Here is a 56,599-nt window from a genome sequence, read left to right on the forward strand (position 1 = left end):
AGACGCTGCGCTCTCACAGGGTGGTGGTGCCACGCCTGAAGTTGTCGCCGAGACCGTGGAAACGAAACTCTCCCAGAGCGAGGACTTCGCCGAGAAAATCGCTAGTAACGACGCCCTCGCTGAGGCACTGGCAGGCAAGGAGGCGTTTGTGGATAGGGTGGCCGATCTGGTCGCCGGCAAGACTGGTGCCGGTGAAGAGAGCATCGAAGATGTTCACGGAGGGGACTAATTATGGAAGCTACCATCTTCGATGAAACTATTCACAAGGGTCAACAGCGTATCGGCGTTCGTGTAGTTGACAATAATAGCACTGAACACGAACTCTCGATCGACAAGTACGGCGAGATCTATATTCATGAACAAGACGGCTACCCAGACGTGCCAAGTGAACGGTCTCCTGACGGCGTACGCAACGTAACACAGGCCCAGCAGTACGCCAAGTACTACGTCTACAAGGACTGTGGCTACCCGACGATTTCGCTGCAGGAAGACCCCGACCGCATTACGCTCGTCGCACTGATCGTCGCGGCGATGGACACTGAGACGTTCGAAGAGTACTTCGGTGACTTCTACCAGCAGTTCCGCCACCATCACGAAGACGAGGATCCAGCCATCGAAATCCCGGATGACCTCTACACCGAGGATGTCTTCTACTACTACACGACGGGGATTTTCCTCGGCCTGGACGAGACTGCCGAGGCGGACCTGATCGAGCAACTTCAGGACGAGACCGTCCAGGAGTATCTCGAGGAAGCCGAATCGATCACGGGAAGCGGCGACGTTGCAGCCATCGCCGACGAACTCTCGGCGCTGGCTACCGAGCACGGCTTTGGTGGCGGTGACCTCCAGACGCTCGCACCCGAGCAGTGGATCGAGACGACCTCAGGGCTGCACGTCAAGTGGGAGATCGGCGACGAAATTTACGGCGAATTCAACGGCGAGCCCGACCTCGACCGTGGGCCGGACGCCGAACTGGAGTTAGTGCCCCACGAGCCCGAGTCGATGGAGGCTCTCCAGGAGTACGCAGTGCACAACCTGAAGTGCCAGATTCGGGACTGTTACGTCTACATGGGCGTTACGCCGCCGGAATCCGTCCGAGTCACCGGACCGGGCAAGAACCTCTTTACTGGGCTCTACCAGCGATACGACGGCTGGCAACCGTACTACGACTCAGACGCCGACATCGACTGGGAGAACGTCTAACGAACCGGTACGTTCTTTTTCGCTGGGTCCGGATTATGCACCAATTCCTGATTGATGGCGACCGTCTCTCACGAACCCGCACGCGTCACACGGCAAACCGGCGGCGCGGCTATCAGCACGATGCCTCAGGAAGGGACTGACCTCGAGATTGATCCTGATCCGCAGTTGGAGCGGGAAGCTGACGAGGCGGCGCAGCAAGCATTGTCTGGTGAAGAGCCACTGGTAGTCAATCGACTGGGGACGGACGTGCACATTCAGCGGACACCTGCTGAAGTCAGCGTTGAGAACAATTACAAGGGGATCAGCGACCTCGTCGACGAGGTCGCCAACCTTCGAGACCAGGTTTCCGAGAACACCCAGACGATTGAGCAGACCCGATCCTCGCTCGGCTCTCTCGAGGACGAGGTCCACTCCGGTCTGGGAGAGAAAACCGCTGGCCTCGCCGCCGGTGGCATCGGAGCCGGAGCCATCGCGCTCGGCCGAGCGGGTATGGAACCTGCCCTTCAGGAGGGCCTTTCCGAGACCGCGATGAATCCGGAACTGGGTGCCCCTACGATGGCTGCGGCCCTGATGGCTATCGGTGTCGGTGCCGCCAGTACTGGTGCGAAAAGTCTCTGGGAACGGGCCAAAGAACGGTTCTCCCGGGACAAGGCTGATAAAGAGGAGAAGTTTAACTCACAAGAAGAATCCGACGAGAACAGTCTACTCGGGAAGGTAGGATTGTGACAATGAACGCTGAAATAAAAGACGAAATAGAAGAAGGTGTGGGAGTAGTTGTTACTGATAACCGCGACAAAGAACATAGAATGGTCGTGGGACAGAGAGGGAAAATTAAGGCACACAAAACAGACGAATACCCAGATCCATCTGATCGTACCTTCGAAGAAGACGAAAGCTTCTCGCAGGCCCGCCGCTTCGCCCGTTGGCACGTCTACCGCGAGACGGGCTACGACACGGTCCCGAATCCCGACAACCCCGACCGCATCGCGGCTGCCCTGATGGCTGTCCTCGACCTCGAGGACGAGCAGTTCGACGAGTACTTCGGGACGCTGTACGAGCAGATGGCCAGCCACGAGCGGGCCGATCTCACTCCGGTCCTCGACATCCCGAACGAGGTCTACAACGAGGAGTTCATCGTCTACAAGCAAAATATCTACCTGTCGGCGGATCTCGACGCCATTCAGGAGCAACTGCAGCGCCCGGCGGTTGATGTCCTCGGCGAAGACACCATTCAGGAACTCGTCGACGCCCAAGGCCAGGGACTCGTCGCCAAAGCTCGGTCGCTCATTGGCGGTGGAACTGACCAGACTGACGACGAGTTCGACCCCGATATTTCCTTTACGGACCTAACTATCGAGGACTGTTCTGGGATTGAGACGATGTACAGCGAGCCGGACGGCTACAAAACCATCGAGGGAGAAGATCCGATCAATCGTGAGCCAGACGCCCGGATCGAGACGCTCCCGATGGGCTTCACCCGACCACAGTTCCGTCGGCACGTCGGACATACTCTCGTCTGCCAAATTCGCGATTGCTTCGTCAGCATGGGGTTGGAGCCGCCGGCTCAGTACCGCGTACTCGGGCACGGCAAGTTCAAGTACTCAGCAAAGTACCGGGATTTCGACTTCTACCCGGACTACTGGGACCACGACGCCCGCATCTCGGGCTACGTTTCGCCCGTGTAGGGCGGAGTGGCACTGTATCGAATCGTCGAATTACATTACTGGAATGCGAAACGTGTGATCGATGTCACCCGTAGCAAGGGCCAACCACTCACGCAGCCGATTCAGCGTGCACTCGAGGAGCGCATGGATGCGGACTTCTCAAACGTGCGCATTCACACGGGTACGAAAGTCGCCGGAGCGGCCGACGCGATCGATGCGAAGGCGTTCGCCTGTGGGAACGACATCGTGTTTCCGCTACCGGATAGGAATCGAGGACGGCTTCGACCTGCTGGCGCTCTTCGAGGGTGTTTGTTGCTTTCCCGACGCCAATGTAGAGTTTCAGAGCGGTCATCGACGGGATCACCAACGAAACACTCTCTGCTTCAAGTTCCCGTTCCTTCTGGATGGTTGGGTCGACGTCGTCGATGATGTCCAGAACGAAGCTCGTGTCGACGATCATTCGAACCGCTCTGCAACCTCACGGACTTCGTCACGGTCTGCCTGATCAGCGGTCTCGATTGCTTCTCGCATCTCGTCCATCTGGTCGTCATCGGAGACATCACGGAAATCGCGGAGACCGCGGAGCGACCGTCCGCCGATGAGCCTGTTCACGATGTCACTGAACGACTCGTCATCACGCTTGGTCGCTTTGATGCGTTCGTAGACATCGTTCTCGAGACGGCTCTGGTGTGACATCCCCGACAACGTTGACGCTCTATGAGAATTACGGTTGGAGTGCGTAGCTATCGAAACGGCTGGTGTGATCGTCCTGGTTGCTGTGTTGATCCCTGCCGTTCGTCAGGCTCCAGACGCGTCACACTCCCAGCATCGCCCTCCCACTCTTCCCGTGGGAACACGGGCTCACTCACCTCGATTTTGGAAATTACGATTTTGGAAATCGTAATTTCTGTTTCCACCCCAAGAACTGTCTCACACGATGTGACTGAGTATGGTGTTCCGAGAACCGATGTGCTTACATCAGTTATATAGTAACACTGATGACAAGAGTACAGTTATGACTCAAAATATCTTAGTGACAAGTATGCCTATCGATATCGAGACATTCAACGAACACTCTGACACTGAACTCAAGGGAGAGACGAACGCAGAGCGGGTTATCACGTATCTGGCCCGAAACGATGACAAGGCGTTCACACCCTCCGAAATAGCTGCTGGAGCAGGAGTGAAGAAGGGTTCAGTCAGTACTGTCCTGAGTCGTCTGGAGGATGCAAACCTGGTTCGGCATAAGGGGGAATACTGGGCGATTGGGGATATGGACCGCGTCCGTGATGCGTATAACTTCCACAAGACCGTTCAGCGACTAAATGAGCAGTATGGGTCCGAAGATCCCGAAGAATGGAAGGAGCACGCAGTTGACTGATTTACCCATGTAGGGTTGCGAACTGGACGGGAGCCTTCTCCAACGACCGTCTGTCCCCACTCTACGGGATCGTCAATTCTGGTTCCAGTGATCTCGTTTCCAGAGGCATCATGGGGGAAGGTGTCGATCATACACATTCCGTCGGTGACCGACTGCCTCGACGATGAGAATATCGTCGTCGCGATCCCAGGTGATGATCGCTCGGTAGTCACCGGCACGAAGTTTGTAATACGGGTAGCCGGAAAGACGCTCGAGTCGGTGTTCGGTCCAGTCAGTCGCCTCATCAGCTTTGTTCATTACACGATCGGCGACTTGTGGGTCTCAGTTCTCGAGATGACCGATCGCTTGTTCAGTGTACTCGACGTCAGTCATTCAAGCCGAGGCGATCACGAACATCATCAGCAGATTGCGTTTCAGCCTGCTTTCGCTGCTCGCGGCTCTTTACAAGTTCCTCGAGCGTTTCGTCGGAGAGCCTTGCCGGTGGATCAATCCAGTCGCGGAGTGCATCGCGGACCGCCTCCGACCGCGAGGTGTACCCCCGACGCTCGTACTCCTCGTCGATCTTCTCGAGGAGCCTGTTTGGAACCCGGATGTCGATTTTGGTAGTCCCGTTGCCGTCACCGGCATCACTGGTGTCAGTACTCATTACTGTGTGAGACGCTCGTCCCACAAATAACTGTTTCCCCTCTATTCTGGAGCTGTGTTCGCTACACTGTGTCTCGAGGTATCCATATCGTGCTCAGCAGAGAGCACGCCGGTACCGATACAGATCGTTATCCGTAGAGCACGTCGTCGATGTCGCTCTCGTCCGTTTCGACGTCCGACCGGAACCGACCACGACGCATTGTTTCTTTCTCGTCTTCCGAAAGGGGTACGGACGACTCTCGGAACGAATTGATCACGTCACTGCGTGATTCGTACGCGTCGTTGATGAGGTGGGCCACCAGTTCCTGTCGCGTGACGTTCCGTCCCGTCTGGAGCCGGATCTCCGCCTGGAGTTCCTCGAGCCGCGATTTCGCGTCCTCGTGGATCTTTACTTCCGTGGTCATACGCTATCGTTTCATCTGTAACTGGATACCCGTTTCTACGCACTCCTCGTTAGTGGCTATTGTTTCATACGCTCTGTACAAGCGGTCTCGAGTGCTGTTCTTGTTATTTATCGGGAATCAGCATCACTCACAACGCGGCGTTTCAACCCTGCCAACCGTGGGGGCGGGGAATCCGCCTCGCTACCTAGTTTGAAACCACGTTGCAACCTCCTGCTGAAACCGGTCGAACCACTCGAGATCCTCCTGCAACACATCGTACACGAGGTCGTGGTCGATATCCCCGTACCGATGGGCGAGGTGATTTCGAAAACCGACAGCTTCCGCGAGCTTCGACCCAGTTTCGGCCGCAATAATATCGGCCTCAACGAGCGCTTCGATTTCCTCACGTGAGGTTTCGGCGGTCCCGAGGTTCTCGGAAGCCCGGATATGACTCGCCAGATCGATACAGGATTGGATCGCGTTCATCAATGACCGTTCGACAGCACGCTGAAGAACGACATCTTCGAGATACTCCGTTCTGGAACCATCGCTCATCTCCTTGCATTCGTTCGTGTACTGATTGATCAACGCAAGCCGGTCTCCAACTACTTCTTCGTCGACCATTAGACATCTCCCGTAGCGAGTCGGTCGATGAACTCGCGTCGCTGTCGCGTGCGCTGTTCGTGGGCGTCCTCGACGCGCTGTGTAAGGCGTCGTTCGTCTGCCGCTTTCGTTTCCTCGTCGCCGTACACCAGCCACCCATCTCGAAGCGCGTTCAGCGCGACGGTATCGGGTACCGCCTGTCTATCACTGACATCGACGAACATCTCGGCGTACGACTGGAGCTCGCTATCGATTTGATTGCGCCGCCGAAATCGTTCGTGCCGAGTACAGTCGTCTGGAAACCGAACGCAAACGTCGAGGTCCGACGCCGGTGACGCTGTTCCGCTCACGTGCGATCCGAACAGCACAGCATACTGTACGTCGGCATCAGCGAACACCGATCGAAAGCCCTCGAGATCGACGCCAGTGAGGCTACCATCTGACTCCGGAGCGTCGCCTCGCATACGTTGGGGTACGTGTTGGACCGCCTTATACTGTCTGCCACGAGAGTACTGTGCCGTCCGTTCGTGATGCATTGGTCAGCACACACCCACACTCGCGGAACCTGTCGCCCGATCTGTACGTTTCGCCCGGTCGCACTCGAGTGCACTCCATCAGACTCGCTGTACTCAGAGACTCGCGTAGGACTGAGCCGTGATCAATTGTGGGTGTGCTTTGTCTGTCGTCAGCCTTCACTTTCCAGGAAACAAGTATTAATATACCAAGAATTCAAGAGTTCGTGTATGATCAACTCGCTTCGAATCGACGGTGTCCAGAGGGACACGCCATGAAGAAACGTCGTACCCGAACCGACTCGGACTCAGAGAGCGAGGACGGACACGAGCAGCGGCAATCGTCGCAGTCGCAGGCTGGCGGCCAGCCTATCGCCCGAATGCCGTCGGCACAACCTGACCCTGCTTTCTCTGGGGACCCTGTCCATCAGGCTCCGGACCCATATGCACATGCACATGCGTCACCCGAAGCAACACCTCCAGGCGAACCCGTTGTTCCGGGCTACGGTTCCACTGCAACAGAGACCGAAACGCGCGACCACCACATCCAGCGCGCACTCGAGGGAACCGACACCACGCAGGACGAGGTTCCTGATACTGTCCTTGACGTGCTAGGCGAGGGTGGGAAACCACTGGAGCAGCCGATTCAGCGGGCACTCGAAGAGCGCATGGGCGCGGACTTCTCGAACGTTCGGATTCATACTGGTGGGAGGGCTGCGCAGGCAGCTGACGCGATCGACGCGAAAGCGTTCACCTGTGGGAACGACATTGTGTTCAACGCCGGCAAGTATGATCCCGAGTCGGGCGAGGGTCAGTTCCTGCTGGCTCACGAGTTAGCACACGTTCGCCAACAGACTGGCGCGGCAATCAGCATGATGCCCCAGGAAGGTGCTGCTCTCGAAATCGATCCCGATCCGCAGTTGGAGCGGGACGCTGACGAAGCAGCACAACAGGCGCTCTCGGGTGACGAACCACTGATCGTGAATCGGATGGGGACAAATATTCACATCCAACGAACTGGGGCCGGCGCACCTGTCCCTGGTGCTGGTGGCCCTCTGGTCGAGCAGATACGTGAACTCGAGGACGATACCGAAGACGATGAGGGGATTACCCTTCGGAAACTCTTGAAAGGCGCAGCGAAAGCGGGTATTTCGACAGGAATAATCACGGCTCTAGTCCAGACGAGTGCTCTCGAGACGGGGCTCACTGACCCAGAGACAGCAATGATTACTGGAGCAGCGAGTGTTACAGCCGCGACAGGGCTCACCGCGAAACGATTAGCCTATCGCAAACTTGATCCACAGATTTGGCGACGTATCTTCGCTGCTGCTGGCCACGAGGACCTGCTCGCAAACATTCTTCGGAACCTCGGTCATGAACCCGACTGGGCAGAAGATCTCGGGACGGGTGACTCGCAAGCAGACGAATTGGGTAGGTGACCGTAATGGATGCAATCATCACTGGCGAAAACGACGAACGGGTTGGACTCTATGTAACCGATAATGCTGGAGTCGAACACTGGATAGAAGTCGAGTTCGACGGAGAGATCCAGTATCATGAGCAGGAGGTATATCCAAACAAAGGATCTAAACGATCAGATGAAGAGAACGTTCATGTTGCTCAATCTCGACGATTTGCTCGCTATCATGTCTACCGTGAACGTGGACATCCGACGCTCGAGCCATGGCAGACGCCAGAGGGCCCTGCAATTGTCGCTGCTAGTATCGCTGACCTGCCAACGGAGACATTCGAGCACCATTTCGGGACGTATTACCAGCAGTTCCGAAGCACCATTGACGCAGATAGTAACCCAGTGATCGATCCGCCGGAGGCCGACGGACTAACGGCATACCTGCAGTACGTTTATTTAGATATTGATCTGGAGTCACTCCTTGGTCAGCAGGTAGTTCGGTCTCTCGCGGCAGTGTTGGAGGCGAGCCATGATCGGGCAAAGGTAACTCAAGCCATTAGGGAAGCGCTCGAACAGTCTGGAGTCAATGCTGAGAGCTTCACAATTGCCGATGTTTCTGACCTCGGTGTGCTCTACCAGACACGTACCGGAGACGAGAAACGTGATCCCAGACGATCCGATATGGGTGCGCCTGACGCCCGGTTAGAACTGTTTCCCATCGACGCGCCTTGGGAAGCGTATCTCCCTGTCGAAGGGTTTCAGATGCTTGTCGTCCATCACCTCCTGTGCCAGACACGGGACTGTTATCTTCAGATGGGACTTGAACCACCCGCGTCTGTCAAGATTCTTGGTACTGGAACATTCCGTCAAACCGTTCGAAACGAGCACCTTGAACAGTACGAACCTGTTCATTACACCGATTCATCAGTCGATTCCTATCGTCTCCCCGATCTTAGTGCGCTGGAACGGTGACTACTGCCGGACCAGTCTTGGCCCAAATCCGTACTCAACCTACCGTCCAAAATATGGTTCTCGGTTTCCTCGTGCCTCATATTGACGTGTTTTTGCGAGAGTCGGCACAAATCAAGGAAGTCGAGATAGATCCCGATCAGCAACGTGAACGGGAGGCCGACAAGGCGGCAACGCAGGCAGTCTCTGGAGAAGACCCGTTGCTTGTCAACCGACTGGGTACCGACATTCATATTCAACGAGTCGCAAAACTGGAGGCATTGGAGACGTTGGCGATGTTAGAACTCGAGAACGAGGAGTCGGCGGATCTAAACGAATTCCGTGAGGAGCAAAACACCCATCGCATCGAATATTTGCGAGAGGCACTCACTGAGCACCAAGCTGAATTCACCGACGTGGTTGCCGAGGATGACGAACGCAGTGGTGTCAGCGAGCGCCTCGATTTGAAAACACTCGACAACAAACTGGCAGACAAACTCCAGGATGTGGGGTTGACGGACGATCAGCGACAAAAACTCGAGCGAGGGATCGACACCGGTGACTGGGTCGATTTCGGCACACCCGCTGCCTCCTCTCTAGTTGGGCAACTGCTCACACCGCTGGCAGGGTTGGCCACGGGAATCGGCCTTGTTGGCCTAAAAAAGTGGTTCGGTAGCCTAGACGGTGAGATCGAAGCGCGTATGGAGAAACTCACTATCGAACTCGAAGAACGAGGTTACTTGACTGGTGATGGTGCCCGGCCTGATAGCGTTCCTACGAGTGGAGAGGTAAACCCATGAAAGCAGTCATAGGCGGTGAAGATGAGGATGGGGTTGGTCTCCGAGTGATCGACAATGATGATGTCAGCCATGGTATCCATGTCGCGTTCAACGGAGAAATTAAGTATCACGAACAGGACGGATACTCGGACTACCCATCAGAGCGCACACAGGCTGAAAACGAGCACGTCCGGCAGGCCCGCCGCTTCGCCAAGTGGCACGTCTACCGAGAGCAAGGCTACGAGACGATGCCGCGGCACGAAAACCCCGATTGTCTTGTCGCCGCCATGATCGCGTTGTCCGCACTTTCTGAAGACGCCATTGCTGACCGATTTGGCGACTTACGGTCTCAACTCGAAAGCCACTACAACGGCTCGTCCGTTCAGTTGCCTTTTGAGGACGCCGATCCCGACGACGTGCTCATCTACCGAAAAGACCTCACCCTCTCACCGGACCCGCTTGCAGTTGAGCCACCACTGGCCGACCAGTACGCTGCTCTCGTCACAGCGATCCAAGACGAAGCGGAGGCCGTCCTTACGGACTCCGATGATATCGAACAGCAACTTCTCGAGTTGTTCAACTACGAAGACCGCCTTGAAGCCGAACTCCCGTCCTTCGACCTGGAAACGGTTTCAGAGATGCATTATCTGCACACCGACGGCAAAAGCGAGCAGACGAAGGGAGCCAAGTCGTCCCTCGACCGCGAAGCCGACGCTCGGATTGAACTGCCACCGATAGACCTCGATTCGTTCTCACTCTATCGGCTGCTGTTAGTGGCGAACCTGAGTAGTCAGATCCGCGACCGGTATCTGATGATGGGCGAAGAGCCGCCAGAAGCGTTCCAGCACCAGGGCTTTGGTACGTACCGCGGTACAGTCAAACAGGAGATACATGAGATCTATGATCGATACTATCTGTTCACTGAGTCAGTGAATACGTGGTCATCGACGCCTTTCTGATCATCACGTCCTTCGATCGCCTGTGACAACAGTCGCGGACCGCCCCCGACTGCGAGGTGTCCCCCCGACGCTCGTACTCCTCGTCGATCTTCTCGAGGAGCCTGTCTGGAACCCGGACATCGATCTTGGTGGTCGCGTCGCCGGTATCATTGGCTGTACTCATTACTGTGAAGGGTGCCTACGCCACGAATAACCGCTCTCCTCCCTCCTGTGAGCGGGTCTGCACGCGGACGGATGCATCACCGCTGGCTGGGTGACCGTACTCGAGTACCCCGTAGACCTGGGCGACGCCACCGGGTTGCTCTCGTCGGTGGCGTGGTGGTTGTACTCGAGTTCGGCTGCGACCTTGTCTGCCGAGTCGGTGACGTGATTATCGTGCCCTCGGCGATTGACTGCACCTCGTTTTCAGCGAGCTGGTGGTCGCCGGTGAATTCGTTGTAGTCGTCCTGTAGCTGGTCACCGATGGAGGGGGACAGTTCTCGTCGTAGGTGGCTCCGTAGTGAACGCTGAGGTCGACGGGAGCGGCGAGTAAGACGAAAGTGATACCGAGTCAAAGGACAAGGCCAATTCTCCTTCTCACGTTCTAATAACAGCGCTAGCGTCGCTCAGATGACCAGAGTAATCTATATTATAGGAAAAGGTTCCGGGGTATGTTCTCCTGAATAAATTCTATTTTGCGGTCTGACGATAGGACGCAAGGCACTGTCTCGATGAGAATTTGAGGAATGAGCAGGTGGTGGCGAGAAGTGCTCATGCAACTCGCCAATGTGCCCAGAGGGACCTCAAATGTGGACTGGAACGAGGTTTGGGTGACCGAGTGCACCTGATACCCATCAGGGTGTTCGGGGTGCGACTCCATTCGATGGGATTGTCGGCCCGGTTCGAGATCTCATCTTAACAGAATCAAATATTTAATTCACGAAGGTGAACCAAACAGTTGAAATCGATCCTTCGAGAAGTACACTTACTCGTAGCGATGGTAGTTGAACTCCTCTCCCTGATCGTCTTCTGGGGCGCACTGTATTTACTCATACATAGCTATGCCGTTTATGCACTCTCTATGTGGATTGGCGGCCGTATACGGGATCGGGCACTCACCTCTTCTACCTCTGAGTTACCATCTGTCGCCCTGATTATCGCTGCGTACAATGAGGAGGAAATCATTGGGGAAAAGATTGAAAATAGTCTCCGCTTAGCGTATCCAGATGAGAAACTCAGAATAATCGTCTTTTCTGACGAATCATCTGATCGCACTGACGATATCGTGGAGGGGTACGCTGACCGCGGCGTTGAACTCATCCGAATTGAGGGTCGCGTCGGAAAGACATCTTGTCAAAACAAAGTGGTTGAAATGGTCGACGAGGACATCCTTGTTTTCTCCGACGCAAACAGCATGTATGAATCGGACGCGATCCAGCGATTAGTGCAAAAATTCGACCCCAATGTCGGGTGTGTAGTCGGAGAACTTCGGTATCGTCAGTCCAGTGACGTAGAGGGTGAATCTGTCTATTGGCGATACGAATCCTTGATTAAGCGCCTCGAATCACGCGTCAATTCCCTCGTGACTGGTAACGGATCTATTTACGCGGTCCGTGCTGAGTCGTACGTCCCACTTCCTCGAGAAGCCATCAGCGACTTCGCCGAACCATTAGAAATCGTTCGCCAAGGTGAACTCGTCACATACGCTCCAGGGGCAGTCGCGTGGGAGGATACCGAAGGTTCATCGACGTCGGAGTTCCGCCGGCGCGTTCGTATCGTTACGCGGTGCTGGCATGCGATTGCGAACTATCCTGACCTATTAAACCCACTTCGACATCCGTTGTTCTCGTACCAGCTCTGGTCACACAAAGTGCTTCGCTGGTTGTCCCCTGTCTTGTTGATCCTAGTATTAATCACAAATGTGGGACTCGTTGTAACGACCGGCTCAGTGCTCTATCAACTTCTATTAGCTGGGCAATTTGGCTTCTACTTCCTTGCGGGGGTTGGAGCATTAGCAGAGCGACTCGAAGTTGATGACCCATTGTTTACGCACGTTCCTTACTACTTCCTTAGCGCCAATTACGGAATGCTTCTCGGACTGTGGAACTTCCTTCACGGATCAAATATCGTGGTCTGGGAAACTTCGAATCGAACAGCGGAAGAAAACAAGTAATAGACGCTATTTCGAAATAACCCGTGGTAGTAGTCTAATGAGACCTACAACCCGTCCGATCAGCAGTGCACCGACTGCGAGTGTGGCGACGAGATGGACTCCGATAGACTGTTCGACATCTCGATCGGGTGGTGTCTCAGTTTTCTTCTCTGGCTCGTTGTTCACTTCAGTGAACATGAATCGCAGTGCCTTCAGTGGGAACCGGGCGAGGCCAGCGAGGATTGTCCACACGGTTGTCTGATCATCCAGATACCATATTTCGGCACTTCCGTTCCCGACACGATACATCTTCTTTAAAAGTGGTTGGAACTGTCGAGAGGGGTGGTTTACAATCGCGTCTGGCGAGTAAGCGATCTTCATTCCAGCGTTCGTTGCTGCTCGTGTCCAGTACACGTCTCCACCTGAGCGCAGGTTTTGGGGAAACGTACCGATTTCGTTGACGACTGTTTTCCGTACGAAGAGGTTTGCTGTCTTCCCAACACCTTCGGGTACCGTCTTATCGTTGCGCATGTTCCCCATCGCGTCAAACCGTTCTGCAGGCGTTCGGTCAGGTGTGAACTCAAACCGCACCCGACCAGCGACGAGATCTGCGTCTTCTTGGGACATCGTTTCAACACCAGCTGCAACCCACTCCGGTTCAGGGGTACAGTCTGCATCGACGAACGCCAGAACATCCCCATCTGACGCTTCTATCCCTTTATTTCGTGCGGCGTACGATCCCTGAACCTCGTCTTCTACGAGGAGTTGTACAGAAAAGTCCCGAATAACATCTCGCGTCCCGTCTGTGGATCCGTTGTCGACAACTAGTACTTCGAATTGAGTCTCTGGATATGCCTGTGACTGCAACGCAGTAAGACAACTTCGAATCCCCTCTGGATCGTTGTAGACCGGAATGATGATGGAGACGAACGGATTCTCAGTATCAATTGTCATCGTCTATATCTGTCTCAATAGAAAGTTCGATATCGGGAAGTCGAGTCGCTTCGTACAGTCTAGCGGTCAGGGTGGCGGGATCAGGATTATTGCGTGACATTTCCATCGTTTCTGGATCAAGCGTTCGCCGGAACTGCTCTTCTAACCACCATTTTTGGAGGTCCCTGGCGTCATCAGCGAAAACGTCTAGAACATACGCCATCTCGATTCCCGTGCAATTATACGGGTAGCCGTAGGGATTCTTGTCGAGTTGGTCTTTGAATCGTTCACTTCGGGCATACGCGAGCGCCCGTTCGAATTTTTCGTGTCCCCAGAACGGATGATTCGGGAAGTATTCGTGGAGTACCGCGAAGGCGTACATATTGAACGAATGGTAGCCGACTGACGTTTCTTTCATCGGGTCGCCTTCTTCACCGCCGACAATTGCCTGTGCCACGTTCGAAACCATTTTGTGCGCAACACCAGAACGGACGCCCTCGGCAAATATTTTCGCGTACTTTTTGATGTCGAACTCCGGTTTGAACGGGTGGAATATCAACCCAGACGGATAGAGATTCAGGTTGTCCGGGAGTTCCTCGAGGAATCGTCGGACTTGTTCTTCGACGATTGGACTCGCCTCGGTGTGATCAGCAAGGAGTGCACCGGCCATTGCAAACCATAACTGGTGGTTGAATGTCTTGTCGAGGGATTGGAATTCGCCATCGATATCAACGTATTTCCACGCCGCGAGTTCCTCGTCGAATGGATGGAGGAGAAACACTTCCTCTGCAAGCGCAACCAACTCCGGCCGGTCGAAGTATTCTGCTGCTTCGACCAGCGCCTCGATGGTCCACGCTTGTCCGATCAATCCGTTGCAGCGGGATTTCTCGTGCTCGCGTAGGTGGTAGAAGGTTTCTTCATAGGGACGGACTTCATTTGATTTCAAATACGAAATTATTGACTCTGCTACCTCCCGATGAGCTTGGACCTCATTTCTTTTCAAACAGTATATTGCGGTTATTAGGGCATGAGATGAATTTCTAACCGATGTCTGTGGATTCTTCCAAGGCCCATTTAGCCCTGCTGGGAACTTCCCGTCTGTTTCTAAATCGTCAATATGATTTTCTATAGAGCCAACCAGTACCTCATCTAGTATTGTTTCTGTATTCCCTACCATTCTTTTGCTAGTAATATACCTCACGGCGATAGTCATGAAAGTTATTATCCGCGCACACTTCGTTCACTGGAATATAAGCAGACCATCATTTGATTGCATTGTATTTACAAACTAATCTGCTTTCAAACCGCCCGTGAAGCCTCTGTGTGCTTAATATTGGAGGTGGGCTAAATTCGGAATGCACTATATGTCAACAACTGTTTAGCGATTTCGTGAATGGTTTATATTAGAATCCACTTGTTGTAGCCATGGTTTCGCATATTGCTATTTATAATGGCCAATTATCTGCTGGCGGAGCTAATAGAATGTTATTCCATATTTCTGATCACTTAACAAAAAAAGGCTACAATGTTGACTTTTTAGTTTCTAATGCGTCTGGAGATTTTGCAGACAAAGTTCCTGAAGGAGTATCGCTCATCAATTTAAAGTCAGATCGGGAGTTAGCATCGTTACCGAAGATAAGTAGATACCTAAGAAAGACCGAGCCGGATATTCTTCTCTCAACAACCCACTCGTCAATTGTTATTGCTCACCTTTCACTCATAATTTCCAACTGCGAGACTGAAATGATTTCCCGTCAAGGAACGGTTCTCACCAAACACTTTGAAAACCAAGACGGAATTAAAAACAAAATTGTATATGAGTTAATGAAGCACCTGATACCAAGAGCAGACAAAGTAATAGCAATTTCAGAGGGGGTTAAGACCGATCTCGTTCAATGTACTGGATTATCTGAATCCGACATCTCCGTCATCTATAACCCTGCAATTACCTCTGTAGCGGACATCGAACAGAAAGCACAAGAAGAAACCGAACATCCATGGCTATCACAAAAAGACAATCCAGTTATATTAGGTGCGGGAAGGTTAGTCCAACAAAAGGGATTTTCAACTCTATTACGGGCTTTCAAATCTATTACTGACACAAGGGACTGTCGACTTATTATTTTAGGCGAAGGCGAAGACCGAGGAAAGTTGGAAAATTATGCCAAAGAGTTGGGAATATATGATTTAGTGTCTCTCCCTGGTTACATTGATAACCCATATTCATATATGGGATCTGCCGATGTTTTTGCATTGTCCTCTGAATGGGAAGGCTTTGGTATCGTTCTCGTTGAAGCGATGGCCTGTGGAACGCCTGTAGTGTCTACTGACTGTGAAAGTGGCCCTGAGGAAATATTAGAAAACGGTCGATTTGGACCGCTGGTCAATGTCGGTAATTATGAGCAACTAGCTGATTCTATACAGGATATGCTTGACGATCCTATCCCTGGATCAATGCTGAAACAAAGAGCTGAAGATTTCGATTTAGATAATGTACAACAGTATGAAGAGATCATATACGAATGAATGAGAAAGTCCAATTGTGTCCCGCGAACCACATCGTCTATGAGTAATCCACACTATTCACAAGGCATGACTAACATCAAGAATTTATCCCTAATATCTGGTCTTTTTTATATTTTGATTGTTGCGGGAACCTTTGTTTTGTTAGTGTATTTGGGAGAGATGGAATTTTATAACATAGAGTTCAATGGGGCGAAACATCTATACCCGGTAGTTCCTCTCGCAGTTTTGTCTGCTATCCCACTAATTACTATGCCTGAAGAAATAAAATCTCCTTCTGACTTAATTATATGGTCTGTATATATGCTAATGTATGTGCCCTCAATAGTCACATCGCCATATGTTATATCTTCTAATGGTCATACTCTGTTGATAATATCGATACTGACCTTCTGTATGATTTTTCTTGGTGGGAATTTATTCCCCCAATTGGTTGTCAGACCAAGACCAAGTGTATCTGGAAATGTTTTTTGGATATTCATTTTATTGATAGGGTTCTTTATAGCATTTACTACAGTATTATCCCTGGATTATAGTCCAGGAATACCAACAAGTACACAAGAGATCTACCAGCTCCGGACTGCGTATTCAGCGACGATATCCGAACTTAGTCCAATCCAATATAATATTGTTCATCGAGGTGTATTTTCACTTAACTATGTTGTACTCCCTACTATTCTAATATATTCTTTAATTACTAAAAAGAAGGCATATCTCTTATTATCGCTTCTTGGATGGTTATGTATATTTATATTCCTTGGTTTACAGGCAGCACTATTGATACCATTAATGATTATTTGCTTGTTCCTCATACTATCCTATTTTAGTTATGTAGTTCCATTTGTTGTGATTGGTGTGCTTCTTGGCGCTATTTTTTCGCTCATTCTATATATGATGGGGAACAGTTGGTTTCTGCACTCCTATAGGAGAATAATATTTGTCCCGCCAATAGCAGCGAATTACTATTTTGAATTCTTCTACATGAATGATAAGATTTATTTGCTGGGTAACACTCTTGGTTATTATCCTTATGAACAGAATCATTTATACTTAGTTAGTGAACAATTTGATCCAGGCGCTTCTGCTACAGGGAACCCATGGGGTGTCGGATATGCAAGGTTTGGTATCATTGGAATAATCCTTTTCACTATTTTATTGAAGATATTACTAACAATTATAGATTCGCTATCTCAGGATATTGACTCAAACCAATCAATATTACTTATTGCAGCCTTCACATTCCCTATCACTAATAGTGGTCTTCTAACGGTACTAACGTTCCACGGAATGGCACTAATTATAGTAGTACTATATCTATTACCATGGAGAACGTATGAATATAAATTAAGTGATTGATAAATATACTGTGCGAACTACTAGATTGAGTCCCCTTGGTTGAGTGACTCGGCCGGCGGTTGATCAACAAGTGTTTGATGACTTCGGTGGCGGTTGTGGTAGCGGTGTAGGCAGCCAGCCCGCGCTCGGCGCTGACTTGACTACCGTTTCAGGTTTTATGGAATCGTTGAATTCGCATTGTATAGGTCTGAAGAGCATTTCTACGAGGTTGCGGTCAGTGTAGTTGAGATTGCCGTCGAGATCGTGCTTGTAGGCGGTTAGATAGCCTATCCCATCAACGAGAAACTCCACGTTGGAGACGCAGTATTTCTTCTTTGAGTTTGCTGAGGACGCGTTCAGCCGGGACTCAACCCTTGTGTCTCGAAAAGCGTGTATGCAGTACGACTTTTGAATCAACATCGATTGCCGCGTAGAGCCACGTTTTCTGTTCATTTTCGAGTTGAATCTGTTTTCATCGATAGCGACACGCTCTGGCTTAGCGGTGAAATTGTTTTCGTAGGAGTCGCCGTAGTCTAATACCAGCGCTGGATCGTAGCTCGGCGTCTGTTGACGCCGAACCATTCACGGTAGTCTCGAAATTCCGCTAATGAAGCGGCTCTAGCATGAGTAGCGTACGTCAGCCTGATCAGCTAGGCTGGCTGTGTGCGTCCGATAACTATCCAAAAACGTCACATCATAGGAGCTCGTTACGTCAATCTGGTGTTCTTTGAACAGCATGTTCCTATTTCCCTCGAAGAACTCCGTTCCATTCAATCCCAATCTAGCAGTGCCTCACCGGATGACATCCCGTGCCTGTTCAACAGTCTTCATTCTTAGAGGCGAATACAGCAAAACAAATGCACTATATAAAGTTGCACCTACGAATACATACCCTGCCAAGTGAATGACCGTAGTTATTTCAATCCAGTTATTTGCTATGTGGAGTGAAAAATACATTGCGAGTGACGATAGTAGACACCAGCCGAGTTCATAATAGGGCACTCGGATAGAAATTATCTTTGATAAGTAATAAGTTCGATGTATTGTACCGATGGTCATAGAGAGCGTCGTTCCTAAAGCGGCTCCCAAGATCCCAAAATGCCATATGAGAATGATATTTAGTACAAGATTAGCAATGATATCCACGAGAGCAGCATGTGTAACCAAATCAGGCCGATTCAAGCCAAGGAGCGATTTGCCCACGATTTGTCTAATAGCTCGGGGGAGTTTTCCCGCTAAAAGGATGATAAGTGCTAACCAAGCGGCTGTGAACTCTTGACCGAAAATCAAACCAAGTATTTCTTCCGATAATAGAATCCCTCCAAAGAACGCAGGGAATACAAATACGAGTGATGGTGTAATAATTTTTGGTAGTAGTCTTTCAAGTGACTCTTTCGAATCTTCTGACTCCCAGGAGCTAATCTGGGGAAAAATAGTGGTTCCAATTGCACTCGTAAGTAGCAAAACAGGTCCAGCCACACGCCATGCAATTTCATATGCCCCGACAGCTGCTTGAGTGACGAAGAATCCGATGATCAAAATATCCATCCAATTATGGACTTGCCCATCAATTTCAGGGATAATGCTATACTTGGCATAATCAACCAGAGAACGGGCCTGAGTGATCGTTGGTTGACCAATACCAACTGATGTCTTACAGATCGCCCAAGCGAGTTGAACCCCTTTCCCAACGATCACACCATACACGAGTCCGAAAACACCAAAATCAAACTGAACAAGAAGAACTCCGAGACCGACCCATGTGAAAGAATATGCAAATTGAAGAGTAGCTGTTTCTCCAACGCGGAGTTCCCCTTTCAGTACATTCATCATCAGCTCTGCTGATTCCTGTAGAATAATTGTAATAATAAGCAGTCCGGCGACATTTGCACCAATATACTGATTGAGATATGATTGAAAAACAAGGATACTACCCGTGACCAGCAAGAGTAGTGTTGCCTTCAAAACAATAGCAGTTCCTATAATTTGATCTGCAGGACCACCCTCGCTGATTCGTTTTTCAACAGCAATCCGGGTACCTAAGTTAGCCGGAAGTTCAGAGACAGCGAGTACTGCTTGGAACAAAAAAAAGATGCCAAGTAGTCTTGCCCCCAACTCTTGTGCAAAAAATGCTGTACCAACAAAAGTCAGCAGGAGACTGCCGACTCTTGCTGCGGCAATTTTAAGACTAGACCGAGCAACGTTCATGGTATAGGTAACTCAATCATTAAAAATTTAGTGGTTTATTTAAGGTCCAATGAGGATTTCAATACTGTTATTAGTGTATAAAGTTGATTCGTGTAATTTTCACCGTTAACATGATCCTGATAGCATTGCTGAACTCCATCAAAATCTAAATATGGTGAAGAGCGAATACGATCCTCATTTTGTGATATTATTTCTTTGACAAATGGATCCGATCGAATTAGTGTAGCATGGTTAATCCACGGTCCACCGTCATCAATAACATCTCCATCGCTGAAAGAAGACACTCTTTCTTTTATCTTGCTCTGGAGTGCAGACTTTTTTCTACGATAGTGTTTTGCATAACTGGGATAATGAAGAGGAAGATCGTAATCGGGATGAGGAATAGAGGCTAGGTCTGGATTGAGTTCTGGCAGTGCAGTTTCAACTATATTTTGTCTATATCGGTATGAACTTGGTATTTGGAGTACCAAATCAATAATGCGGTTATCTAAGAAGGGATACCTTGTAGGAAGCATTTGATTAAGTGTTTCATAAAATGTAAACGTTTTAACATTTGTTAATGGATATATTATGCCATACTCAACTAACGCCCTCCATGAGGAATACTCAACACCATGGTTTTGAATTGTGTTCTCACCGTGGGATAAACGCTTTCTGAAGGAATTTTGTGGACTTAATTCACTTTTCAAATATGGTAACGGAGAGTTATAGTCCCCTACCTCCCCTCTGTTCATTGCCTCAACATATGCTGGCGGGGAATCTATTGGACGAGGCTGTGATAATGGGTACAGATGTCTCAAAACTGGATACGATGCAAATTTTCTTGGAACATATGTCCCACCTAAAATTGTATCACTGTATTGCCCACAGATTATTTGGTCAACTTGGCCAGTTATTTCATCAATAAAGCCAGTAGCATGAGCATGCTGGGGATGCCCATTGAAGTTTGTAATCTCAGTTGTCTTTTCAAATACAGTCGGGTAATATCTCTCATCCCGCAGTAGGAATTGGAAATCTTGGGAAATATTTTCTGCTACTTGTTTCGCTGTCTGGGCTTCAGTATTCCCATCCAATTGTTCGTTCATGTGGAACGCTGTGACATCCCTTTCTAACGTGTCCAAGAGTAATCTCGAGTCTGCACCGCCGCTGAGTAACAGCCCCTGTTTTTGGTCTTGACTCTCACGTTCGCGTACTGCATTTTGGAAAATACTTTTAAATTTATCAACACACTCAGAAAACGAATAGTTTTGCTCAGATGGTACTGGCCACCAGTACTTACGACTATTAACACGCTCTCCACTCATATCAAATGTAATGATAGATGCTGGCGATATCTTTTTTACTCCTTTTGCGGGTGTATGTATGCCGAAGGCACGGCTATACATGAGAAATTCTCCGAGGAACTCTGGATCTGCTTTCAAACTAATATCTGGATGAACAGCAAGCGATTGTAGAAGGGAGGAAAACACAAGAGTTCCGTTTGAGGTACGTGTGTAGTAGATTGGTCTAGATCCCAATCGATCCGTGAATAGCGATACTGTCTTGGATTTGTGATCATAGATAACTCCTGAAAATTCGCTATTCAGACCTGTGATGAAGTTCAGGCCGTATTCCTCATATAAATCGGCACAGAATTCTGCCTCGTTAGTGCTATCTGGACGTGGAGTATACTGACCTTTACATTCGCAGCCAATTATATCCCCCCAACACCATATTGAGATGTCATCCGTGGTTACTGGCTGTTCTTTAAAATTAATATCATGATCTGAATTCCCAATAGCCACGTAATCATCTCTATATGTAGACTGAATTTGGGACTCAGTCCAGCAAATAGCATCTGTGAGAGTATCTATTTTAGAGTCTTGCGAGCCAATGACACCACAGATACCAACCATCACTTTTGGGAAATTCGTTTAGGGATATAAATTGACCGAAAGACTTCAGGTGGATATGTACTTCCCCGTCAATTCACAGACTGCGTTTCACTCGATATCATTTAACTCGAGCTCACCCGCTAAATACGCTTTCCCCTCCGTAGTGAGATGATAGTAGCCTGCCTCGTCAACCTTCTCTAGCAGCCCGTGCTTCTCGAGTTCTTTCAATCGTTGTCGAACAGTCGAATAGCCGATTTCGTGCCCGTGGCGGTTGAGATTTCGATAGAGTGGCTTTGCTGGGAGTTCGAGGTCGTGCTCGTCGAGGAACTCGAGTATAAGCCCATCTTTCAGCGACATCCACTCTGGACGAGGACGCATTCGACGGAGTTCTCCCACGGGCGGGCATTAACGTGATTTGGTTTCTCGAAATGATAGCGTGAGTACGATACTTCTGTAGCATAAATACGCTAGAATAAAGTACGTAGAGTTGTTAGCAAGTTGTACGGAAGCACCGGTTCAGACGCGTCGCTCAGAATCTGGAAGTAGCGGACCGGTGGGGCAAACACCAGTCCGCGAACAGCCTCCGTAACCCGACTACGGAAGCCATGTCAAACGACGAGACACGGGGTAATCAAAGCCCCGACAGACAGGACGCACTGATCGACCCGAACCAGTCCCTCCAGACGCACCTCGAGTATATCGACTCAATCACGCGCGCACTGCTCGCCAGGACGACCCCGCCGAACGCGAGCGCGGTCGACCACCTGGAACCCGACCAGCGCCGTGAACTCCGCCGGCACCTCCGACAGATCAGAGCGGAGGCGAGCCGCGTCGGCCTGCTCGCGATCGGCCCCGAGGCGTCGATGCCCTACCGACCCGACACAGCGAACGTTCTCACGTACTCCGGGCCGGATGCATTGCCTGACACCACTGACGACCACTCGGAATCTGATCAGAGCACTGTAAAGGATCAGCCGAGCCACGACACTGCCGACGACCAGCCTAGCAACGCATCCAACGACACCCAACCCAGCAACACACCTGCGGACAATCAGCCCAGCCAAAACACACCTGACGACACCCAACCCAGCAACACACCTGCGGACAATCAGCCCAGCCAAAACACACCTGACGACACCCAACCCAGCAACACGTCCGACGACCACGACACCCGAGGTGAGCCCGATGAGTGACGACCCGACACTCGAGTCCCTCCACGAACGAATCGCAGCGTTGGAGTCCGAACTCGAGTGCAAGGCAGAACGGATCGCCGAACTGGAGCGTGATTGTGATCGGCTCGAAGCGCGCCTCGAATCGGAGGGTGGGGTAGAGTCAGGCAGTGAGTCCGATACTAGAACTGAGCCTGACACCGAACCCGAGTCCAAGTCCAAGTCAGCGTGCAACTGCACGTGCCAGTGCGACCCCCACACCGCAAAACTCGAGGCGGCCCTGAAGAAGGCCGCCACCAACAAGGCCCGCATCGAAGAACTCCAGGCGCGCGAACTCGAGAAGGGTGCCCATCTCGCCGCCGACCATATCGACCCACACGAGCTCGACGTTCCCGGCAACCAGATCGAACAGATCACCAAGGACGACGGCCGGACGTACGTCCGCCTGCCCGAGAGCGCGGACCCGTTAGACGACGGTCACACGACACTCGCCTTCGGCGACCTGCTCCCGATCCAGCAACTCGCCCGGATGGATGCGGACAGACGCCGGGCAACGGCAAACGCTCTCCCCACCCGACTCGCTGCACGACTCTGGCAGGCTCGCACCGACCCGCAGTTCGGCGACGATCCCTGGCGGGCCGGCTGTAAGGATGTCCGCGAGTACGTCACGGCGAGTGACCTGAAACACTGGATCCGCAGACAGGAACCCGGCACAAGCGAGAGCTACGCGAAGAAACTCGTCTCCAGAACGATCGACGCCCTCCTCGATCTGTCGAAGCACCGGCTCGCGGTCCACCGGACCACCCAGCGCAAGAATGGACTCGAGTACACCGAGCGTCGGCTGGTCCTCCCTGTGGATGCGGACCTCCCCGGCGAGACGAGCAGCAGCGAGCCACCGGAGACAGCTGGCGTCCACGGCTAGGGCTGTCCACTCGACGAAAGCCACTCCCAGAACACATAGCGTACACCCAACGCACCAGACACGCGCCTAGCGTACCAGACACTACCCACACGCCCCGAAGCCCCCAACACGCCACGCACACGCCCCTAAACCACTACCACGCCACACACCCCCGACGCACCACCACCACCGCTCCACCGACTTGAGTCCAACCACGAACCAACTCGAGTCCAGCCAGCCACCAGGGACGAGGAGCTGTGGGTCTCGTTACTCGAGTAGCTCGGTAGTTGAGCCAGGAGACACCCACCACAGCCACCACCGGTGACGACAGGTGTCCACGGAACGCCGAGTGCTGTGCCTAGCGAATCGGGCGGCTAGCTGTCATTCTCTTCTAACCACTGCAGCGTACCTGTACCCAACGTCTAAGTCGTGTCAACGCATACGTTGACGTATCGATGTCGACCGCTGATGAACAGATTCGAGTTAGCGACCGGGTGAAACGGCACCTCGATCGCCGGAGACGCGAAGGGGAGAGCTATAACGATGTTCTCGAGCGACTCTTCGAAGAGGAGGGTGAGCACGATCTCCTCGCTGGGTTCGGACGGTGGTCGGACGACCACGCTGATCGCGTTCGTGAGGCGCGCAAGAAGGAGAAAGAGAAGTCGGAAGCGAGGAACCGCCGTCTGTCGGAGGAGAGATGAAAGTACTCGATGCGAATTTTCTCATCGATTATCTGAACGGTGTTGACGCGACTGCCGAGTACTTACTCGCCAACGAGAACGAACAATTTGTCTTTCCGGCACCAGCCTATGCTGAGGTGTTGGTCGGGGAAGGAAACGCTCCGAATGGTGACGTGACTGCGGCAGCGGTCGATCTCTCGTGGGGAGAGGTATACGAGATCACCGAACAGACCACTGTTCTCGCCGGCGACATCGCAGACGAGGTCGGCCCACAGGGGCCGTTCCTGACCGGAATGGACGCGCTCATTGCAGCAGTTGGCCGAGAGGTAGACGCGCCAGTCGTTTCAGCGGACGGTGACCTTACGCACGAAGCGGTCAAGGCGGTCATTGCTGTTGAGGAATACCGGAACTGATCGACCGACAACAGGTATAGAATGATCAAGCGGACTCTCCGGCGGTCGCTTTCCGATCGGAGGACTACGGCCTATTACCTGGCAAAATTATATGGGTAGTCGGAGTGCGACAACTGCTATTGTTCTCCTGACCAATGGTCGTATACCAAAGGGCACGAACTGCACGTCGCACCGGATCCCGACCCAGACATACTCACGCTTCCCGGGATGGTCGAACTCTGGGAACGATTCTGGAGCGAGATCCCGAAATCCGAGTTCGAAATCAAGTGAAGCCATCACACGACGGTGATACCATGAACGATACCACGCCACCACTGCACCCAATGGAGCGCGAACAGCTTCGGGCCGAATCAACCCTCGTCGTGACTGTAACGTCATCGAGTGAGTTCCACGATGCTGTCACCGACGGTATCGAGGCGCTCGAACGGGGCGACGCGGTGGATTCCCCACCGACGCTCTCGTTTACCAGCTACGACGACCTCATGGAGACGCTGACGCCGCGCGTCCTCGATCTCATCGAAGCCATTCGCCGGGAAGAGCCATCCAGCATCAACGAGACCGCACGGGTTGTTGACCGGGACGTGAAGAACGTCCACGAGGAACTCAGTCGGCTCGCCCAGCTGGGAATCATCTTCTTCGAGGAAGACGGCCAGAGTAAGCGCCCGGTCGTCTGGTTCGATGAACTCGTCATCAACCTCCCGTTTGATCCAGAAGCTGGCGACACGGCAACCGCAGCGCCGTGAGTTGCCTACGGAACTAAAACCATCTCTTGGGCTGCCCCCGTCTGGTCACCGCCGATCTTCGAGATCATCAATCGCGCGGTGAAACTGCTCACTGTTTGGTGGATGTGCCGCCCTCGCCTGCTCTTCTAGCACACCGATGTACGTCTCGAACTCGTCTTGCTCAAGCGTAGCCGCGAGCACGCACTCGACGTATCCGTCGAGCGCAGACTGCAAGGCGCTGGCGTAATGGTCGTATGCAGCGTCGATTCGATGCTCGTTGTCGTCGATCTCCTCGAACAACGCGCGATAGACGGTCGCGGCTTCCAGGTAGCGCTCACGCTCGCGATAGTGTGTAGCCACCTCGAAGAACTGCGAGAAGTCGATGGCGTCGGTGACGACCGGATACTCCTGTGTGTGCCGGTCGAACAGTTGCTCGATTTCGGCGCGGTAGTCGTCGACAGATTTTCCGGCACTGCCGAAACGCGAGACGAACTGCTCACGGAGGTCTGGCTGTTCTGCGAGTACGTCACGGACGAACGCCCGGAGGTCGTCGGCCGAGACGGTTTGGAGCAGTGGCTCCACCTGTTCGCTCTCGTCCCGGGGCGGATCGGCGGCGATGTCCAGCACCACCGCAACAACGTGTTTGCACTCCTCAGGGCCGTCGCATGGACACGTACATCGGGCGTCGATGGTGTTCGCTCCCAATTCGACGACTACATCGTAGTGAGACGAGCCGCGTACGACGGCGGTGACGATGTCGTTGAACCGTTCGATTCGCTGGATACGTCCCTCGTTGTGATACCGTTGTCCCCGTTCGAACACGGCATCAGTGCACAGCCTTCGGATGGTCGACTCGTCGATGTTCATCCCATTGATCAGCACTCCCGCCACACTGTTGTTTTGTTCCATCGCCGTGTGGATGACCTGCATCACAGCCACTCGTGCCCACCCCACGAGAGACGCACTCGAGTGCAGACGATTGAGAGGCAGGAGTCTCCTTCTCGAGCAACAACCCGGCGTACCGCGGCTACCCGTGAGTAGTCCATCAAGGTCGACCGTTTTCTACACCGTCGTACAACACAACTCATCAGAGCACAGAACTAACGGACGTTACATTTCTTTCAGGAGTAACACCCATAACGATCGACCCGCTACTAACAGCTACGATGTCGATCGATAGGGACACGTTCGAGCACTCGAGCGAGGAGGAACTCGAGGGACTATCGGCGACCGATCAGGTAATCGGTTTTCTTGCTGCGAACGATGAGTCGGCGTTCAAAGCGAAAGAGGTTGCTCGACGGACCGAACTGGACGAGGGTGCAGTGAGTACGGCGCTGTCCCGATTGAAGAATCGGTGCCTCGTCGAGCACAAGGGGTCTTACTGGGCGATTACGACGGACGTCGAGCGACTTGACGCGCACGGCGGCTATGCCCGGGCGACGGCGCTGTTCAACGACCAACTCGGGACAGAGGCGCGTGAGGAGTGGCGAGCACACGCGCCCGATGAACCGCATCCGAGTCAGCAAGACAATACTGACGATAGATGACGGCGACGGAGCCGATTTACGAGCCCGGCGACGTCGTCTATGGTGACGACCCGTACAAAGGCGACGAAGCGGCTCGTCCGTGGCTTATCCTCTCCAACCACGACGGGCGACCGTTCCACGGCGAGCAGTATATTGCAGTCACCCTGACGACCAGAACGTGGATGGACGGACTCATCGAAATCGAGTCTGACGACTGGCTCCGTGGCGGGACGCCTGCCGACAGCCGAATCGCTCCGTGGGGAGTCCAATCGATTACGAGCGAGGACATCGATTACTGGCAGGGACGAATCGCCGAGGGCTGCTGTACTGACGCGATTGAGTCCCTCGTCGAGTACCTCCGATCGTAACCCTCACCCATGAAGACCTGTTGACGAACATACAATACCGTCTCCACACAGCAGGCTGTCGATTGTTCGCTTCGATGATGCAGTGCAACTGAACGGACGAGTCGATACCGATCTGTGTCGTGATTCAGGGGGAGGCCCTCCACACTTCACCGTTTGACGCAGTTCTCAGAATGGGGGCTCAAACAGCTGTACGCAACAGTCGTGGGTCACAGCCACCGTATAGCCGTAATACCGAAAGGTTACACGGACGGGTGACTCGTGACGATTTGCGTGGTCGACAAGCGAATCCAGTGCCGCCGGATCTATTCGGTCGTGCAGCGGCGGGAGGTCGGCCACTGGAGTATTGGTTCTGGCGGCAACCGCCCGCGTAATCGCTGCTGTGAGTGAATCGGACCCCTGAACGTTGACACGGAGAAGGAGGTCCTCACTCTCCGGATTGGAGTCGCTGTTGGGGTTGGTCACATTAGAGAGTGTGACTATCGTCCAAAGAGACTGGTTCCAATACAGTTGGGTATCATAACCCCTCTAAAACCACACAGTTTACACGATGGTCGGCCAGTAGATTAATACACGCCCCATACCACTGCACAGATAGCGAAGCAGGCGGCGTTGCCGATACAACCACCGTACGAGTCGGCAACACCGTCCTCTTCGCGTCGCTACCGTCGTCAGACGGTAGCCCACTGCCGCTGTCCGATCCACCATCCCTGTGAATCGGACACAGGTCCGACTGCAGGGTGCACACGTGTCCCACTACTCGTGTTGTGACCCGCAGTCGGCCTACTCATGTCTCAGTCCTCCTGCCAACTAGTCTCAACGGCGAGAGCAATCCACTTTTCTTCATACACGTGTTCGTTCGGATATGGACATTCTCGTCACGGGCGGTGCCGGCTTCATCGGCGGTCACCTCGCCGAGTCGTTCGCCGCGGCCGGCCACGACGTTACGGTGCTGGATAACTATGAACCGTACTACGACCTCGGGATCAAGGACCACAACGTCGAGGCGGTCGAAGCGGCCGCCACCGACTCCGACGGCTCCTGCGAGATCGTCGACGGCTCAGTCACCGACGCCGACCTCCTCACCTCACTTACCAAACAAACCGACATCATCTACCACCAGGCCGCCCAGGCCGGCGTCCGCAAGAGCGTCGAGGAACCCGACAAGGTCAACGAATTCAACGTCACAGGTACCGTCAACGTCCTCGAGGCGGCCCGCACCAACGACGTCGACCGTGTCGTCTACGCCTCCTCCTCGAGTGTCTACGGCAAACCGGAGTACCTCCCCTACGACGAGGCCCACCCGAACGAACCCGTCTCTCCCTACGGCGTCTCCAAGCTCTCGGCCGAACACTACATGCGCGTCTACAACGAGGTCTACGGCCTCCCGACGGTCTCCCTGCGCTATTTCACCGTCTACGGGCCACGAATGCGCCCGAACATGGCCATCTCGAACTTCGTCTCGCGCTGTATGCGCGGCGACCCCCCAGTCATCTACGGCGACGGCGAACAGACACGGGACTTCACCTACATCGCGGACGTCATCGACGCGAACCACCGCCTGCTTACCGACGACAGCGCCGACGGCGAACTGATGAACATCGGGTCGACGGACAACATCGACATCGAGACGCTCGCTGAGGTCGTCCGCGACGAAATCGATCCTGACCTCCCAGTCGAGTACACCGACGCACGAGACGGCGATGCTGAGCACACGCACGCGGACATCTCGAAGGCGAACGAACTGATCGGCTACGAGCCGAGTCGGGATATCCGCGAGGGTGTCAGGGAGTTCATCGACTGGTACGAGACGAACCGCGAGTGGTACGAGCCGCTCGTCGTGAACTCGTAACTATCATCGCTGCGTCTCCGGCCCGTCTCGTCGGCGATCGGCGACAAGCCACCTGAACGGTTGTTCACTGTCGCGAACACTTATCCGGGCGTAGCACAGGTGTACGAGCATGCACGCGCTCCACATTCTGCATGTGGACACCGATTCTGCGTTTTCTACCTACGTTTCTCGTGCGGGGGGACAGCGATCGGACACAGCCACGGACACAAACACAGCTACAGCTACCGCCACAGTCACCACCGTCGACACAGCAGCGGCCGCACTCGAGTACCTCGCCGATGACGACCACAGTATTGACTGTCTGGTAACCGAGTACGACCTTCCCGAGTCGGACGGACTCGAGTTACTCGAGCGTGTTCGGGAGACACATCCGGATATTCCGTTTATCCTGTTCACTGGGGAGGGGACTGAACAGGTTGTAAGCGAGGCGATCTCTGCTGGTGCGACCGACTATCTGGAGAAAACAGGCGGCACGGAACAGTATGAGTTGCTTCTCAGTCGAATCGAGAAGTTCGTCGATCGACATCGGTCCAGCCAAGAACGGGACAGGGTCTATCAGGCACTCGCGAGTGCGACTGAAGGGATCGGACTGCTTGGATCGGACGGTCGGTACATCTACGTCAACGATGCGTACGCAGCAGTGTACGGCTACGAACCCGAGGACCTCATCGGAACACACTGGAAACAGTTGTACCCTGCCGATGAAGTCGAGCGTTTCACCGACGACATCCTCCCATCACTGCACCGCACTGGCGAATGGAGCGGACGGAGTCGGGGAAAGCGGGTCACTGGTGAAACCTTCCCCGAGAAACTCTCGCTCACGAGTCTCGAAAACGGTGGACACGTCTGTGTCGTCCGCGATGTCTCCGATCAACTGGCGCGAGAACAGCAGTTCGACACGCTGGCGGACAATCTCCAGGGCGTTGTCTATCGCTGTGGGTACGATCCCGACTGGCCGATGCAACACGTTCTCGGGAACGTCGAGGAGTTTCTCGGCTACACGGCCCACTCACTCGAGACACAGCGACTCCTGTGGAGAGATGTGATCCACCCGGAGGACCGTGAGATGGTGTGGGAGACCGTTCAAGAGGCGGTCTCAAATGACGAGCCGTACAACATCACCTACCGGGTGACCACACGATGTGGCGAGACGAAGTGGGTTATCGAGCGCGGCCGTGGTGTGCCTCGTGTTGACGGCTCAGTCACTACTCTGGAAGGGCTCATTACTGATATCACGGCACGCAAGGAACGCAAACAGGAACTCGAGTGGAAGACCAAGGCGATGGACGAAGCTTCGATGGGGATCGTCATCGCTGACCCCACCGAAGCCGACACGCCGATCACCTATGTCAACAAGGAGTTCTGTGAACTGACGGGCTACGACAGGGAGGACGTACTCGGTCGCAACTGCCGATTTCTGCAGGGGCCACTCACCGCGGAATCGACGGTCGAGACGGTACGAGAGGGGATTGCAAACGCGGAGCCAGTCGACGTCGACATCCTCAATTACAGACGCGACGGTACCCCCTTCTGGAACAACTTGCAGATCACACCGGTGTTCGACGATGATGGCTCGGTGTCGTACTTCGTTGGGTTCCAGACCGATGTCACGGCACGGATCGAGTACGAGCGACGCATTGCGGTGCTCCACCGGATACTACGCCACAACATCCGAAACCATCTCAACGTCCAGCTCGCCCAACTCGAGGAGTTGCTCGACTCGGAGTCGAATGAGGAGGCCGCCATAGAAAACGTTCGAGCGCCGGCGCTCAGCCTACTCGAATCGAGCGAGAAAGCCCGTCGGATCGAATCGGTCCTCTCCTCGGCCTCGTTCGATCCGGACACGGTCCCAATCTCGTCGCTCCTCGATCGAGCGTACTCGAGTGCCAGCCTTCCGGAGGGCGAGGAGAGTGTCCACGTTTCGCGGGAAGATGGAGCGGATCCGACCGTGTTGGCTCCGCCGGAAGTTGCCGTTGCGTTCCGCGAACTGATCGAAAACGCGGTCCACCATGCGACAGACGCCTCGCCCACCGTGTCGATTACCGTCGAAACGAAGACGACGACGGTTGCATCGGACGGGCGGACGACTGCGGTTGTCGTCGTGCGGATCGAGGATACGAATCCGCATATCGCCGAGATGGATCGGACGAGGCTGCTTGGGAACGACGAATCACCGGTCCACCATGGGTCGGGACTCGGTCTCTGGCTGGTCAACTGGCTCGTCACGATGTCCGGCGGGATGATCGAACACGAGGCGATGGATGGTGGCGGAAACCGTATTTCGGTCGCGCTCTTGCGTCCGGAACCACAGCGCTCCTGAGCGAATCGGACTGGAAGTGCACAACCCAGACCTGGACTGACCGACGGAGAGTGACGACAGCGTACCCATTGTCCTGGACTGTACCCGAATCCACGACAGCAGTTAGCCAGTGGCTGGTTCACAGTGGCGACCTGCTCTGGGATGGAAATAGCCAACACAAAACAAGATTCGCTATACAGTCAACAGACAGAGTATTCGGTCATGAATACAAACTGGTTTGCCTGAAGCTTTATACCGCATGAATCGCTAGTAGAGTCGAATGACTGGGGACGACCTATCTGATTATGAGTATATCTCTGATGAGCTCTCCGATATCGACGATCGCTTCTTTCGAATTCTTGTACTGAACACGTCGGAGGGACTGCTCACAATCGACAAGCAGAGCCAAATTCTATTTGCAAACCCCGCTATCGAGGACATTCTCGGCTACACGCCGTCGGAACTGGTCGGGAGTTCGAAACTCGAGATCATCCCTGAGCGATTGCGGCCGGTTCACGAGCGCCAACTCGCGAAGTACATCGACACCGGTGAGCAAAATATCAACTGGGACGGAATGGAGTTGCCTGCACTCCACAAGGATGGACACGAGGTTCCGGTATCGATTAGCCTCCGGGAGCACGAGTACGAGGGAACCAGGTTGTTCACCGGCGTGTTCCAAGATATCTCTGACCGCAAGGAAAAAGAAAACCGCCTGCAGGAACAGAACGAGCGCCTCACAGAGTTCGCGAGCCTCCTTTCACACGACCTTCAGAATCCCGTCAACATCGCACAGGGATACACAACAGATCTGATGACTGACCTCGACCGGACCGAATTAGACGAGGTCATGGACGCTCTCACGCGGATTCAGGAGCTTCATGACGACATGCTCACGCTCATCAAACAGGAGAATCAGGCCCACTGTCGCGAGCGTGTCTCACTTGCGGACGTTGCGACTGAATCCTGGCGCTGGGTCAATACGGAGAACGCGACGCTGACCATCACGGACGACGTCCGACCAGTTCTGGCCGACGAAACGCAGTTCAAGTCGTTACTCGAGAACTTGTTCAACAACGCCGTCGAGCACGGCGGCCCGAACACGACTGTCGAGGTCGGTTGGCTCGCATCCGACACCGGATTCTACGTCGAAGACGATGGGGTAGGGATCCCCGAGGACGAACGCGATTCGATCTTCGATCACGGATACACGACACACCGTGACGGAACTGGTCTTGGACTTTCGATTGTCGAGCGAGTTGCCTCCGCTCACGACTGGGAGATCGAACTTGGCGAGAACAATGACGGAGCACGGTTCGAATTCCACATCGAGTAGCGCCGTTCTGCGGTTGGACCAGCCATTGAAATCGAACTCGGTACTGTGCCCCAGAATGTGATCATCGGATGGCGATGGGGTAGACGTGTCAGTTACGTCTCGTCGTTCTGTCTCTCTCCCGCGATCTCTGTGTTCCCATCTGCTCCGTTTGTTCTCTCTCGCTCTGTCTCCGCCCCTGCCTCTCCCGCTTCCGACGAGTCCTGTTCATCGCTTCGCCTCGCCGTTTCTGGCGGTTCAGGCGGCTCGAACGCCGCGATAAGCCATTGCCCGGCCCGCGTCTCCACCAACTCGTCGAGACTCCGCTGTGACCGGGTTCCCGCTGCTGCCAGAGCCGTGACACCGAGAGCGGAGACGACCACCAGTTCGGACGGGGCCGCGTCACGCTGAACCGAGTACAACAGTGAGATGAGAATCAGGGGAAGAACGAGAAGGCTCACGATCCGAACCGGTCGGTCACGAATCGTGGCCCACCCCTGACGCCCTCGCGTTGCGAGTCCGGAGGACTCGAGTGCGACGTCGAGACGTGCGAGCACGTGATCGAGCACTCGAATCACCGGCCCAACGGTCCACGTCTCGCGCAGGTCGATAACGATCACGTCGGGATCGGGTTCGGCCGTAAGCCAGCGATAGCAGTACGACTGTTCGACGTAGTGTTTCCAGGTAGCACCGATCGAGGCGATCCGTGACTGTTTTGCCACCGTCGTCGCTCGCGATTCGACGCGAGAGAACGCCGCTGACACGTCGGCCAGCCGCGACTGTGCGGCTGACTTGCGAGCCGTATCCGTGAGTTGGGCGACGCGAGAGGTGCCAGCGTCCCCGTCTGGCTGGGTTGCGGTGTCCACCACGTCCGCTGCATCGGCGTCCGTAGCCGGCGGTTCACGACTCGCGTCTTCAGTGGCCTCTCCGCCTGCCATCTCGTCGGCGTCTCGAGTCCGTTCTTCGGTGTCGTGATCGGTATCTGAGCCGGTAGCCGGCTCTGACCGATCACTCATCGTGCTCGCACCTCGGCCGATAGCTGCGGCCAGCGTCGCTGTATCACTCGCGGCCCGAGCGCTGTCGCTCGACAGACTGCGAAGCGTTCGCAATGAGCGGAGATCATAGTGAGAGCGAACATAGGACGACAGATGACGCCGTCACTCGAGTTCAGTGACGGTACCGCTAACAGTCGTGGACTCAAGGTCGAACGCAATAGTGTTTCCGGCCGTGAGTCGGTCACCGCGGAAGTAGACTCCCTCTTCACCGGCACGCTCTGTCGTTTCTAACTCGACGGTGAGCGTTACGTCCTCGTTCTGTGGGTGTTCGGTTTCGTAGAGTTCTCCGTCCTCGGTTTCGGCGACGACGGTTGCTGGGTCACGATCGACGGCGGTGACCGTTACAACGGTCTCGCCGTGTGCGGTTTCAGTCATGTTTTCTGAGAGGTGGTCCGCGACGCTCGGATCGACGTTCGAGAGAGACACGGTCGCGGTCGTCGTTGTCGGCTCGATACCGAGCGTGTCGTCGTCGGCATCGACCGCAGTGACCGTGCCGTTTGTGGCGTACCAGCCGAGATCGAGGCGAAGGCTCTCGCCGAGGTGAAGCGGCTCCGATCCGACGCGGAACACGTCGCGGTCGTTCTCCGTACTCGCCAATCCGTCGACCTCTGCACGGACGAGCGCCTCTTGCGGGCCGTTCGGTGGCGGTGCCGTGACGTAGACGTCGCTCAGCGTTACTTGCTCACCGGTACCTGCAACCGTCGCGGTCGTACCGTTATCCAGGCGGTCGGCAACGTAGCCGGGCTGGTCACCGAGATCGAGGGTGACGTAGCGTGTCTCTGACTCCCCGTCGGGTCCGCTCTCCGATTCGTCCGTCGCTGGCTCGTCACCACTGCCCAAAACGAGTGCGGCCCCCGCCACGACGACGGCCAACACCATGAGGATGACAAGCGCGTCGACGACGTTGACGACCCCGAAGATGTTGCCGTCTTCGTCGATCAGTGCCATTGATTCGTTCGGTGGTGTGGTTGTCTCTGCTGAGACCGTCCCGGCGCTTTTATTTTCGTTTCGTTCGGATTGACACCGGGAGCCTGTCCGGAACTCACTGCTTGCCGGCCAGGGCCGCTGCCTGACTCACGCTTGTTCATGCCACAGTTCTGCAGACACGATGCTAAATAGGTTCTCCTTCGGGAATAAGTAATCGCAACTGGGATATCGAGTAGTAGTTCAAGAGCCCTCGGATAGCAGTTCAACAGTCTAGCGATACAGCCATGCTGATTCCACTGGCACTGACTGTCAGTTCCGTCGTCCCTGTCGCACACGCTGTCGGCTCCCAGTTGATTGCCGTCTCGGTTGCACTCCCCGCTGTCTCAGCCGAAAGCTCGTACCGGCCACCCTCGCTGCACTCGAGTACCACGTCGCCGCGAGCCGGCAGTTCCAGTTCCCGAGCCAACAGCTCATCGCCGTTGTGTGTGAGTCCTACCGTTGTCTGCACCGGCTCGTCGGTCGCGTTCGCGATTCGGACACCGTAGAGCCCGTCCGAACCGGCCCACGGCTCGCTCTCGTCTGCGGTTCGAATCTCCGCGCGCTCGATTGCGTCGCTGTCGATGGACTCGAGTGCGGTCGTGCCCTCCGCGTCTGGTTCCGCGTGGTCAGCGCTCGTTGCGGTTGGGGTATCTGTGTCTGCCGTGTCGTCTGTGTTCGTCGGCGTCCGGTCAGTTGCGGAGTTGGCATCGAGACAACCAGCGAGGAAGGCTACCACGCTGCTGGCAAGTGCGGCGAACGTGCGTCTGGAGAGCGCTGTTGTAAGCAACACCGACACGGCCAACGCAACGACAGGGCGGAACGCTCGAATCATACTGGTTGTCCAGACGAGCAGCCTAATGGTCATTTTTCACGAACCCGAGACTGTCCCCATACTGAGACCGTCGGTTTCCTTCGTCCAGTGCCTGGTTGTCCGGTAGGAGGATCCTACCAGTCAGTGGACGGTACTCGCATTCGCCGCTGCCAGTCGACGAAAACGCAAATACTCACTTAGAGCGACGGAAGTGGTCGGTTGTTGTGAAACAGGAACCGGATGCTATAGTTGGGTGTCACGAGACGCCGATGCCCGCTGGGCACTGATCCATGATATGACGTTCCGACTACGATCAGCTCCGATCCGACGTACAGTGACGCTTGTTGTCGTCGCCAGTCTCCTCGCGATGGCGATTTCGACGGGTGCGATGGCGAGTGAAGATGAGGAGACCTCAGTCGTCATCAACGAGACGACTGTCGAGGAGAGTCTAACGGAGGTCCACGAGGAGTCTGTTGTCGAGGAGACGACCGAGACGAGCCCCGACGGTGATGTTCCCGAGTTCGACGCTGATCCTGGCTTCGAGTTACCGAGCCTGACTGAGTCAGACGAATCGCTGTTCGGTGGCTGGCTCTCGTTCTGAGCCACCCAGTCAGTAACAACTCAGTCTTTCGCCGGCGTTTGCTAGATTCAGGTTGACGGACCGGCGTGCAGGAATTCGGAAGGTACCGTTTCGTCGAATCAAAACGAGAAAGAGTCGAAAGTCGAATAACGAAATCGGGCGAACGTATGCGCTGAAGCGGGAATTAGGCTCCGGCCCAGACGTTCGTTGCGGAGACGGCTCCGAACTGAACGTTTTCGTTCTCCTGGAGGGTCACCTGTGCAGCGTCAGCGCTGCCACCGTCGTCGGCAATGGCGACTGCGGCCTGCTGCTGGTTGACGTTCTCCTGAAGGACGTACTGGATCTGCTGGATCTGGGCGGTTGCGTCCTGCTCAACGTCGTTGGTCTGCTGTGCGTCGGTGTCGAACGCGATACCAGGTGCACCCTCGACATCACCGCCACCAAGCGTCATGCTGGTGGTCTCGGAGTGGATGGTGCTGTCGTGGACGTAGCCGGGCCCGGCGTAGACGTTCAGCGCATCGGCGAAGCCGATCTGTGCGTTGAGGTTCTGCTGGTGGGCAAGCTGGACTGCGGTGGCGTCACTGCCGTTGGTGGCCCACGCGATCGCGGAACTCTGCAGGTTCACGTTCATCTGCTCGACCTCCTGAGCCTGAGCGACGCCGGAGGTGGCGGTCTGTGCGTCACCGTCGGCAGCGCCCTTCTTGTGGTGGTCCTTGTCCTTCTTGTCGTCGTGCTTCTTGTCGTCCTTCTTATCGTCGTGCTTATCGTCGTGCTTCTTGTCGTCGTACTTCTTCTCGTCCGCCTTCTCATCGAGCCCGCTCACTGCCTGTGCGGTGTCTTCCATCGCAGCGGCGTCATCGACACCGCTCGTCGCGATGTTCATGCCGGCGAGCGAGGCGAAGACGCTCGAGGCGTCTGCGGCACCGATCTGCTCGTTGAAGTTCGACTGTTCGGTAAGCTGGATTGCCGTTGCGGTGCTGTTTTCACCGACGGCGATCGCAACTGCGGCATCCTGCTGGTTGACGTTCTCCTGGTAGGCCGCCTGCTCCTGGTTGACCGTCGCGTCAGCGGACTGGTCCATGAAGTCACCGCCACCAGCGTAGACGTTCGTCGCGTTCGCGACTCCCTGCTGGAGGTTCTGGTTCGTCTGGTGGGACTGCTGGATTGCGAGCGCTTCGCTCTCGTTGTCCGCGAGGGCGAACGCAGTGCTCTGCTCGTTGTAGTTCAGCTGACCGACGAGCTGGCTCTGGGTCACTTCGGCTTCGGCGACCTGATCGGCGTCGGTATCAACGTCATCCTTGTGTCCCTTCTTGTCGGCAATACCCCAGCCGTCGAACTGCTTGCCGTCACCGTTGCCGAGGACGACGTTGACGGTGCCGACGTCGTCGAAGGTGGTCACCTGACCAGCGTCAGTCTCCGCGAGCGCTTCGGCGAACTGCTCGTTGTCGTTGTACTGGTTTGCTTCCTGCACCGCAGTCGCCTCGCCACCGTCAATCGAGATTGCGGTCGCGTTCGACTGCTGGTTGATGTTCACCTGTTCAACATCCTGGTACTGGTTCACCGTCGCATCGGCTTCACCGCCGACGTGGGCTTCGATGTACTCATCGAGTGTCATCCCGTCGAGTTCGGCACCGAAGACCAGATACAGTTCTTCACCGTTCTCAAGCGCGTGGACGTCTCCGCTTGTACTCACGTCCTCGCCAGCTGCTGCTGCGGGGGCGCCCACTGCGAGCATTGATAGGGCGACGATACACGCCATCAGGACGGTCGTATACTGTGACCGTCTCGTTGTTGTGTTACTCATGTTTCACTTGATCTGAGCCGTGAGAGTCTTTTGTTTCTGTATCTCCACGGCGCAAACCTTCGTATCCTGATGACAGACTTTGTTATCTGGTTGTTGTCGAACTGATGGAAGGGCCTACTGAACGGAAGACGGCGACTTCTCCCCCGAATGGAGTGCTTTCGACGGTGGTAGCCGTCGGAACGGCTGACCGCCTGCATCCGGTTAGAGCAGTGTCTGCGGACGCACAACCAATCTGTTCGAACCCGTTGCACCTGAACCGTCACCGATCGATGATTGTTACAGCGACCAAAGCAGGACGTTACCGTCCTCAAAACAGTCACCCCGTTCCTGTGTTTGGGTGCACTCATCTGTTGCAACCGTTCAATGGGCGCTCAACGGCGGGACTGAGAGACCGCCGTATCGGTCCGGAGAAACACGCGTTTCAGCAAGGTGTAGGATGGCTCACAGAGCGATAGTTTCGGCTTCAATCGCGCTAATCGGAGTATTCGACGTGAAACCGTTGTTCGGGTTGAAGTAGTCCTCGCTGTTGTGTTGTGACCGGGCAACGCGCCACAGCAGTCGGGGTTCACCAGTGGCTTGGCCACTGAACTCGTCGTCACGAGCGGCCCCGGTCAGCCGTGGAGCGTGCCTCAGGATTACAACACATGAAGCGAACACTCGCAATTACACTGACGGTAGCGCTCATTGGCAGCCTCATGTTCATGGGGTTCGCCGGCACGGCAGCAGCACAGAACGACGTCGATCAAGAGACGGGTGATGCGAGCGTCGATATCAGCATTGATCAGGACAACAACAACGCACAGGTAGGCATCGCTGAGTCGTACTCCAGTTCGTTCGCCCTCGGCGCATCGGCCTCTGACAGCAAGTGGGGCACCTCGACCGGCGCATCCTCCTTCAGTGCCTCTAACGCTGAAGTGAACCAGAACCAGTTCAGTGTCCAGAGTAACAACGCGAACGTTGAGGGCGTGACAGCTGAGAGCGGTGACAACGTCAACATCGGCGACATTGACATCGGCTTTGATGACGACGACAACGGTAACGGCGATGTCGCCATCCTCGGCTAATCGCTAACCATCACCCCGACCGCGAATCACATTTCTTCCAATTTTAACACGTCAAAGCTCACTCGTAGTTACATCGGCGTCGAGATCGAGGTGGTCACTATTTCTCGTGCAATTCCTCAGAAGCAATCTGTTCAGCCCGTTCTACGATCGTTCGAATAGATGTGCTCGCTTCAGACGCAACAGCCGCAGCCTCGTCGTACTCTGCACTCACGTCGTACACCTCACCGTCACTATCGCGGGCGATTTTGACAGTCACCTCGTAGCGCTCACCTCCGACTTCCATCGCCACCGTCTCGAACTCACGGTCGGCAATCCAGCGGTGGGTCACACCCGAATCACGAACCCCCAACGTACCGGTCTCCTCCGCGAGCCGCCGTGCAACCCGCGTTCGGTCCTCGGGCTTACAAATCACCTTCACCAGATGGCCGGGTCGGGACTTCTTCATCGTCGCCGGGAGAATCGAAACGTCTCGTGCACCCACCTCAGCCAGGGTGTCCTGCAGGCCGCCGAGTACCTCCGGCGTCGCGTCGTCGAGGTTTGTCTCGAGTACCGCGATCTCATCCTTGTACAATCCGCCGGTTCCCTCGCCGACCAGCACTCGTAGCACGTTCGGGTGGGGATCGAGGTCGTACCCGCCAGCGCCGTAGCCGGCGGCCGTCACGTCGAGTTCGGGGAGCGAGTCGACGCCGTCGGCGAGGTGTGCGAGGATGGCCGCGCCAGTGGGTGTGAGCAGTTCTGCGTCGACAGGCCCACCGCGAAGCGCCCAGTCTGCTTCCTGGGCAATTTCGACGACCGCAGGTGCGGGAATCGGATACTCACCGTGGGCCATCGTGGCCGTCCCGCCGCCGGTCGACAGTGGCGTGGTGACGATGCGGTCCGGCGCGAGATCGTGAACCAGCGCCGTCGCCCCGACGATGTCCGCGATGGCGTCGTCTGCTCCGACCTCGTGAAAGTGAATGGACTCGAGTGCCTCGCCGTGGACGCTGGCCTCGGCTTCACCGAGGCGTTTGAAGATAGCGAGTGCGTCGCGTTCGACGGGGTCGGGGAGGGCCATGTTTTCGACGATGGTGCGGACGTCGGTGTAGCTGCGGTGGGGGCCGTGTCCTTCGGCGTGGGTGTGGGTATGGGTATGCTCGTGATCGTCGTGTGTGTGCTCGTGTACGTGGTCATGGTGGGTGTGGGTATGCTCGCGGTCGTGCTCGTGATCGGCCTCATCATGGCTGTGATCCGCGTGACTGTGGTCGTGGTCGTGTTCGTGCCCATGCCCATGCGCCTCGTCGTCCGCATCGTCATGCCCATCGTATTCCCCAGTCAGCACCACATCCACCGTCGTCCCCGAAATCCCACACCGAACCGTCTCGTCGATCTGATACGCGACATCGAGTTCGTCCGTGATGGACTCGAGTACGTCCGGGTCAGCGCCAGCATCCAGTAAGGCAGCGAGGATCATGTCGCCGCTTGCGCCCATGCGGCCGTCGAAGGCGAGAACGTTCATACCTAGAGGAGGGATAGCGTGCGCAAAAAGCCATGCTTCTCTGGTGTCTGTGGTGTGTCTGTGTTGGTTCGTGGTGTGTTCGTGTTGCGTCTGCGGTCTGTCTGCGGTCGCTCGTCGACGTGCTCCTCGGATGGTGATTCTGGGTGTCTCGCCAGCGGTCGGCTGGAAGTGGTCCGGCTGTCGGGCTGGAAGTGGTCCGACTATAGACGTGAGTTGAATCGGGTGCGCCCGCGAACTTACTCCAGCTACGTGAGTGTCACGCTGGTTCTCTCAAAACACACCGCCGTCGACACTTCTATGTATCTACCTGCCAAACATTGCTTTGGTAGCACCTAGCAAACTTTGACGAGCAAAAAACCTATCCGACCCGGTATCGGAGTCACAGACATTGCCGTGCATCCTGAATCATGAATGAAGTTCAACTGGAGGTTGCGAAGGCGTACCCGAACGACTCGGGTCGTGGTATCGCCCGACTCGACCCGGACACGCTGTTACATCTAAAGCTGAGTCCGGGCGACATAATCGAGATTGAAGGTGCAGATACGACTGCCGCGAAGGTGTGGCGTGCAGACCGGCAGGACTGGAACACGGATACCGTCCGAATCGACGGCTTCACGCGACAGAACGCCGACGTGGGAATCGGCGAGCGAGTCACCATCCGGAAGGCGGAAGCGACGAAGGCGGACAAACTCACACTCGCGCCGCCGGAGGAGGCGTCGGTACAGTTCGGCTCCGACGCGGCGGGCATGGTCAAGCGGCAGATCCTAAAGCGGCCGGTCGTCGGCCGCGACATCGTGCCCGTGATGAGCTCGACGAACCACCCGTTCATGCGCTCGCCGGGCCAGGCGATCCCGCTGATCGCCGTCGAGACCGAGCCGGAGGGTGTCGTCCTCATCACCGAGGATACGGACGTCGAACTCCGAGAGGAACCGATTTCGGGCTTCGAGAAGACCGGTGGCGGGATCACCTACGAGGACATCGGCGGACTCCAGGGCGAGATCCAGCGGGTCCGGGAGATGGTCGAACTCCCGATGAAACACCCGCAGATCTTCAAGAAGCTGGGGATCGAGCCGCCACAGGGCGTCCTCCTGCACGGCCCACCCGGTACCGGGAAGACGCTCCTCGCGAAGGCGGTGGCCAACGAGACCTCCGCGTCGTTCTTCTCGATCGCCGGCCCGGAGATCATCTCGAAGTACTACGGCGAATCCGAGCAACAGCTCAGGGAAATCTTCGAAGACGCGAGCGAGGAGTCACCCGCGATCATCTTCATCGACGAACTCGACTCCATCGCGCCCAAGCGCGAGGACGTCACGGGCGAGGTCGAACGCCGCGTCGTCGCCCAGCTCCTGACGATGATGGACGGGCTCGAGGCCCGCGGACAGGTCATCGTCATCGCGGCGACGAACCGCGTCGACAGCGTTGACCCCGCGCTTCGCCGACCGGGCCGCTTCGACCGCGAAATCGAGATCGGCGTGCCGGACGAGGTCGGCCGCGAGGAAATCCTGCAGATTCACACCCGCGGGATGCCCCTCTCGGACGATGTCGCACTCTCTCACCTGGCCGACGAGACCCACGGCTTCGTCGGTGCTGACATCGAGAGCCTGACCAAGGAGGCGGCGATGAAGGCGCTGCGGCGGTACCTCCCCGAGATCGATCTGGACGAGGAGGACATCCCACCGAGCCTGATCGACCGGATGATCGTCAAGCGCGAGGACTTCCGCGGCGCACTCGGCGAGGTCGAACCCTCGGCGATGCGAGAAGTCCTCGTCGAGCTCCCCAAGATCTCCTGGGACGACGTCGGCGGCCTGCACGACGCCAAAGAACAGGTCCAGGAGTCCGTCGAGTGGCCGCTCAACAACCCCGGCCGGTTCAGTCGGCTGGGCATCGACCCGCCAGCGGGCGTCCTGCTATACGGGCCGCCCGGCACCGGGAAGACGCTCATGGCGAAAGCGGTCGCCAACGAGACCAACGCGAATTTCATCTCAGTTCGCGGCCCACAGCTACTCTCGAAGTGGGTCGGTGAATCGGAGAAGGCCATCCGTCAGACCTTCCGCAAGGCGCGGCAGGTCTCCCCGACGGTGATCTTCTTCGACGAACTCGACGCGCTCGCCCCCGGCCGCGGCGGCGAAACCGGGTCGAACGTCTCCGAACGGGTTGTCAACCAGCTCCTGACGGAACTGGACGGCTTAGAAGAGATGGAGGACGTGATGGTCATCGGCGCGACGAACCGACCGGACATGATCGACCCCGCACTGCTGCGCTCGGGTCGATTCGATCGCCTCGTCATGATCGGCGAACCAGATGTCGACGGCCGCGAGCGGATCCTCGACATCCACACGCAGGATATGCCACTGGCCGCAGATGTCACCCTCCGTGAGGTCGCCGAAATCACGGACGGCTACGTCGGCAGCGACCTCGAGTCGATCGCCCGCGAGGCGGCTATCGAGTCCCTGCGCGAGGACCACGAGGCCGACATCGTCGAGATGCGCCACTTCCGTCAGGCGATGGAGAACGTCCGCCCAACGATCACGGACGACATCCTCGACTACTACGAGCGCATCGAAGAGGAGTTCAAGGGCGGCTCGAGTGGCCCCGACCCAACCGGCCGTCGTGGCAGTCGCATCGGCTTCCAGTAGTAGTAGTCTGGCCCGTTCGACTCGAGACGTACTCGAGTCCACCGACTGATCGCGAGTGCTGTGCGGGTACCGATATTCGGTCCGTTTTCGCCACACTGTGAGCGCTGTGAACTGGTCGAGCCGCAGGCGTGATGCGGAGTAAGGAGTGCTTACCGACTGCTAACAAGTTCTTAGTCCCGGTCGCTGTGGCCGTCCCTGTCGAGTCCCCGTTCTCACACTGCGGATGCCGTTCCGCTGTACCGTGGACGGCCTCTGTATCGGGTAGCTGGCGTTTCTCGTACCAATTTCGCACTCATCTCTCGGTCGCTTTCGGCTGAATTGTCTCGAATGCGTTCGAATGTACCGAAACGGTCGCCGTTCTATATCACGGTTCTCGCCCAGTCAGTAGACAATCGTCGATGTCTGAGTCCTCTGTTGGCCCTGACCAGTCTGCCGGATCGTCGTCGCCATCGGACCAGCAAGCGAATCGAGCGCATCACGAGTCAAACGCCGCCCATGTGGATCGGGCCACGACGCCACCCACCCAGATGAACCAGCCAAACGGAACCACTCGTCCGACCGCTGATCGTCCCACAGCCACGCCACAGCGCGATTCAGACCCGCTTTCGCTCCGTATTCGCGCACTCGCGTTCTGGTCTGCGATCGGCCTCCCGTTCGTTCACATCCCGCTGCTGTTTACTGGCCTCTCGACCTGGGTCGAAACGACGATGTTTCTGCTCTTGCTTGGCTGTAATCTGGTCGCACTCTACGTCGGCCACGAGCACTGTCAGTCGAACGGTCGCTAATTTACGCTCCTTGCTGTGCAACGACGTTGAAGGAAGACGCTCAGCGGAAGCGTTATTATGAATTATACACTATCCATAATAGGATGTCCCAATCGACGACGCCGTCCGAGACGCCACCAATTGAGCAACTTCGAACGCTTGTTGATCTGCTGGAAAATCCAACACTCGCTCAGATCTATACGTACGTCCTTCAGACTGATACCGCGACTGTTGAGGATATGATTACCGACCTCGAGGTTCCACAGGGAACTGCCTACGACTATGTGAGAAAACTCGAGGATTCCGGGTTAGTGACGAAGACCCGTAAAGAGCGGCCATACGAGTTTACAACTGAGCCACTCTCGATCACACTGACGACGGATGGTCAAGCCCGTACGATCACTGCCGAACTCGTCGATGCAGTCGGTCGCCGTGAGGGAAACACCGATATTGATGTGTATCTCGACCGCCATGGAATCGACGGGTTAGCAACCGCTCTCGAGTACGCGCATGAATATGTTGATGGAACAGTTAACCATCGAATCATGGCCCGTGAACTGGATCTCTCTCCAGTGGAAGCAGAGTGTATTCTCCAGGCGCTCGAACCGGTCGTCCTCCAGCATCGAACTGACGAATGACGACGGCGTATATTGCAGATACAGGTGTGTTCATTCGCTGCGGTGGACCAGACACAGCAAAGTATCAGCGGCTTCGCAACGCAATCCGCCAGGCAGGAGTCTCGCTTCGCGTTCCACAACGAGTGTATATCGAGTTAGTTGGATATTAGGGCGCTAAGCCCCCGCCTCAAGGAACGAACGGCGTTAGCCGTGAGCGAGTAGGGCGGGGATACAGCGCCCGCACGAGTGACAATTGAGCCTAATCAGAACAGTTAATTAACCGTAACGAATAGCAGAGGATAAGTCGCATGGAGTACAGTCCACGATTCCGACTCTTCCCCTCGACCACGCAACGGGAGGGTCTGGACTGGACTCGTGACATCGTGCGACAAGTCTACAACCACGCGCTCCACGAATTCAACAAAATTCCAGAAGGCAAGGGGACGCTCAGACAGCGCGTCTGGCAAGTTCGAGACGACTTACCCAGTCTCAAACAACAGTGGACTGACCTCAAACAGGTCTATTCCACCGTGTTGCAGAAAGCTGTTGAACGTATCCGAACCAACATTAACAACCTTGGCAAGCTGAAATCCAAAGGCTATGATGTTGGCTCGTTGAACTGGAAAGGACCGTGTGAGTATCGGAGTTTCACGTATCGGCAATCGGGCTTCGAACTCGACAAGAAGAGTGGCCCACGAGACCGAGCAATTCTCCGACTCAAAAAAGTCCGCGGTGATACGCTTGAAATCCCAATCCGCTTGCACCGTGACTTGCCCGAGCACGACGCTATCAAAGAGGTCACAGTGAAGAAAGAACCTACGGGAGCGTGGTACGCCTCGTTCTGCATCAGTACAGATGAACCAGTGAAACCTGATGTAGACAACATCGATACAGAGGATACCGTCGGCCTCGACCTTGGCGTCCGTAACTTCATCCACGATTCCGAAGGGCGTTCCATCGGACGACTCGACCTGGCCGACGAGCGCGACCGCCTCGAACGCGAGCAACGCTCGCTCTCTCGCAAACAGTACGAGTCGAACAACTGGGAGAAACAACGGCGTCGAGTTGCTGAAGTTCACACTCGCATGTCAAACAAGAAGCGCGATTACAAACATAAACTCGCGTATTTCTACGCGACGAAGTACGATGCCGTGTTTGTCGAGGACTTGAACGTGAAGTCGATGCTGGAAGGTGATGGGAACGCACGGAACAAAGCCGAAGTGGGGTGGAGTGATTTCCGCAAAATTCTCGAACACCACTGTGACAAGCACGGCACGCACTACGTTGAAGTTCCTGCTCAGGGCACGACGAAGGAGTGTGCCAAGTGTGGCGCAGAAACCGAGAAGCCGTTGTGGGTTCGAGAACACTCGTGCCCAGCGTGTGGGTTCGAGTTGGAGAGGGACTGGAACGCGGCTTTGAACGTAAAGTCGCGTGGTCTAGAGAAACTAGGAGTGGTTCACTCCAAAGCAACGCCTGTGGAGACTGCGACCGCTGTGGACCCAATTACGGTGTCTGCAAGCCGTGTCGTCGAAGCAGGAAGCCCCTGCCTCGAGGAGCCAGCTTCCGCTGGCGAGTAGGCAGAGGTAGTTCACGTATCGGTACCTGTACTCGAGTCCCCTTCAGGAGTACGACCGAGCGTCTCGCGAATCGCTCGTCGTTTGACGAGGACGAACCCGAGCGCGATGAGGAGGAAGCCGACCAGCGTCGTGGCGTCGACGACCTCGCCGAGGTAGAGCCAGCCGGCGATTGCCGTGAAGATCGGGGCCACGTAGGAGACCATGTTGATTTCGACGGCACCGAGTCGCTCGAGGAGATCGAAGTACAGCAGGAAGCCAAGCGCGCTCGCGACGACGGCGAGGTAGCCGAGTGCGCCGAGTGCCTGCGGGTCGGTCCAGGTTGCCGGTTCGATCGGTTCTCGAAGGGCAAGGCTGATGAGGTGCATCAGGAGCGCGCCGCCGAGCATCGACCAGGCTTCCATCGTCTCGATCGGCAGCGCAGCGTCGATGCGGCGGGTGAGGACGCTGCCGAGTGCGAACGCGGCGGCCGCACAGAAGACCAGCACCTTGCCGATGACGTCTGGCGCGAACAGGTCGCCGGTGTCGGGCTGTGAGATGACTGCGACGCCGATAAGTCCGAGACCGACACCGACGACGCCGAGCGCCGAGAGCGCGTCGGATGGCATCAGCAGGCGGGCGAACCCGGTCGTCAGGACGGGTGAGAGACTCACCAGAATCGCGGCTGCGGCGGCGGTCGTGTGCTGCTGGCCGACGAACAGGAATGCGTGGTAGGCTGCGATTAAAAGCGTCGCGCCGACGGCGACGACGGCCCACTCTGCACGCCCGGTCGGGTACCAGTCGTCGACGGCGTAGGCCGCGTAGGCGAGCATCAGGATACCGGCGATATCGTAGCGCAAGGCGGCGAACAGTACCGGCGGGAAATGGTCGAGACCGGCGCTGATGGCGACGAATGCGGTACCCCAGGCGGCAGCGAGAGCGAGAAAGAGTCCGGTGTTTCTGGCGCGGCTCACAGCGATACTCGCCGGTCTGTGACACTATCTGTTACGATTCGATGAGAGTCACTGCGGTCTCAGCGTGGGTTGGAACAGACTCTTTTCGAGAACAAAATCGGAAAGATCGTCATCGCGAGTGCCGCCTCTCGAGCGACGTGGTGGCCGGTGGCCACACTGCGTACCAGCGAGGGCTATCGTCGGGCCACGTGCGGATCCATCACCGTCGCTACAGCGTCGCTCGCTTTCGCAGCTCGGGATGTTCTTCTGTCTGTCTGAACTGCTCGAGCAGCGGCTTGATGTCCTCGAAGCCGTCGTCGAGGACAACGTCACCGCTTCGGAGGTCGTAGTCGATAATCTCGTAATCAGCCAGTCGTGGCAGATGATTGTGGATCAACGAGATATACACCTGTTGGCGCGTCTCCTCGTCGATGGCGTCGTGGTCTCCCTGCTGGTCGCCCTCGAGTTCCCAGGCTGCAATTTGGTCGATGAGGGCGTCGATATTCGCTCGGCGACCGTCCGACAGTTGATACAGCAGATACCGACGCTCCGATTTTGACAGCAGTGAGCATGCCGCTTCCATCCGAGAGGCACTGGTTTGGTTCATATCTGTGCCAAGCTAGTGACGGTATTACACCTACTGCCAATACAGATTGGGTCCGCTCGTTCAATATTTCGAACCCGTTTCGGAATTTCGATGCTGGAGCCACTCTCGACCGGAAAATGGGACTCGTGTGTGAGGAAATACCATTATCCATCTCACGGCAACTGAACACTCTTCACTCCCTGAATATCGGTTGTGTGAGCGCTCAGCTCCAGGTGTCCGGATCGACTGCGTGTTCGCCAGCGCCTCCCTCACCGTAGAGATGGCAGGCAACCGGATGTGCACCCTCTCCGAGACCCGGATTCTCGCGCTCACAGACGCTCTCGTACTCCATCCGAAGGATCGACTCGGCTGCTTCCCAGTCGGCGTCTGCCAGTTCGGTGAAGGCCTCGTCGACGACCTCACGGTGTCGATCCGGCAACGGCTCGTCGAACAACCGCTCGTGGAGCAGATCAACGAACGCCGGGATGTCTTCGGACGGAATCGATCCGTCCTCGAACTCGATCTGCTCGCCACCGACCGTCTCGAGTGAGATGTCTCGGCTCTCGATCCGCTCTCGAGCGGTCATGATCTTGCGGAAGATCTCCTGTTCGATCTGCAGGTCCTCCGGTGGGATCACCATCGGACACCGCGTCCGGAACCGACAGCCACTCGGCGGATTACGCGGCGACGGCACGTCTCCCGCGAGCGTCTCCCGGTCGCGCTCTCGTTCCTCCGTCGTCGCTCGCGGGACGCTCTCGAGTAGCGCCTTCGTGTAGGGGTGTTTTGGGTCGTCGAACAGCTCCTCGACGGGGCCGATTTCGACGATCTCACCGAGGTACATCACCGCAACCCGGTCACAGATGTGGCGGATCACCGAGAGGTCGTGGCTGATGAGCAGGTAGGTGAGGTCGAACTCGTTTTGCAGGTCCTCGAGGAGGTTCAGGACCTGCGCCTGCACGGAGACGTCGAGCGCGCTCGTCGGTTCGTCGAGGACGAGGAACTCCGGCTCGAGTGCAAGCGCACGCGCGATGCCGATGCGCTGGCGCTGGCCACCGGAGAACTCGTGCGGGTAGCGGTCGAGCTGGTCGGTCGAGAGGCCGACGCGCTCGAGGAGGTCTCGAACGCGAGCACGGCGTTCTTCGGTGGTGCCGACATCGTGGATGTCGAGTGGCTGCTTGACGATGTCGCCGATCGTCATCCGCGGGTCGAGACTCGAGAAGGGATCCTGGAAGACGACCTGTGCGTTCTGTCGGAAGTCGGTGAGCGCCCCGTCGTCCATCTCGTAGACGTTCTCACCGCCGAACTCGACGCGGCCGTCGGTCGGCTCCTGGAGGCGCAACAGGGTTTCACCGGTGGTCGACTTCCCACAGCCGGATTCACCGACGAGACCGAGCGTTTCGCCCTCGTAGATGTCGAAACTCACGCCGTCGACGGCACGGACGGCGACTGGCTCGCCGCCCAGGAGTCGGTCGAGCAGCGAGTCGTTCTCCCAGAAGTACTTCTGGAGGTTCTGGACGCTGACCAGCGGTGCTTCGGCACCCGCGACGGCCGACGTGGTTGCGTGGGCGTCACTGTCGGCTACCGTTCCGGGCGTCGTGTCTGCCTCGGCCCCTGAGCCGGCAGCGTTCATTCCTGACTCCGTCCCGGCAGTCTCGGCTGCGTGTTCGTGTTGCTCATCAGAACTCATCGTGACTCACCTCCGGATTCCTCGACCGTCGTCTGTGGCTGTGTCCGCCCTTCCGGCGGCTCACCCGCAGACTGGTCGGGCGTTTCGTGTTTATCCCCTGCCGGCCGTTCGGTGTCATCGAAGTACCCTGCTGGAAGCGCGTCCTGCTCGTCGTAGGACCGCTCTGCGAGTACACACCGGACGGTGTGGTCGTCACTGCCGGCTGCAGCGTACTCGGGTGGATGCTCGAGACACTGATCCATCGCCTTCGGACACCGGTCGGCGAAGTGACACCGGTCACCCATTTCGTGATCGAGCAGGCTCGGCACGTTCCCGCCAATCGGCTGGAGTCGGCCGCCAGCACTCTCGAGGTCCGGGATCGAGCCGAGCAGCCCCTCCGTGTAGGGGTGGACGTGGTCGTCGAAGACGTCCTCGAGTGTCCCCCGTTCGACGATCTCGCCGGCGTACATCACACCGACGCGGTCGCACATCCGAGCGACGACGCCCAGATTGTGCGTGATCAGCAGGATCGTCATCCCCGTCTCCTCCTGTAACTCGTCGAGCAGGTCGAGGATCTGGGCCTGAATCGTCACGTCGAGTGCCGTCGTCGGCTCGTCGGCGACGAGTACGTCCGGCTCACCCGCAAGCGCCTGGGCGATCATCGCCCGCTGGAGCATCCCACCCGAGTACTCGTGTGGATACTCGTCGGCGCGCTCGACGGGGTCCGGAATGCCGACTAACTCGAGTAGCTCGATCGCTCGCTCCCGGCTTTCGTCGGTGACGAACCGCTGGGAGGGAAGCATCGTCGAGAGCAGGTAGTTGCTAAAGGAGTAGTCGGCCGTCTCTGTCTTGGCCTTCGTTGAACGCGGGTTCGCGCTGGCGCGTTGCTGGACTTCGACGGCTTCGGCGAGCTGTTCGCCGACCGTCAGACTGGGGTTGAAGCTACTCTCGGGGTCCTGGAAGATCATGCTGAAGGAGGTTCCCCGGAGTGCCGTTCGCTCCTGTTCGGTGATCGAGAGCAGATCGACGAAGTCGCCGTCGACGGCTTCTTCGTTGTCTTCGGCGATGTGGTCGGCAAGTTCGGCGTCGTTGAACCAGATTCGCCCGTCCGTGATTCGGCCGGGCGACTCGATGAGGTCCATAAGCGAGCGGGCGGTCACGCTCTTCCCGCTCCCACTCTCGCCGACGATGCCGAAGACCTCGCCGCGTTCGATGCGGAAATCAAGGTCGTCGACGGCGTTTACCTGTCCCTGTTCCGTAAAGAAGCGAGTCGAGAGTCCTTCGACGCGGATAATATCCTCAGTCATGTTAGACACCTCCCTCTCCCTCGATGTTCGGGTCGAGGGCGTCCCGGAGCCAGTCGCCGAGTAGGTTGATACTGACTACGGCGAGCACGATCGCGATGCCGGGGATCGTCGAGATCCACCAGGCAGTTCGGAGGTAGTCCTGGCCCTGGCTGATCTCGTACCCCCACGAGAGCGTCGTCCCGGAGAAGCCGAGATACGACAGCGAACTCTCGAGGAGGATGATCGCGGCGACCTGGATCGTCGCGAGCACGATGATCGGCGTGAGACTGTTCGGCAGGACGTGCTTGCGAAGCACGGTCCAGTTGCTCGCACCGAGGCTTCGTGCGGCTTTCACGTACTCTTCGTTGCGTATCGCGAGCGCTTCACCGCGAGCGACGCGGGCGAACCACACCCAGTTGACGAGTGCAACGACGAGTGTGACGGTCCCGGGAAGCACCGCGTATTCGGGCATCCCGTCGGCGAATCCGGCCATAACGATCGGGTCCGGTATGTGTTGGACACTTCTGCCGAACACGCCGATGAGGGCGATCGCGAGGACGAGCGACGGGAACGCGAGCATGATGTCGGCGACCCGCATCATGGAGTCGTCCGTCCGCCCGCCGAAGTAGCCCGCAACCAGCCCGAACGGCACGCCAAAGGCCGCCGCCAGGCCGGTTCCGATTAACCCGACTAACAGCGATGTCCGCGCACCGAACAGCATTCGCGAGTAGACGTCCTGTCCGAGGTTGTTCGTCCCGAGCACGTGCTCAGACGTTGAATCGACCGTGTGCGGGACGCGCTCACGGCCGTCGTCGCCGTCCTCCCAGGCGTGGGTCTGGTAGTCGAATCCGATCGGTGGGTAGGAACTGCCTTCCTCGTCGAAGTGACCGGTCTGGCCCGGATGGTGTGTTGCGAGTATCGGTGCGAAGGTCGCGACCAGAATAATGACGAGCGCGATCGCAAGTCCGAGCTTCGCCATCAGGCTCTGGTCGAACTCCCGCTTCAAACTCGATTTGAGACGATCTGAAATCATTCCTCGACCACCCGCGGGTTGAGGTAGGCGTACAGCGAGTCGACCACGATGTTGATCACGACGAACCCGATCCCGATGAAGATGAGCACGCCCTGAATAACCGGCCAGTCACCGGCATAGAGGGCGTTGATCAGCCTCGTTCCGAGTCCCGGCCAGTCGAAAACCCACTCGGTGATGACCGCGCCACCGATAAGCGTCCCGAGCTGGAGGCCGAGCACTGTGATGATCGGGATCATCGTATTCCGTAGGACGTGCTTGTATCTGATCAGCACGCTCGGAAGTCCCTTCGCTTCGGTCGCCGTCACGTACGGCTTCCCGAGTTCGTCGACCATACCACTGCGCGTGAGTCGCGTAATAAGGGCCGTAAAGTACGTTCCAAGCGTGAGTGCGGGCAGCGTCATGTGACGGAACCAGGTGATTAGGTCGTTGAAGTAGCCAGTCGTCACGAGCACGGTCACGGCTTCGACGAAGCCAACCGGCCGCTCGCTCACCGGGAACAGACCGAACTGCACCGACAGGACGAGAATCAACATGATCCCCAGCCAGAAGTTCGGCGTACTGATCCCAACCAGCGAGAACATCGTTGCGCCGTAATCCGACGGCTGGTGTCGCTTCGTTGCGCTAATCACGCCAAGTGGGATCGCGATGACGATCGCGACGATCGTTGCAGCGATCGCTAACTCGAGTGTCGCCGGCACTCGTTCGATAACCATGGTCGTTACGTCGCGGCGAGACTGGTACGAGAATCCGAGATCGCCGACCAGGATGCCTTGGAGGTACTCGAGGTACTGGATGAGCAGCGGCTGGTCGAGCCCCATATCCTCGCGAACCTGTTGACGGATTTCGGGGGACGTCGCCGGATCCACGATCAGGTCGACGGGGTCACCAGGTGCGATAGCCCGAAGCCCGAACGTGATCGTGACCACTCCCCAGACGACGAAGATACCCTGTAGTGTTCGTTTAATAAGGAATTTGGCAAGAGACATCGACTATGTATGCGTTCGAATTGTGCGAAGACGGATCGGCCGTTGGTGTTGATAGGTGTACTGTGCGTGTGTTGGCATTGGTCCGACGTGGGTGTCGGTTCGCCACTTCGTGTTGTTCTGATCACCGGTCATCGGTTCGCTACCCGAAGCCGCGGAACCTGCCTCCCCAGCAGGCACCGCGTGTTGCGGGCAGCGAGTAGTCAGTGACGGTCGACAGGTGATGAGTGGCGAGTGGTGTTCGTGTCCTGCCGCTCGCTTGTCTATCGTTGCATCTCGTCCAGGAAGATGCTCTCGTCGGCACGTGGCTCCCAGTCGACGTCAGAGCGGATGCCGTAGATACTCTCCTCGCGGTGCAGGAAGACCCACGGCGCTGCCTCGTAGAGCTCTGCGTTGATCTCCTGGAGGAGCTCTTCGCGCTCGTCTGGGTCGTCGGTGCTCTGGCTCTCGAGGATCATCTCCTCGATGTCGTCGTCCATGAAGTTGTACGACGCCTGCCCCTCGACGAACCATGGGGTAAGGCCGTAGTCGCCGTCGTACGTCGGGTTCCCCCAACCGATGAGGAAGAAGTCCGGCGATGTCGACGGATCGCCGTCGAGCGAGGACTCGGTGAGGCTCTCGAAGTCGGTAATCTGGAAATTACAGGAGACGTTGTCGAGTTCGTCGATCTGCTGGGCTGCCGTCTCTGCAACTTCGGTGTCGTTGAGGTACCGGCCTTCGGGCGACTCGAGCGTGATTTCAGCGCCCGCGTAGCCGCTCTCTTCGATGAGTGCCTCGGCCTCATCGGGGTCGTGTGGGTACGGATCGAGGTCGTCGTTGTAGCCGAAGATTCCCTCCGGAACGGGCTGCGTGCTCGGTTCACCGAAGCCGTCGAGCACGTTGTCGATGATGGAATCGACGTCGACCGCGTAGTTCATCGCCTGGCGGAACTCCTGACTGTCGAACGGTTCGTCGTCGTTCGGCATGACCAGGAAGATGTTCCGGAGGCTGACGACCGACCGAATATCGGCATCGTCGGCCTCGTCGATGCTCGCGGTGTCCGTCGGCGGAACGTTGACAATCAGGTCGCTCTCGCCCGTCTCGAGTTCGGAGACTCGCGTGCTCGCCTCGCTGGCTGCACGGTAGCGGACGCGGTCGATATCGGGGACATCGCCCCAGTAGTCGTCGAACGTCGTGTAAATGATGTCCTGATCCGGCGTGTACTCTTCGACCTGGTACGGCCCGGTACCGTTCAGTTCCTCGTTTGCGGGCTGATCCTGGTCTTCCATCCACTCCTCGCTGACGACAGTCGCGACGGTGGCGAGGTTGAACTCGACCAGCGACGCCACCGACTCGTGCTCGACGAGCACGGTCGTGTCGTCCTCGGCTTCAGCGCCGGTGACGCCGGGGTAGCGGTCGGCCTGTTCGCTGACAATCCCGACATCCTCGTCGACGGCACGGTTGATCGTATACGCGACGTCCGAGGCGGTCATCTCCTGTCCCTCGTGGAACACGACGTCGTCGCGAACCGTCAGTTCCATCGTGTTGTCGTCGGGGTGGTCCCACTCCGTGACGACTCGTGGCTCGAGTTCGCCGTCGGGTGTGATGTCCCAGAGCGGCTCGTACACCTGGTCCAGGACGTTGTACGTCGGCGAGTCGTTGTGGTCGTTCGGGTCGACCGTCGTCGCGAACTCACCCTGCGTGACGACGAACTCGTCGTCGCCATCGCCGTTCGAGTCGTCGATACAGCCTGCAATTGCTGCAAGACCAGCAATACTCGTCGCTGCACCGGTACGCTGTAGTAGCGTCCGGCGGTCGAGTGAATAATTGGCACCCTGCATACGTTGACTCATAGAAGGGCTGTTATTTATATATACTGGTACGACATCACATATCTCGTGTGGAAGGAACCCATTTCTCTAGGTATTACGGACAAACACACACTTTCGCGTAACATTCTGGAAGGGGGCACTGTCACGGATTCACCACCTGAGGCGTGCCACAAGTTTAAGTGCAACACAGGACGTACCACGAGTATGGCCGCTCACGGCCGGTCCGCACTGCGGGACCTGTTCGACGAGTCGCCGACGCCCCACATCGCCCACCCCCCGCGGACCCATCACCGAGACTTCTACGTCGCTACCGATGGGTCCTTCCGCCAGTCGGGTGGCGGGCTCGGCGCCGTCATTGAAACGCGCGACGGCACCCGCGTCGCCAGAGTTGCGACCGCGGATACGCCGCCGGACAACAACGTCGCCGAGTATCGGGCACTTCACCTCGGTCTCGACGTACTCGCTGCACGCGCACCGCGGGACGCCTCCGTCGGTGTCCTCATCGATCACGACGCGCTGGCGAGCAACGTCAACAACACGATCCTGGCGACGAGCCACCCAGATGGGAAGCCACCTCAGCCGGTCTCGATTCCAGCCGCAACACGGTATCACTGGCGCGGCATCCAGGCACGGCTCACCGGCTTTGGTGAGGTCCGGGCGGCCCGAATCGATAGCGACCAGAACCCGGCCCATCCGCTCGCGAACGCGCCCGGGCAGTACCAGCACGTCAACCGCGAACCCGACCGCTGTGTGCTCCCGGAGCCGCCGCGGTCGGAGCCGTCCCCTGCCGAGTTCCCACCACCGTCCCGCGCGAACAGAAACAGCGGTGGCGGCGGCAGTCAGGCCTCTGACTGACGATATCGTTGCCACCACCACCGAGTTTCGCGCAGGCCGAGCACACCCCTTCAGGCCGAGCGCAGCCGAACCGCCATCGTTATTTCGCCGCTCCAGAGAGTCGTCTCCGATGAGCCTTCGCGTCGCCGTCGCCGCCCCGTTCGTCCAGAACGGCACGAACCGACTCGAGGAGAACGAGTTCGTCGTCGCGCTCTCGCTCGACCGTGACTGGTTCTCGCCCGATCAGTCAAAACGCCTGATCGACGTGGCGACGCAGGACGGGCTCCTCGAACCCGATGGCAACGAACTCGTGGCCGGGTTCGACCCCACCGAGGTGACGATTCCAGAAGAGTTCGTTCCGGACGAAGATATTCTCACGGAGCGCTCCGCGTTCGAACGCGTCCTCGACACGCTCGTCGCCGAAGGCATGGCCAAACACGAGGCCGTCGGGGCGATCAACACACTCCAGGGCGAACTCGGCGTCACGATCGAGACGGCAGCAGTGATCTACGCCCGTCGCGAGGGAATCGACGTCGACGATCTTGTTCCGGTTGCGCGTTCGGCGCTCGTCCCTGACGCAGACAGCTAGGTGTCGGCTACCCAAAAGTCAGCACCCGGAAGCCAGTGGTCAGTATCCTGTGGCCAGTACCCAGCAACCGGAAGCCAGAAGCCAAAGAGCGTTAACCTCCACACCCAGAACAGCTACCAGAGACTCACTCATGGTCGAGGACCGGATCACCGACGGCACCCGAATCGCACAACTGCTCTCCTCCGAACTCGACGGTCGCGAAGACGGCGGACTCGAGTACCTCGCCGTCACGAACGCGGACAGGGATGTCGAGCCGACGGCGGATGGGACGCGTGCGTACGATGTGACGATGACTAGAGCTGTGGATACTGCTGCAGGCGAGAGCGGTGATGACGACACCACACTACTCGCCCAGGTGTTCGTCCAGCCGGATCGCGCCCGACTCGAGTTCACCGCTGGACAGGACGGTGCGGCTGAGGCGGCCGCCGAGGCCGACCTTCGCGTTCGGCCGAAGGCGACCCAGCCGCCGCGAACGCTGGTGTTCGTCGAGAGCGGTGCAGAGGTCAAGCGAGCGACGGATGTCGTGCAGGCAGTTCTCAGCGCCGTCCAGACGGCAGACTAGCTGGACAGTGTGCCGGTGATGGCTGCGGTCCGGCGGTCGTGATAGAGACGGAGGGGGTCAACCGGACGGACGAGGTCGTATTGGGAATGCTCGCCTGGAGCAACCGGTAGTATCAAGTATTCTGAACAGTTGGGCGCAGATCACTGTCTGGCGTTTCCAACCCAAAATCGACAACTACGGTATCGCCTTTCGACATTATTACTTTCCTACGCTCGTATCGTTC

General features: G+C 56.5%; 57 protein-coding genes and 4 pseudogenes. 33 read left to right on the forward strand and 28 right to left on the reverse strand.

From position 1 onward, the window contains the following. The 5 genes and pseudogenes from C483_RS20175 to C483_RS19695 all read left to right on the forward strand — a co-directional run. A partial coding sequence (locus C483_RS20175; protein WP_006651445.1) for a hypothetical protein occupies positions 1–229 on the forward strand: 229 nt, incomplete at its 5' end. Between the two features lie 2 nt (positions 230–231). Continuing rightward, the gene (locus C483_RS00820) at positions 232–1,203 is read left to right on the forward strand and encodes a hypothetical protein (protein ID WP_006651446.1); all 972 of its coding nucleotides are present in this window, start codon (positions 232–234) and stop codon (positions 1,201–1,203) included. A gap of 54 nt (positions 1,204–1,257) precedes the next feature. Beyond that, a complete protein-coding gene (locus C483_RS00825; protein WP_006651447.1) occupies positions 1,258–1,929 on the forward strand; it encodes a hypothetical protein in 672 nt (223 codons plus the stop codon). Positions 1,930–2,009: 80 nt separating this feature from the next. Then, positions 2,010–2,888, forward strand: coding sequence for a hypothetical protein (locus C483_RS00830; protein WP_006651448.1), 879 nt, complete (start codon positions 2,010–2,012; stop codon positions 2,886–2,888). 69 nt (positions 2,889–2,957) lie between these two features. Then, positions 2,958–3,119, forward strand: a pseudogene (locus C483_RS19695) (eCIS core domain-containing protein); the annotation flags it as partial. Here the strand turns inward: C483_RS19695 and C483_RS21205 are convergent. After that, positions 3,094–3,327, reverse strand: a pseudogene (locus tag C483_RS21205) (PIN domain-containing protein); the annotation flags it as partial. The pseudogenes C483_RS19695 and C483_RS21205 sit on opposite strands and share 26 nt — an antisense overlap. Continuing rightward, positions 3,324–3,563 (reverse strand): DUF7557 family protein, encoded by a 240-nt coding sequence (locus C483_RS00835; protein ID WP_006651450.1) that lies wholly within the window; start codon positions 3,561–3,563, stop codon positions 3,324–3,326. The gene C483_RS00835 and the pseudogene C483_RS21205, both read right to left, overlap by 4 nt. Before the next feature lie 346 nt (positions 3,564–3,909). Here C483_RS00835 and C483_RS00840 point away from each other — a divergent pair, with 346 nt between their 5' ends. Then, positions 3,910–4,248, forward strand: a complete 339-nt coding sequence (locus tag C483_RS00840; RefSeq protein ID WP_049912362.1) for a MarR family transcriptional regulator — start codon at positions 3,910–3,912, stop codon at positions 4,246–4,248. Positions 4,249–4,356: 108 nt separating this feature from the next. Here C483_RS00840 and C483_RS00845 read toward each other — a convergent pair. The 5 genes and pseudogenes from C483_RS00845 to mntA all read right to left on the reverse strand — a co-directional run bounded on the left by C483_RS00845 (position 4,357) and on the right by mntA (position 6,343). Continuing rightward, positions 4,357–4,620 (reverse strand): annotated as a pseudogene (locus C483_RS00845) (type II toxin-antitoxin system RelE family toxin). After that, positions 4,613–4,894, reverse strand: a complete 282-nt coding sequence (locus C483_RS00850) for a ribbon-helix-helix domain-containing protein (RefSeq protein WP_006651453.1) — start codon at positions 4,892–4,894, stop codon at positions 4,613–4,615. The pseudogene C483_RS00845 and the gene C483_RS00850 overlap by 8 nt, the downstream one beginning before the upstream one ends. 127 nt (positions 4,895–5,021) lie before the next feature. After that, positions 5,022–5,297, reverse strand: coding sequence for a hypothetical protein (locus C483_RS00855; RefSeq protein WP_006651454.1), 276 nt, complete (start codon positions 5,295–5,297; stop codon positions 5,022–5,024). 180 nt (positions 5,298–5,477) lie between these two features. Then, positions 5,478–5,900 carry a type VII toxin-antitoxin system HepT family RNase toxin gene (gene hepT / locus C483_RS00860; protein ID WP_004213510.1) on the reverse strand — a complete coding sequence of 141 codons (423 nt, stop codon included), beginning with the start codon at positions 5,898–5,900 and terminating at the stop codon, positions 5,478–5,480. Beyond that, on the reverse strand, positions 5,900–6,343 hold the full coding sequence (mntA, locus tag C483_RS00865) for a type VII toxin-antitoxin system MntA family adenylyltransferase antitoxin (RefSeq protein ID WP_006651455.1): 444 nt from the start codon (positions 6,341–6,343) through the stop codon (positions 5,900–5,902). The genes hepT and mntA overlap by 1 nt, the downstream gene beginning before the upstream one ends. 323 nt (positions 6,344–6,666) lie before the next feature. Here mntA and C483_RS00870 point away from each other — a divergent pair, with 323 nt between their 5' ends. The 4 genes from C483_RS00870 to C483_RS00885 are packed head-to-tail and all read left to right on the forward strand — an operon-like array spanning position 6,667 to position 10,488. Beyond that, complete coding sequence (locus C483_RS00870) at positions 6,667–7,830, forward strand: eCIS core domain-containing protein (protein ID WP_006651456.1); 1,164 nt, start codon at positions 6,667–6,669, stop codon at positions 7,828–7,830. A 5-nt stretch (positions 7,831–7,835) separates the two neighbouring features. Next, the gene (locus C483_RS00875; RefSeq protein WP_006651457.1) at positions 7,836–8,774 is read left to right on the forward strand and encodes a hypothetical protein; all 939 of its coding nucleotides are present in this window, start codon (positions 7,836–7,838) and stop codon (positions 8,772–8,774) included. Between the two features lie 53 nt (positions 8,775–8,827). Beyond that, a complete protein-coding gene (locus C483_RS00880) occupies positions 8,828–9,550 on the forward strand; it encodes a hypothetical protein (protein WP_006651458.1) in 723 nt (240 codons plus the stop codon). Continuing rightward, positions 9,547–10,488, forward strand: a complete 942-nt coding sequence (locus C483_RS00885; RefSeq protein ID WP_006651459.1) for a hypothetical protein — start codon at positions 9,547–9,549, stop codon at positions 10,486–10,488. The genes C483_RS00880 and C483_RS00885 overlap by 4 nt, the downstream gene beginning before the upstream one ends. Here C483_RS00885 and C483_RS00890 read toward each other — a convergent pair. Then, the gene (locus C483_RS00890) at positions 10,448–10,651 is read right to left on the reverse strand and encodes a ribbon-helix-helix domain-containing protein (protein ID WP_006651460.1); all 204 of its coding nucleotides are present in this window, start codon (positions 10,649–10,651) and stop codon (positions 10,448–10,450) included. The genes C483_RS00885 and C483_RS00890 overlap by 41 nt on opposite strands. An 813-nt stretch (positions 10,652–11,464) precedes the next feature. Here C483_RS00890 and C483_RS00895 point away from each other — a divergent pair. Then, positions 11,465–12,640 carry a glycosyltransferase family 2 protein gene (locus C483_RS00895; protein WP_006651461.1) on the forward strand — a complete coding sequence of 392 codons (1,176 nt, stop codon included), beginning with the start codon at positions 11,465–11,467 and terminating at the stop codon, positions 12,638–12,640. Positions 12,641–12,646: 6 nt separating this feature from the next. Here C483_RS00895 and C483_RS00900 read toward each other — a convergent pair whose 3' ends face one another. Continuing rightward, complete coding sequence (locus tag C483_RS00900; protein WP_006651462.1) at positions 12,647–13,573, reverse strand: glycosyltransferase; 927 nt, start codon at positions 13,571–13,573, stop codon at positions 12,647–12,649. Beyond that, entirely contained in the window at positions 13,563–14,765 is a 1,203-nt protein-coding gene (locus C483_RS00905) for an agl cluster protein AglQ (protein WP_241431456.1), read from the reverse strand. The genes C483_RS00900 and C483_RS00905 overlap by 11 nt, the downstream gene beginning before the upstream one ends. 212 nt (positions 14,766–14,977) lie before the next feature. On the opposite strand from C483_RS00905, the gene C483_RS19260 reads away from it, so the two are divergent. Continuing rightward, on the forward strand, positions 14,978–16,078 hold the full coding sequence (locus C483_RS19260; RefSeq protein WP_083860374.1) for a glycosyltransferase: 1,101 nt from the start codon (positions 14,978–14,980) through the stop codon (positions 16,076–16,078). Positions 16,079–16,144: 66 nt separating this feature from the next. Continuing rightward, the gene (locus tag C483_RS19770) at positions 16,145–17,431 is read left to right on the forward strand and encodes a hypothetical protein (RefSeq protein WP_152419807.1); all 1,287 of its coding nucleotides are present in this window, start codon (positions 16,145–16,147) and stop codon (positions 17,429–17,431) included. Positions 17,432–17,494: 63 nt separating this feature from the next. On the opposite strand, the gene C483_RS19265 is transcribed toward C483_RS19770, so the two are convergent. From C483_RS19265 to C483_RS00915, 4 genes are all read right to left on the reverse strand, one after another. Continuing rightward, positions 17,495–17,992, reverse strand: coding sequence for a hypothetical protein (locus C483_RS19265; RefSeq protein WP_206537393.1), 498 nt, complete (start codon positions 17,990–17,992; stop codon positions 17,495–17,497). A 210-nt stretch (positions 17,993–18,202) separates the two neighbouring features. Next, positions 18,203–19,618 carry a flippase gene (locus C483_RS00910; RefSeq protein WP_006651465.1) on the reverse strand — a complete coding sequence of 472 codons (1,416 nt, stop codon included), beginning with the start codon at positions 19,616–19,618 and terminating at the stop codon, positions 18,203–18,205. Between the two features lie 35 nt (positions 19,619–19,653). Further along, positions 19,654–21,513, reverse strand: a complete 1,860-nt coding sequence (locus C483_RS19270; protein WP_006651466.1) for an asparagine synthase-related protein — start codon at positions 21,511–21,513, stop codon at positions 19,654–19,656. A gap of 87 nt (positions 21,514–21,600) precedes the next feature. Continuing rightward, a complete protein-coding gene (locus C483_RS00915; protein WP_006651467.1) occupies positions 21,601–21,849 on the reverse strand; it encodes a winged-helix domain-containing protein in 249 nt (82 codons plus the stop codon). A 248-nt stretch (positions 21,850–22,097) separates the two neighbouring features. Here C483_RS00915 and C483_RS00920 point away from each other — a divergent pair, with 248 nt between their 5' ends. From C483_RS00920 to C483_RS00940, 6 genes and pseudogenes are all read left to right on the forward strand, one after another. Continuing rightward, a complete protein-coding gene (locus tag C483_RS00920) occupies positions 22,098–22,685 on the forward strand; it encodes a hypothetical protein (RefSeq protein WP_006651468.1) in 588 nt (195 codons plus the stop codon). Continuing rightward, the gene (locus C483_RS00925; protein WP_006651469.1) at positions 22,678–23,583 is read left to right on the forward strand and encodes a hypothetical protein; all 906 of its coding nucleotides are present in this window, start codon (positions 22,678–22,680) and stop codon (positions 23,581–23,583) included. The genes C483_RS00920 and C483_RS00925 overlap by 8 nt, the downstream gene beginning before the upstream one ends. A 434-nt stretch (positions 23,584–24,017) precedes the next feature. Continuing rightward, on the forward strand, positions 24,018–24,263 hold the full coding sequence (locus tag C483_RS00930) for an antitoxin VapB family protein (protein ID WP_006651470.1): 246 nt from the start codon (positions 24,018–24,020) through the stop codon (positions 24,261–24,263). Then, complete coding sequence (locus C483_RS00935) at positions 24,260–24,655, forward strand: PIN domain-containing protein (protein ID WP_006651471.1); 396 nt, start codon at positions 24,260–24,262, stop codon at positions 24,653–24,655. The genes C483_RS00930 and C483_RS00935 overlap by 4 nt, the downstream gene beginning before the upstream one ends. A 144-nt stretch (positions 24,656–24,799) precedes the next feature. Then, positions 24,800–24,925 (forward strand): annotated as a pseudogene (locus C483_RS21310) (toxin-antitoxin system TumE family protein); the annotation flags it as partial. Between the two features lie 23 nt (positions 24,926–24,948). Beyond that, positions 24,949–25,398, forward strand: coding sequence for an HVO_A0114 family putative DNA-binding protein (locus tag C483_RS00940; RefSeq protein ID WP_006651472.1), 450 nt, complete (start codon positions 24,949–24,951; stop codon positions 25,396–25,398). Positions 25,399–25,443: 45 nt separating this feature from the next. Here C483_RS00940 and C483_RS00945 read toward each other — a convergent pair whose 3' ends face one another. Then, on the reverse strand, positions 25,444–26,244 hold the full coding sequence (locus C483_RS00945) for an SWIM zinc finger family protein (protein WP_049912363.1): 801 nt from the start codon (positions 26,242–26,244) through the stop codon (positions 25,444–25,446). Between the two features lie 299 nt (positions 26,245–26,543). Between C483_RS00945 and C483_RS00950 the strand changes: the two genes are divergently transcribed. Together C483_RS00950 and C483_RS00955 are read left to right on the forward strand one after the other, a co-directional pair. Continuing rightward, positions 26,544–26,924 carry a MarR family transcriptional regulator gene (locus C483_RS00950; protein WP_006651474.1) on the forward strand — a complete coding sequence of 127 codons (381 nt, stop codon included), beginning with the start codon at positions 26,544–26,546 and terminating at the stop codon, positions 26,922–26,924. Further along, positions 26,921–27,271, forward strand: coding sequence for a hypothetical protein (locus C483_RS00955; RefSeq protein WP_006651475.1), 351 nt, complete (start codon positions 26,921–26,923; stop codon positions 27,269–27,271). Before C483_RS00950 ends, C483_RS00955 begins: the two co-directional genes overlap by 4 nt. A gap of 165 nt (positions 27,272–27,436) precedes the next feature. On the opposite strand, the gene C483_RS21020 is transcribed toward C483_RS00955, so the two are convergent. Continuing rightward, complete coding sequence (locus C483_RS21020; protein ID WP_160166246.1) at positions 27,437–27,733, reverse strand: HalOD1 output domain-containing protein; 297 nt, start codon at positions 27,731–27,733, stop codon at positions 27,437–27,439. A gap of 400 nt (positions 27,734–28,133) precedes the next feature. On the opposite strand from C483_RS21020, the gene C483_RS00960 reads away from it, so the two are divergent. The 3 genes from C483_RS00960 to C483_RS00970 all read left to right on the forward strand — a co-directional run bounded on the left by C483_RS00960 (position 28,134) and on the right by C483_RS00970 (position 32,752). Continuing rightward, positions 28,134–29,120: a GDP-mannose 4,6-dehydratase gene (locus C483_RS00960; RefSeq protein WP_006651476.1), complete on the forward strand. Its 987-nt coding sequence runs from the start codon at positions 28,134–28,136 to the stop codon at positions 29,118–29,120. A 109-nt stretch (positions 29,121–29,229) separates the two neighbouring features. Then, complete coding sequence (locus tag C483_RS00965) at positions 29,230–31,440, forward strand: PAS domain S-box protein (RefSeq protein ID WP_006651477.1); 2,211 nt, start codon at positions 29,230–29,232, stop codon at positions 31,438–31,440. Between the two features lie 259 nt (positions 31,441–31,699). Next, positions 31,700–32,752, forward strand: coding sequence for a PAS domain S-box protein (locus tag C483_RS00970; RefSeq protein WP_006651478.1), 1,053 nt, complete (start codon positions 31,700–31,702; stop codon positions 32,750–32,752). A 92-nt stretch (positions 32,753–32,844) separates the two neighbouring features. Here the strand turns inward: C483_RS00970 and C483_RS00975 are convergent, their stop codons facing one another. The 3 genes from C483_RS00975 to C483_RS00985 all read right to left on the reverse strand — a co-directional run bounded on the left by C483_RS00975 (position 32,845) and on the right by C483_RS00985 (position 35,581). Further along, a complete protein-coding gene (locus C483_RS00975; RefSeq protein WP_006651479.1) occupies positions 32,845–33,744 on the reverse strand; it encodes a hypothetical protein in 900 nt (299 codons plus the stop codon). Between the two features lie 141 nt (positions 33,745–33,885). Beyond that, positions 33,886–34,731 (reverse strand): DUF4330 family protein, encoded by an 846-nt coding sequence (locus tag C483_RS00980; protein ID WP_006651480.1) that lies wholly within the window; start codon positions 34,729–34,731, stop codon positions 33,886–33,888. Positions 34,732–34,972: 241 nt separating this feature from the next. Then, entirely contained in the window at positions 34,973–35,581 is a 609-nt protein-coding gene (locus C483_RS00985; protein ID WP_006651481.1) for a hypothetical protein, read from the reverse strand. A 313-nt stretch (positions 35,582–35,894) separates the two neighbouring features. On the opposite strand from C483_RS00985, the gene C483_RS00990 reads away from it, so the two are divergent. Then, positions 35,895–36,161 (forward strand): hypothetical protein, encoded by a 267-nt coding sequence (locus C483_RS00990; protein ID WP_006651482.1) that lies wholly within the window; start codon positions 35,895–35,897, stop codon positions 36,159–36,161. Positions 36,162–36,324: 163 nt separating this feature from the next. Here the strand turns inward: C483_RS00990 and C483_RS00995 are convergent, their stop codons facing one another. After that, the gene (locus C483_RS00995) at positions 36,325–37,899 is read right to left on the reverse strand and encodes a hypothetical protein (protein ID WP_006651483.1); all 1,575 of its coding nucleotides are present in this window, start codon (positions 37,897–37,899) and stop codon (positions 36,325–36,327) included. A gap of 689 nt (positions 37,900–38,588) precedes the next feature. Between C483_RS00995 and C483_RS01000 the strand changes: the two genes are divergently transcribed. Next, entirely contained in the window at positions 38,589–39,008 is a 420-nt protein-coding gene (locus C483_RS01000) for a hypothetical protein (protein ID WP_006651484.1), read from the forward strand. 97 nt (positions 39,009–39,105) lie between these two features. Here C483_RS01000 and larC read toward each other — a convergent pair whose 3' ends face one another. Beyond that, positions 39,106–40,503: a nickel pincer cofactor biosynthesis protein LarC gene (larC, locus tag C483_RS01005; RefSeq protein WP_006651485.1), complete on the reverse strand. Its 1,398-nt coding sequence runs from the start codon at positions 40,501–40,503 to the stop codon at positions 39,106–39,108. 407 nt (positions 40,504–40,910) lie between these two features. Between larC and C483_RS01010 the strand changes: the two genes are divergently transcribed. The 4 genes from C483_RS01010 (at position 40,911) to C483_RS01025 (ending at position 46,097) form a co-directional block, all read left to right on the forward strand. Next, a complete protein-coding gene (locus C483_RS01010; RefSeq protein ID WP_006651486.1) occupies positions 40,911–43,139 on the forward strand; it encodes a CDC48 family AAA ATPase in 2,229 nt (742 codons plus the stop codon). Between the two features lie 398 nt (positions 43,140–43,537). Beyond that, positions 43,538–43,924 carry a hypothetical protein gene (locus tag C483_RS01015; RefSeq protein ID WP_152419808.1) on the forward strand — a complete coding sequence of 129 codons (387 nt, stop codon included), beginning with the start codon at positions 43,538–43,540 and terminating at the stop codon, positions 43,922–43,924. Positions 43,925–44,007: 83 nt separating this feature from the next. After that, positions 44,008–44,541 (forward strand): DUF7437 domain-containing protein, encoded by a 534-nt coding sequence (locus C483_RS01020; protein ID WP_006651488.1) that lies wholly within the window; start codon positions 44,008–44,010, stop codon positions 44,539–44,541. Between the two features lie 287 nt (positions 44,542–44,828). Next, entirely contained in the window at positions 44,829–46,097 is a 1,269-nt protein-coding gene (locus C483_RS01025; protein WP_006651489.1) for an RNA-guided endonuclease InsQ/TnpB family protein, read from the forward strand. 11 nt (positions 46,098–46,108) lie between these two features. Here C483_RS01025 and C483_RS01030 read toward each other — a convergent pair whose 3' ends face one another. The 7 genes from C483_RS01030 to C483_RS01060 form a co-directional block, all read right to left on the reverse strand. After that, a complete protein-coding gene (locus tag C483_RS01030) occupies positions 46,109–47,047 on the reverse strand; it encodes a DMT family transporter (protein ID WP_006651490.1) in 939 nt (312 codons plus the stop codon). A gap of 208 nt (positions 47,048–47,255) precedes the next feature. Next, a complete protein-coding gene (locus C483_RS01035; RefSeq protein WP_193787493.1) occupies positions 47,256–47,633 on the reverse strand; it encodes a DUF7344 domain-containing protein in 378 nt (125 codons plus the stop codon). A 202-nt stretch (positions 47,634–47,835) separates the two neighbouring features. Continuing rightward, positions 47,836–49,299: an oligopeptide/dipeptide ABC transporter ATP-binding protein gene (locus tag C483_RS01040; protein ID WP_006651492.1), complete on the reverse strand. Its 1,464-nt coding sequence runs from the start codon at positions 49,297–49,299 to the stop codon at positions 47,836–47,838. Next, entirely contained in the window at positions 49,296–50,585 is a 1,290-nt protein-coding gene (locus C483_RS01045; protein WP_006651493.1) for an ABC transporter ATP-binding protein, read from the reverse strand. Before C483_RS01045 ends, C483_RS01040 begins: the two co-directional genes overlap by 4 nt. Before the next feature lies 1 nt (position 50,586). Further along, entirely contained in the window at positions 50,587–51,597 is a 1,011-nt protein-coding gene (locus C483_RS01050; RefSeq protein ID WP_006651494.1) for an ABC transporter permease, read from the reverse strand. Further along, complete coding sequence (locus C483_RS01055; RefSeq protein WP_006651495.1) at positions 51,594–52,583, reverse strand: ABC transporter permease; 990 nt, start codon at positions 52,581–52,583, stop codon at positions 51,594–51,596. The genes C483_RS01050 and C483_RS01055 overlap by 4 nt, the downstream gene beginning before the upstream one ends. Positions 52,584–52,843: 260 nt before the next feature. Next, a complete protein-coding gene (locus C483_RS01060) occupies positions 52,844–54,400 on the reverse strand; it encodes an ABC transporter substrate-binding protein (protein WP_006651496.1) in 1,557 nt (518 codons plus the stop codon). Between the two features lie 195 nt (positions 54,401–54,595). On the opposite strand from C483_RS01060, the gene C483_RS01065 reads away from it, so the two are divergent. The 3 genes from C483_RS01065 to C483_RS01075 all read left to right on the forward strand — a co-directional run bounded on the left by C483_RS01065 (position 54,596) and on the right by C483_RS01075 (position 56,376). Further along, the gene (locus C483_RS01065; RefSeq protein ID WP_006651497.1) at positions 54,596–55,246 is read left to right on the forward strand and encodes a reverse transcriptase-like protein; all 651 of its coding nucleotides are present in this window, start codon (positions 54,596–54,598) and stop codon (positions 55,244–55,246) included. A gap of 109 nt (positions 55,247–55,355) precedes the next feature. Continuing rightward, complete coding sequence (locus C483_RS01070) at positions 55,356–55,814, forward strand: DUF2240 family protein (RefSeq protein WP_006651498.1); 459 nt, start codon at positions 55,356–55,358, stop codon at positions 55,812–55,814. 130 nt (positions 55,815–55,944) lie between these two features. After that, positions 55,945–56,376 carry a hypothetical protein gene (locus tag C483_RS01075; protein ID WP_006651499.1) on the forward strand — a complete coding sequence of 144 codons (432 nt, stop codon included), beginning with the start codon at positions 55,945–55,947 and terminating at the stop codon, positions 56,374–56,376. The last annotated feature ends 223 nt before the right edge of the window (positions 56,377–56,599 follow it).

The sequence above is a fragment of the Natrialba hulunbeirensis JCM 10989 genome, assembly GCF_000337575.1.
GTDB classification, from domain to species: Archaea; Halobacteriota; Halobacteria; order Halobacteriales; family Natrialbaceae; genus Natrialba; species Natrialba hulunbeirensis.

Coding starts and splice junctions, on each gene's coding strand:
- C483_RS00820 (WP_006651446.1), top strand. CDS start 232: ATGGAAGCTACCATCTTCGATGAAACTATTCACAAGGGTCAACAGCGT.
- C483_RS00825 (WP_006651447.1), top strand. CDS start 1,258: ATGGCGACCGTCTCTCACGAACCCGCACGCGTCACACGGCAAACCGGC.
- C483_RS00830 (WP_006651448.1), top strand. CDS start 2,010: ATGGTCGTGGGACAGAGAGGGAAAATTAAGGCACACAAAACAGACGAA.
- C483_RS00835 (WP_006651450.1), bottom strand. CDS start 3,563: ATGTCACACCAGAGCCGTCTCGAGAACGATGTCTACGAACGCATCAAA.
- C483_RS00840 (WP_049912362.1), top strand. CDS start 3,910: ATGCCTATCGATATCGAGACATTCAACGAACACTCTGACACTGAACTC.
- C483_RS00850 (WP_006651453.1), bottom strand. CDS start 4,894: ATGAGTACTGACACCAGTGATGCCGGTGACGGCAACGGGACTACCAAA.
- C483_RS00855 (WP_006651454.1), bottom strand. CDS start 5,297: ATGACCACGGAAGTAAAGATCCACGAGGACGCGAAATCGCGGCTCGAG.
- hepT (WP_004213510.1), bottom strand. CDS start 5,900: ATGGTCGACGAAGAAGTAGTTGGAGACCGGCTTGCGTTGATCAATCAG.
- mntA (WP_006651455.1), bottom strand. CDS start 6,343: ATGCGAGGCGACGCTCCGGAGTCAGATGGTAGCCTCACTGGCGTCGAT.
- C483_RS00870 (WP_006651456.1), top strand. CDS start 6,667: ATGAAGAAACGTCGTACCCGAACCGACTCGGACTCAGAGAGCGAGGAC.
- C483_RS00875 (WP_006651457.1), top strand. CDS start 7,836: ATGGATGCAATCATCACTGGCGAAAACGACGAACGGGTTGGACTCTAT.
- C483_RS00880 (WP_006651458.1), top strand. CDS start 8,828: ATGGTTCTCGGTTTCCTCGTGCCTCATATTGACGTGTTTTTGCGAGAG.
- C483_RS00885 (WP_006651459.1), top strand. CDS start 9,547: ATGAAAGCAGTCATAGGCGGTGAAGATGAGGATGGGGTTGGTCTCCGA.
- C483_RS00890 (WP_006651460.1), bottom strand. CDS start 10,651: ATGAGTACAGCCAATGATACCGGCGACGCGACCACCAAGATCGATGTC.
- C483_RS00895 (WP_006651461.1), top strand. CDS start 11,465: ATGGTAGTTGAACTCCTCTCCCTGATCGTCTTCTGGGGCGCACTGTAT.
- C483_RS00900 (WP_006651462.1), bottom strand. CDS start 13,573: ATGACAATTGATACTGAGAATCCGTTCGTCTCCATCATCATTCCGGTC.
- C483_RS00905 (WP_241431456.1), bottom strand. CDS start 14,765: ATGACTATCGCCGTGAGGTATATTACTAGCAAAAGAATGGTAGGGAAT.
- C483_RS19260 (WP_083860374.1), top strand. CDS start 14,978: ATGGTTTCGCATATTGCTATTTATAATGGCCAATTATCTGCTGGCGGA.
- C483_RS19770 (WP_152419807.1), top strand. CDS start 16,145: ATGACTAACATCAAGAATTTATCCCTAATATCTGGTCTTTTTTATATT.
- C483_RS19265 (WP_206537393.1), bottom strand. CDS start 17,992: ATGGTTCGGCGTCAACAGACGCCGAGCTACGATCCAGCGCTGGTATTA.
- C483_RS00910 (WP_006651465.1), bottom strand. CDS start 19,618: ATGAACGTTGCTCGGTCTAGTCTTAAAATTGCCGCAGCAAGAGTCGGC.
- C483_RS19270 (WP_006651466.1), bottom strand. CDS start 21,513: ATGGTTGGTATCTGTGGTGTCATTGGCTCGCAAGACTCTAAAATAGAT.
- C483_RS00915 (WP_006651467.1), bottom strand. CDS start 21,849: ATGTCGCTGAAAGATGGGCTTATACTCGAGTTCCTCGACGAGCACGAC.
- C483_RS00920 (WP_006651468.1), top strand. CDS start 22,098: ATGTCAAACGACGAGACACGGGGTAATCAAAGCCCCGACAGACAGGAC.
- C483_RS00925 (WP_006651469.1), top strand. CDS start 22,678: ATGAGTGACGACCCGACACTCGAGTCCCTCCACGAACGAATCGCAGCG.
- C483_RS00930 (WP_006651470.1), top strand. CDS start 24,018: ATGTCGACCGCTGATGAACAGATTCGAGTTAGCGACCGGGTGAAACGG.
- C483_RS00935 (WP_006651471.1), top strand. CDS start 24,260: ATGAAAGTACTCGATGCGAATTTTCTCATCGATTATCTGAACGGTGTT.
- C483_RS00940 (WP_006651472.1), top strand. CDS start 24,949: ATGAACGATACCACGCCACCACTGCACCCAATGGAGCGCGAACAGCTT.
- C483_RS00945 (WP_049912363.1), bottom strand. CDS start 26,244: ATGAACATCGACGAGTCGACCATCCGAAGGCTGTGCACTGATGCCGTG.
- C483_RS00950 (WP_006651474.1), top strand. CDS start 26,544: ATGTCGATCGATAGGGACACGTTCGAGCACTCGAGCGAGGAGGAACTC.
- C483_RS00955 (WP_006651475.1), top strand. CDS start 26,921: ATGACGGCGACGGAGCCGATTTACGAGCCCGGCGACGTCGTCTATGGT.
- C483_RS00960 (WP_006651476.1), top strand. CDS start 28,134: ATGGACATTCTCGTCACGGGCGGTGCCGGCTTCATCGGCGGTCACCTC.
- C483_RS00965 (WP_006651477.1), top strand. CDS start 29,230: ATGCACGCGCTCCACATTCTGCATGTGGACACCGATTCTGCGTTTTCT.
- C483_RS00970 (WP_006651478.1), top strand. CDS start 31,700: ATGACTGGGGACGACCTATCTGATTATGAGTATATCTCTGATGAGCTC.
- C483_RS00975 (WP_006651479.1), bottom strand. CDS start 33,744: ATGAGTGATCGGTCAGAGCCGGCTACCGGCTCAGATACCGATCACGAC.
- C483_RS00980 (WP_006651480.1), bottom strand. CDS start 34,731: ATGGCACTGATCGACGAAGACGGCAACATCTTCGGGGTCGTCAACGTC.
- C483_RS00985 (WP_006651481.1), bottom strand. CDS start 35,581: ATGATTCGAGCGTTCCGCCCTGTCGTTGCGTTGGCCGTGTCGGTGTTG.
- C483_RS00995 (WP_006651483.1), bottom strand. CDS start 37,899: ATGGCGTGTATCGTCGCCCTATCAATGCTCGCAGTGGGCGCCCCCGCA.
- C483_RS01000 (WP_006651484.1), top strand. CDS start 38,589: ATGAAGCGAACACTCGCAATTACACTGACGGTAGCGCTCATTGGCAGC.
- larC (WP_006651485.1), bottom strand. CDS start 40,503: ATGAACGTTCTCGCCTTCGACGGCCGCATGGGCGCAAGCGGCGACATG.
- C483_RS01010 (WP_006651486.1), top strand. CDS start 40,911: ATGAATGAAGTTCAACTGGAGGTTGCGAAGGCGTACCCGAACGACTCG.
- C483_RS01015 (WP_152419808.1), top strand. CDS start 43,538: ATGTCTGAGTCCTCTGTTGGCCCTGACCAGTCTGCCGGATCGTCGTCG.
- C483_RS01020 (WP_006651488.1), top strand. CDS start 44,008: ATGTCCCAATCGACGACGCCGTCCGAGACGCCACCAATTGAGCAACTT.
- C483_RS01025 (WP_006651489.1), top strand. CDS start 44,829: ATGGAGTACAGTCCACGATTCCGACTCTTCCCCTCGACCACGCAACGG.
- C483_RS01035 (WP_193787493.1), bottom strand. CDS start 47,633: ATGAACCAAACCAGTGCCTCTCGGATGGAAGCGGCATGCTCACTGCTG.
- C483_RS01040 (WP_006651492.1), bottom strand. CDS start 49,299: ATGAGTTCTGATGAGCAACACGAACACGCAGCCGAGACTGCCGGGACG.
- C483_RS01045 (WP_006651493.1), bottom strand. CDS start 50,585: ATGACTGAGGATATTATCCGCGTCGAAGGACTCTCGACTCGCTTCTTT.
- C483_RS01050 (WP_006651494.1), bottom strand. CDS start 51,597: ATGATTTCAGATCGTCTCAAATCGAGTTTGAAGCGGGAGTTCGACCAG.
- C483_RS01055 (WP_006651495.1), bottom strand. CDS start 52,583: ATGTCTCTTGCCAAATTCCTTATTAAACGAACACTACAGGGTATCTTC.
- C483_RS01060 (WP_006651496.1), bottom strand. CDS start 54,400: ATGCAGGGTGCCAATTATTCACTCGACCGCCGGACGCTACTACAGCGT.
- C483_RS01065 (WP_006651497.1), top strand. CDS start 54,596: ATGGCCGCTCACGGCCGGTCCGCACTGCGGGACCTGTTCGACGAGTCG.
- C483_RS01070 (WP_006651498.1), top strand. CDS start 55,356: ATGAGCCTTCGCGTCGCCGTCGCCGCCCCGTTCGTCCAGAACGGCACG.
- C483_RS01075 (WP_006651499.1), top strand. CDS start 55,945: ATGGTCGAGGACCGGATCACCGACGGCACCCGAATCGCACAACTGCTC.